At 65.0% G+C, this 54619-nt stretch carries 60 protein-coding genes, 4 tRNA genes and 3 pseudogenes (2 of these 67 cut by a window edge); 47 read left to right on the forward strand and 20 right to left on the reverse strand.

Features of this window, described 5'->3' with window-relative positions; all coding sequences use genetic code 11:
* The 4 genes in view from TBU01S_RS00720 to TBU01S_RS00735 are tightly spaced (at most 2 nt apart) and all read left to right on the forward strand, a layout consistent with a single transcriptional unit that may run on beyond the window.
* On the forward strand, window positions 1-1248 hold the 3' end of the coding sequence (locus TBU01S_RS00720) for a hypothetical protein (RefSeq protein ID WP_068634721.1). 1491 nt of this gene lie to the left of the window's left edge; 1248 of the gene's 2739 nt are visible here — the last part of the coding sequence; the start codon falls outside the window, past its left edge; the stop codon is at window positions 1246-1248.
* Entirely contained in the window at window positions 1248-1658 is a 411-nt protein-coding gene (locus tag TBU01S_RS00725) for a hypothetical protein (RefSeq protein ID WP_068634722.1), read from the forward strand. Before TBU01S_RS00720 ends, TBU01S_RS00725 begins: the two co-directional genes overlap by 1 nt.
* 2 nt (window positions 1659-1660) lie before the next feature.
* Window positions 1661-1972: a hypothetical protein gene (locus TBU01S_RS00730; RefSeq protein WP_068634723.1), complete on the forward strand. Its 312-nt coding sequence runs from the start codon at window positions 1661-1663 to the stop codon at window positions 1970-1972.
* Window positions 1969-3681 (forward strand): hypothetical protein, encoded by a 1713-nt coding sequence (locus tag TBU01S_RS00735; RefSeq protein ID WP_068634724.1) that lies wholly within the window; start codon window positions 1969-1971, stop codon window positions 3679-3681. The genes TBU01S_RS00730 and TBU01S_RS00735 overlap by 4 nt, the downstream gene beginning before the upstream one ends.
* 169 nt (window positions 3682-3850) lie before the next feature.
* On the opposite strand, the gene TBU01S_RS00740 is transcribed toward TBU01S_RS00735, so the two are convergent.
* Window positions 3851-4159, reverse strand: coding sequence for a DnaJ family domain-containing protein (locus TBU01S_RS00740; RefSeq protein ID WP_068634725.1), 309 nt, complete (start codon window positions 4157-4159; stop codon window positions 3851-3853).
* Window positions 4160-4161: 2 nt separating this feature from the next.
* Entirely contained in the window at window positions 4162-4542 is a 381-nt protein-coding gene (locus TBU01S_RS00745; protein WP_068634726.1) for a DUF2237 family protein, read from the reverse strand.
* Window positions 4543-4736: 194 nt separating this feature from the next.
* Here TBU01S_RS00745 and TBU01S_RS00750 point away from each other — a divergent pair, with 194 nt between their 5' ends.
* From TBU01S_RS00750 to TBU01S_RS00785, 8 genes are all read left to right on the forward strand, one after another.
* The gene (locus TBU01S_RS00750) at window positions 4737-5348 is read left to right on the forward strand and encodes a response regulator (RefSeq protein WP_068634727.1); all 612 of its coding nucleotides are present in this window, start codon (window positions 4737-4739) and stop codon (window positions 5346-5348) included.
* 25 nt (window positions 5349-5373) lie between these two features.
* Entirely contained in the window at window positions 5374-7941 is a 2568-nt protein-coding gene (locus TBU01S_RS00755) for a sensor histidine kinase (protein ID WP_068634728.1), read from the forward strand.
* Window positions 7938-8315, forward strand: coding sequence for a response regulator (locus tag TBU01S_RS00760; RefSeq protein WP_068634729.1), 378 nt, complete (start codon window positions 7938-7940; stop codon window positions 8313-8315). Before TBU01S_RS00755 ends, TBU01S_RS00760 begins: the two co-directional genes overlap by 4 nt.
* Window positions 8316-8678: an Hpt domain-containing protein gene (locus TBU01S_RS00765; protein ID WP_068634730.1), complete on the forward strand. Its 363-nt coding sequence runs from the start codon at window positions 8316-8318 to the stop codon at window positions 8676-8678.
* A 109-nt stretch (window positions 8679-8787) separates the two neighbouring features.
* Window positions 8788-8878 (forward strand) — tRNA-Ser (locus TBU01S_RS00770).
* A 54-nt stretch (window positions 8879-8932) separates the two neighbouring features.
* Complete coding sequence (locus tag TBU01S_RS00775) at window positions 8933-9319, forward strand: H-NS histone family protein (RefSeq protein ID WP_068634731.1); 387 nt, start codon at window positions 8933-8935, stop codon at window positions 9317-9319.
* Window positions 9320-9471: 152 nt separating this feature from the next.
* Window positions 9472-10662, forward strand: a complete 1191-nt coding sequence (locus TBU01S_RS00780; protein WP_245650803.1) for an MFS transporter — start codon at window positions 9472-9474, stop codon at window positions 10660-10662.
* The gene (locus TBU01S_RS00785; protein WP_068634733.1) at window positions 10659-10892 is read left to right on the forward strand and encodes a hypothetical protein; all 234 of its coding nucleotides are present in this window, start codon (window positions 10659-10661) and stop codon (window positions 10890-10892) included. Before TBU01S_RS00780 ends, TBU01S_RS00785 begins: the two co-directional genes overlap by 4 nt.
* Here the strand turns inward: TBU01S_RS00785 and TBU01S_RS00790 are convergent.
* The 3 genes from TBU01S_RS00790 to TBU01S_RS00800 all read right to left on the reverse strand — a co-directional run bounded on the left by TBU01S_RS00790 (window position 10871) and on the right by TBU01S_RS00800 (window position 14770).
* Window positions 10871-11722 carry a UDP-2,3-diacylglucosamine diphosphatase gene (locus tag TBU01S_RS00790; RefSeq protein ID WP_068634734.1) on the reverse strand — a complete coding sequence of 284 codons (852 nt, stop codon included), beginning with the start codon at window positions 11720-11722 and terminating at the stop codon, window positions 10871-10873. The genes TBU01S_RS00785 and TBU01S_RS00790 overlap by 22 nt on opposite strands.
* Window positions 11722-12954, reverse strand: a complete 1233-nt coding sequence (locus tag TBU01S_RS00795; protein ID WP_068634829.1) for a glycosyltransferase family 4 protein — start codon at window positions 12952-12954, stop codon at window positions 11722-11724. The genes TBU01S_RS00790 and TBU01S_RS00795 overlap by 1 nt, the downstream gene beginning before the upstream one ends.
* Window positions 12955-13051: 97 nt before the next feature.
* A complete protein-coding gene (locus TBU01S_RS00800; RefSeq protein ID WP_245650805.1) occupies window positions 13052-14770 on the reverse strand; it encodes a L,D-transpeptidase family protein in 1719 nt (572 codons plus the stop codon).
* A 39-nt stretch (window positions 14771-14809) separates the two neighbouring features.
* Here TBU01S_RS00800 and mepK point away from each other — a divergent pair, with 39 nt between their 5' ends.
* The gene (gene mepK, locus TBU01S_RS00805; RefSeq protein WP_068634735.1) at window positions 14810-15373 is read left to right on the forward strand and encodes a peptidoglycan L,D-endopeptidase MepK; all 564 of its coding nucleotides are present in this window, start codon (window positions 14810-14812) and stop codon (window positions 15371-15373) included.
* A gap of 81 nt (window positions 15374-15454) precedes the next feature.
* Here the strand turns inward: mepK and TBU01S_RS00810 are convergent, their stop codons facing one another.
* Both TBU01S_RS00810 and TBU01S_RS00815 read right to left on the reverse strand, forming a co-directional pair.
* Complete coding sequence (locus TBU01S_RS00810; protein WP_068634736.1) at window positions 15455-15823, reverse strand: diacylglycerol kinase; 369 nt, start codon at window positions 15821-15823, stop codon at window positions 15455-15457.
* A 72-nt stretch (window positions 15824-15895) separates the two neighbouring features.
* Entirely contained in the window at window positions 15896-17041 is a 1146-nt protein-coding gene (locus TBU01S_RS00815) for a PQQ-dependent sugar dehydrogenase (protein WP_245650806.1), read from the reverse strand.
* A gap of 68 nt (window positions 17042-17109) precedes the next feature.
* Between TBU01S_RS00815 and TBU01S_RS00820 the strand changes: the two genes are divergently transcribed.
* The 3 genes from TBU01S_RS00820 (at window position 17110) to TBU01S_RS00830 (ending at window position 19939) form a co-directional block, all read left to right on the forward strand.
* Window positions 17110-17463, forward strand: a complete 354-nt coding sequence (locus TBU01S_RS00820) for a VanZ family protein (RefSeq protein WP_068634737.1) — start codon at window positions 17110-17112, stop codon at window positions 17461-17463.
* A gap of 104 nt (window positions 17464-17567) precedes the next feature.
* Window positions 17568-19556, forward strand: coding sequence for a peptidase U32 family protein (locus TBU01S_RS00825; protein WP_068634738.1), 1989 nt, complete (start codon window positions 17568-17570; stop codon window positions 19554-19556).
* Window positions 19556-19939 (forward strand): thioredoxin family protein, encoded by a 384-nt coding sequence (locus TBU01S_RS00830; RefSeq protein ID WP_068634739.1) that lies wholly within the window; start codon window positions 19556-19558, stop codon window positions 19937-19939. The genes TBU01S_RS00825 and TBU01S_RS00830 overlap by 1 nt, the downstream gene beginning before the upstream one ends.
* A 51-nt stretch (window positions 19940-19990) precedes the next feature.
* Here the strand turns inward: TBU01S_RS00830 and TBU01S_RS00835 are convergent, their stop codons facing one another.
* Window positions 19991-21823, reverse strand: coding sequence for a sulfatase-like hydrolase/transferase (locus TBU01S_RS00835; protein ID WP_068634740.1), 1833 nt, complete (start codon window positions 21821-21823; stop codon window positions 19991-19993).
* 94 nt (window positions 21824-21917) lie between these two features.
* On the reverse strand, window positions 21918-22391 hold the full coding sequence (locus TBU01S_RS00840) for a CreA family protein (RefSeq protein WP_083953393.1): 474 nt from the start codon (window positions 22389-22391) through the stop codon (window positions 21918-21920).
* A gap of 233 nt (window positions 22392-22624) precedes the next feature.
* On the opposite strand from TBU01S_RS00840, the gene TBU01S_RS00845 reads away from it, so the two are divergent.
* The 3 genes from TBU01S_RS00845 (at window position 22625) to TBU01S_RS00855 (ending at window position 24185) form a co-directional block, all read left to right on the forward strand.
* Window positions 22625-23152, forward strand: coding sequence for a cytochrome c oxidase subunit 3 family protein (locus TBU01S_RS00845; protein ID WP_068634742.1), 528 nt, complete (start codon window positions 22625-22627; stop codon window positions 23150-23152).
* 16 nt (window positions 23153-23168) lie between these two features.
* Window positions 23169-23459: a hypothetical protein gene (locus tag TBU01S_RS00850; RefSeq protein ID WP_068634743.1), complete on the forward strand. Its 291-nt coding sequence runs from the start codon at window positions 23169-23171 to the stop codon at window positions 23457-23459.
* Between the two features lie 63 nt (window positions 23460-23522).
* Window positions 23523-24185, forward strand: a complete 663-nt coding sequence (locus tag TBU01S_RS00855) for an FABP family protein (RefSeq protein WP_068634744.1) — start codon at window positions 23523-23525, stop codon at window positions 24183-24185.
* 18 nt (window positions 24186-24203) lie between these two features.
* On the opposite strand, the gene TBU01S_RS00860 is transcribed toward TBU01S_RS00855, so the two are convergent.
* Together TBU01S_RS00860 and queG are read right to left on the reverse strand one after the other, a co-directional pair.
* Window positions 24204-24404, reverse strand: a complete 201-nt coding sequence (locus tag TBU01S_RS00860; RefSeq protein WP_068634745.1) for a SlyX family protein — start codon at window positions 24402-24404, stop codon at window positions 24204-24206.
* Window positions 24405-24474: 70 nt separating this feature from the next.
* A complete protein-coding gene (queG, locus tag TBU01S_RS00865) occupies window positions 24475-25575 on the reverse strand; it encodes a tRNA epoxyqueuosine(34) reductase QueG (protein ID WP_245650807.1) in 1101 nt (366 codons plus the stop codon).
* A gap of 30 nt (window positions 25576-25605) precedes the next feature.
* Here queG and tsaE point away from each other — a divergent pair, with 30 nt between their 5' ends.
* The 7 genes from tsaE (at window position 25606) to ispH (ending at window position 33284) form a co-directional block, all read left to right on the forward strand.
* The gene (gene tsaE / locus TBU01S_RS00870) at window positions 25606-26136 is read left to right on the forward strand and encodes a tRNA (adenosine(37)-N6)-threonylcarbamoyltransferase complex ATPase subunit type 1 TsaE (RefSeq protein ID WP_068634832.1); all 531 of its coding nucleotides are present in this window, start codon (window positions 25606-25608) and stop codon (window positions 26134-26136) included.
* Window positions 26076-27455 (forward strand): N-acetylmuramoyl-L-alanine amidase, encoded by a 1380-nt coding sequence (locus TBU01S_RS00875; protein ID WP_068634747.1) that lies wholly within the window; start codon window positions 26076-26078, stop codon window positions 27453-27455. Before tsaE ends, TBU01S_RS00875 begins: the two co-directional genes overlap by 61 nt.
* 75 nt (window positions 27456-27530) lie before the next feature.
* The gene (locus TBU01S_RS00880) at window positions 27531-28475 is read left to right on the forward strand and encodes a bifunctional riboflavin kinase/FAD synthetase (protein WP_068634748.1); all 945 of its coding nucleotides are present in this window, start codon (window positions 27531-27533) and stop codon (window positions 28473-28475) included.
* A gap of 56 nt (window positions 28476-28531) precedes the next feature.
* Window positions 28532-31342, forward strand: a complete 2811-nt coding sequence (gene ileS / locus TBU01S_RS00885) for an isoleucine--tRNA ligase (protein WP_068634749.1) — start codon at window positions 28532-28534, stop codon at window positions 31340-31342.
* A gap of 13 nt (window positions 31343-31355) precedes the next feature.
* Window positions 31356-31871 (forward strand): signal peptidase II, encoded by a 516-nt coding sequence (gene lspA / locus TBU01S_RS00890; protein WP_439654536.1) that lies wholly within the window; start codon window positions 31356-31358, stop codon window positions 31869-31871.
* On the forward strand, window positions 31868-32296 hold the full coding sequence (locus TBU01S_RS00895; RefSeq protein ID WP_068634751.1) for an FKBP-type peptidyl-prolyl cis-trans isomerase: 429 nt from the start codon (window positions 31868-31870) through the stop codon (window positions 32294-32296). Before lspA ends, TBU01S_RS00895 begins: the two co-directional genes overlap by 4 nt.
* Window positions 32297-32327: 31 nt before the next feature.
* On the forward strand, window positions 32328-33284 hold the full coding sequence (ispH, locus tag TBU01S_RS00900) for a 4-hydroxy-3-methylbut-2-enyl diphosphate reductase (protein ID WP_068634752.1): 957 nt from the start codon (window positions 32328-32330) through the stop codon (window positions 33282-33284).
* A gap of 4 nt (window positions 33285-33288) precedes the next feature.
* On the opposite strand, the gene TBU01S_RS00905 is transcribed toward ispH, so the two are convergent.
* The 5 genes from TBU01S_RS00905 to TBU01S_RS00925 all read right to left on the reverse strand — a co-directional run bounded on the left by TBU01S_RS00905 (window position 33289) and on the right by TBU01S_RS00925 (window position 37608).
* Window positions 33289-34317, reverse strand: a complete 1029-nt coding sequence (locus TBU01S_RS00905; protein ID WP_068634753.1) for a GSU2403 family nucleotidyltransferase fold protein — start codon at window positions 34315-34317, stop codon at window positions 33289-33291.
* 95 nt (window positions 34318-34412) lie between these two features.
* A complete protein-coding gene (locus TBU01S_RS00910; RefSeq protein ID WP_068634754.1) occupies window positions 34413-34976 on the reverse strand; it encodes an SEL1-like repeat protein in 564 nt (187 codons plus the stop codon).
* 258 nt (window positions 34977-35234) lie between these two features.
* Entirely contained in the window at window positions 35235-35996 is a 762-nt protein-coding gene (gene istB, locus TBU01S_RS00915) for an IS21-like element helper ATPase IstB (RefSeq protein WP_439654537.1), read from the reverse strand.
* Window positions 35997-36007: 11 nt separating this feature from the next.
* Entirely contained in the window at window positions 36008-37348 is a 1341-nt protein-coding gene (gene istA / locus TBU01S_RS00920) for an IS21 family transposase (RefSeq protein ID WP_068634756.1), read from the reverse strand.
* 14 nt (window positions 37349-37362) lie between these two features.
* A complete protein-coding gene (locus TBU01S_RS00925; protein ID WP_068634757.1) occupies window positions 37363-37608 on the reverse strand; it encodes a hypothetical protein in 246 nt (81 codons plus the stop codon).
* Window positions 37609-37767: 159 nt separating this feature from the next.
* Here TBU01S_RS00925 and TBU01S_RS25210 point away from each other — a divergent pair, with 159 nt between their 5' ends.
* The 9 genes and pseudogenes from TBU01S_RS25210 to TBU01S_RS00965 form a co-directional block, all read left to right on the forward strand.
* On the forward strand, window positions 37768-37947 hold the full coding sequence (locus tag TBU01S_RS25210; RefSeq protein ID WP_068634758.1) for a pilin: 180 nt from the start codon (window positions 37768-37770) through the stop codon (window positions 37945-37947).
* 28 nt (window positions 37948-37975) lie between these two features.
* Window positions 37976-38410 (forward strand): hypothetical protein, encoded by a 435-nt coding sequence (locus TBU01S_RS23660; RefSeq protein ID WP_157659066.1) that lies wholly within the window; start codon window positions 37976-37978, stop codon window positions 38408-38410.
* Between the two features lie 134 nt (window positions 38411-38544).
* Window positions 38545-38916: a hypothetical protein gene (locus tag TBU01S_RS00935; protein ID WP_068634759.1), complete on the forward strand. Its 372-nt coding sequence runs from the start codon at window positions 38545-38547 to the stop codon at window positions 38914-38916.
* Between the two features lie 13 nt (window positions 38917-38929).
* Window positions 38930-39739 carry a hypothetical protein gene (locus tag TBU01S_RS00940; protein ID WP_245650808.1) on the forward strand — a complete coding sequence of 270 codons (810 nt, stop codon included), beginning with the start codon at window positions 38930-38932 and terminating at the stop codon, window positions 39737-39739.
* A gap of 121 nt (window positions 39740-39860) precedes the next feature.
* A complete protein-coding gene (locus TBU01S_RS00945; protein ID WP_245650809.1) occupies window positions 39861-40610 on the forward strand; it encodes a hypothetical protein in 750 nt (249 codons plus the stop codon).
* Between the two features lie 156 nt (window positions 40611-40766).
* Window positions 40767-41837 (forward strand): annotated as a pseudogene (locus tag TBU01S_RS00950) (transposase); the annotation flags it as partial.
* Between the two features lie 53 nt (window positions 41838-41890).
* Complete coding sequence (locus tag TBU01S_RS00955; RefSeq protein WP_068634834.1) at window positions 41891-42205, forward strand: DUF1153 domain-containing protein; 315 nt, start codon at window positions 41891-41893, stop codon at window positions 42203-42205.
* Window positions 42202-43023 (forward strand): IS3 family transposase, encoded by an 822-nt coding sequence (locus TBU01S_RS00960; protein WP_068634761.1) that lies wholly within the window; start codon window positions 42202-42204, stop codon window positions 43021-43023. Before TBU01S_RS00955 ends, TBU01S_RS00960 begins: the two co-directional genes overlap by 4 nt.
* Window positions 43024-43054: 31 nt before the next feature.
* Window positions 43055-43384 (forward strand): annotated as a pseudogene (locus tag TBU01S_RS00965) (transposase); the annotation flags it as partial.
* Between the two features lie 893 nt (window positions 43385-44277).
* Here TBU01S_RS00965 and TBU01S_RS24660 read toward each other — a convergent pair.
* Both TBU01S_RS24660 and TBU01S_RS24665 read right to left on the reverse strand, forming a co-directional pair.
* The gene (locus TBU01S_RS24660) at window positions 44278-44889 is read right to left on the reverse strand and encodes a hypothetical protein (RefSeq protein ID WP_245650815.1); all 612 of its coding nucleotides are present in this window, start codon (window positions 44887-44889) and stop codon (window positions 44278-44280) included.
* 354 nt (window positions 44890-45243) lie between these two features.
* Window positions 45244-45390: pseudogene (locus tag TBU01S_RS24665) on the reverse strand (DUF4236 domain-containing protein); the annotation flags it as partial.
* A 540-nt stretch (window positions 45391-45930) separates the two neighbouring features.
* On the opposite strand from TBU01S_RS24665, the gene TBU01S_RS00970 reads away from it, so the two are divergent.
* The 3 genes from TBU01S_RS00970 (at window position 45931) to TBU01S_RS00980 (ending at window position 47589) form a co-directional block, all read left to right on the forward strand.
* On the forward strand, window positions 45931-46767 hold the full coding sequence (locus tag TBU01S_RS00970; protein ID WP_369404191.1) for a pirin family protein: 837 nt from the start codon (window positions 45931-45933) through the stop codon (window positions 46765-46767).
* 158 nt (window positions 46768-46925) lie between these two features.
* Window positions 46926-47147, forward strand: coding sequence for an AbrB/MazE/SpoVT family DNA-binding domain-containing protein (locus TBU01S_RS00975; protein WP_068634764.1), 222 nt, complete (start codon window positions 46926-46928; stop codon window positions 47145-47147).
* A 16-nt stretch (window positions 47148-47163) separates the two neighbouring features.
* Complete coding sequence (locus tag TBU01S_RS00980) at window positions 47164-47589, forward strand: type II toxin-antitoxin system death-on-curing family toxin (RefSeq protein ID WP_068634765.1); 426 nt, start codon at window positions 47164-47166, stop codon at window positions 47587-47589.
* A 96-nt stretch (window positions 47590-47685) separates the two neighbouring features.
* Here the strand turns inward: TBU01S_RS00980 and TBU01S_RS22825 are convergent, their stop codons facing one another.
* Together TBU01S_RS22825 and TBU01S_RS00990 are read right to left on the reverse strand one after the other, a co-directional pair.
* Window positions 47686-48084, reverse strand: coding sequence for a DUF1090 domain-containing protein (locus tag TBU01S_RS22825; protein WP_083953395.1), 399 nt, complete (start codon window positions 48082-48084; stop codon window positions 47686-47688).
* Window positions 48085-48144: 60 nt separating this feature from the next.
* Window positions 48145-49245 carry an aromatic ring-hydroxylating oxygenase subunit alpha gene (locus tag TBU01S_RS00990; protein ID WP_068634767.1) on the reverse strand — a complete coding sequence of 367 codons (1101 nt, stop codon included), beginning with the start codon at window positions 49243-49245 and terminating at the stop codon, window positions 48145-48147.
* Between the two features lie 126 nt (window positions 49246-49371).
* Here TBU01S_RS00990 and TBU01S_RS00995 point away from each other — a divergent pair, with 126 nt between their 5' ends.
* The 9 genes from TBU01S_RS00995 to TBU01S_RS01035 form a co-directional block, all read left to right on the forward strand.
* Window positions 49372-49608, forward strand: a complete 237-nt coding sequence (locus TBU01S_RS00995; protein ID WP_068634768.1) for an exodeoxyribonuclease VII small subunit — start codon at window positions 49372-49374, stop codon at window positions 49606-49608.
* On the forward strand, window positions 49605-50504 hold the full coding sequence (locus TBU01S_RS01000) for a polyprenyl synthetase family protein (protein WP_068634769.1): 900 nt from the start codon (window positions 49605-49607) through the stop codon (window positions 50502-50504). The genes TBU01S_RS00995 and TBU01S_RS01000 overlap by 4 nt, the downstream gene beginning before the upstream one ends.
* A gap of 61 nt (window positions 50505-50565) precedes the next feature.
* A complete protein-coding gene (dxs, locus tag TBU01S_RS01005) occupies window positions 50566-52425 on the forward strand; it encodes a 1-deoxy-D-xylulose-5-phosphate synthase (protein ID WP_068634770.1) in 1860 nt (619 codons plus the stop codon).
* A 100-nt stretch (window positions 52426-52525) separates the two neighbouring features.
* Window positions 52526-53332: a GTP cyclohydrolase FolE2 gene (gene folE2 / locus TBU01S_RS01010; RefSeq protein ID WP_068634771.1), complete on the forward strand. Its 807-nt coding sequence runs from the start codon at window positions 52526-52528 to the stop codon at window positions 53330-53332.
* Window positions 53333-53471: 139 nt separating this feature from the next.
* A complete protein-coding gene (locus tag TBU01S_RS01015) occupies window positions 53472-53828 on the forward strand; it encodes a carboxymuconolactone decarboxylase family protein (protein WP_068634772.1) in 357 nt (118 codons plus the stop codon).
* Window positions 53829-53887: 59 nt separating this feature from the next.
* Window positions 53888-53977, forward strand: a tRNA-Ser gene (locus TBU01S_RS01020).
* 62 nt (window positions 53978-54039) lie between these two features.
* Window positions 54040-54116, forward strand: a tRNA-Arg gene (locus TBU01S_RS01025).
* Window positions 54117-54161: 45 nt separating this feature from the next.
* Window positions 54162-54238: transfer RNA gene (locus TBU01S_RS01030), tRNA-Arg, on the forward strand.
* A gap of 116 nt (window positions 54239-54354) precedes the next feature.
* Window positions 54355-54619: the 5' portion of a DnaJ C-terminal domain-containing protein gene (locus TBU01S_RS01035; RefSeq protein WP_068634835.1), read on the forward strand. 779 nt of this gene lie beyond the right edge of the window; only the first 265 of its 1044 coding nucleotides appear in the window; its start codon is at window positions 54355-54357; its stop codon lies beyond the right edge, outside the window.

The following is a 54619-nucleotide window of genomic DNA, read 5'->3' on the forward strand; positions in this document are numbered from 1 at the left end:
CCGCTCGGCACGTTTCGTGTGCTGCCGTGGCGCGGTGCAGGACTGCGCCATGAGATGATCGCAGCCGCCGACTGCGTCGACGGCTCGTTGTCGCTCGACATGCCGCGCCGTGGCGAAATGGTGACGCGCGTCGAGGTCCGCAGCGAGTACCGCTACGAACGCCTGCGGGCACGTGGCGCGCTGGCGCAGTACCAGCAGCCGATCGCGTTCTACCAGCCGCTGATCTCGCCGAGTGGGGCAATGGTGCGGTCGGGCAAGCAAATGCTGATGACGGCAATGGTACAGGGCGCGACCGATTCGATCGGTGGATGGATTCTCACGGGGCGGGAGATCGATCATCCGCCCGCCCGGAACTGGAACTTGGGGACCGGGCTGGACCCGTACAACTGGTTCATCACTGCGGCCGCGGCGCCGTCGTTCGCGCTGGGGTTCCGTGCGTGGTTCGCGACACGCTGGACTCAGACGGTAACGGAGGACTACACGCTGACGGTCGTATGCACCGCGCTCGAGGACCGTCTGGGCATCCCTGTATCTGAGCAGATTGGCGCTTCGCTGCAAGCCGAGTTCGACGGCGCCAATTGGTCGAGCGATGCGAGCATCACGCCGCTGGCCATTACCGACAGAACCCGTTTCGTCGGCGATCGAATCACAGCCCACCAGCCCGCCGGCGCCGCTCCGGCAGATCGCGATGCGCTGCTACGCGCACTGCTCGACCGCGCCCGGACACGCATCCATGCGAGCACGCGCACGGGGCGCGCGGCGTTTGAGCTGCCGTTGCGGCCGGATATGTGGCTCGACTGGCATGTCACGCTGGAGTCGTCGCGCGTCCGGGTTGCCGGAAAGGTCGCAAAAGTCTCGCACGAGATGGACATCGGCAGCGGCGCGGCGATCACCTCGGCCGAGCTTGTGTTCGGGCTGCCGGGGAATGCCGATGCGGAGCGTGTGCCGTGGGTTCTGCCGGCGACCCCGCACGATTCCTACTCCCCGCCTGCGAGCGCGTTTTCGTGCGAAATCGGTACGTTCGTCGGCGGTGGTGTGTCGTCAGCGCCATGGGACGACAGCGCGATGATCGGATTCTCGACGAACTATCAGCAAAGTGGCGAAGAGAGCGATGCGTACGAGTTCTACCCGCATCAACTGCGCGTACAGGCGCCAGCGCTGGCGGCGGAAGACCGCGACCCACGCGACTTACCCGTTGCTGCGCAGTACGAAATCGACATACCGACCGATCTACTGGAGATGATGTGATGAGTGTGAGCTGGCAGTTTTTTGCGGATGCGGGCAAGACAGTCCCGTTGGCGACCCTATCGGTTGCAGTGTCGACGTTCGGGGGGGTACAGGAGGGCGTCGTCTATTTCGGTTCAAATGCCGCCGGGCGCCAGCTCCAGGCTGCATCCGACCCGGGGTCCGATCCCATCGAGATCTGGGCGCACGACACTGATCCCGAGGCCGGGCTGACGGCTGGAGCGGTCAAGCTGGCGCTGAGCGCCGGAGGGCTCGACGGAGCATCGGCGGGCGATCCGATCACAGTGGGGACGACGATCAGTAGCACCACCGTGATTGCTGTTCACTACCGCATCACGGTGGCCGCGATGGCCGAGGCCGTCTATTCCGACGTCCAATTGCGCACTTCCAGCGTCATCGAGCTGGACGCATAGCCATGGCGGCTGCACCGAACTCTAGTGCGCTCGAAAAGGCGTTGCAGCGGCTTCTTGAACGTGAGCCGGGCTGGAAGCACTTTGTCCGGCCCGAGGCCAAGGGCGCACGCCCCGCGGCTGTGGGCACCGGGGTGCCAGCGGATGGTGGGGCGCAAGGCGGCGGCGTATTTGATGAGGCTGACGCTGCGTTGCGCACGTACTATCCCGCTCGGACGCTGACCAGCACAGATGGCCTGTTTACGTTCCGAATCGAGCCAATCAAATCGCTACGGCTCACGTCTGGGCACAATGCCACGTTCAAGGATCCGGCATGAGTCTCGATCGGAACGCTCCCTATAATCAACTGCTTGGCAGGATTGTTCGCTTCGGCGATACAGCGCACGGGTTGTATCGCGAGAGCACGGGCAAGATCGAGACGCCATCTGGCGTCGAAATTGCCTGCCCTGGCGTGCGGCCGGTTGCGGGGGATAGTTTCGTTGTGCGCGTGCCTGGCATGCCCTCTATCGATCGTTCGGCCGACGAGGTGGCCGCCGACGCTGCGGCCGGCCGGGAGTGGATCAATTACGGCATCATCGCGGGCATCAATCATCGGCTGTACGGAGTTCCGCTCGACACGGTTCAACGGGAGGGGGGCTGGATTTACGTCGCGGACGACGGTAGCCGCTGGCTCTGCCGGTTGGTTTTTCTCGTGAACGGCGATCTACGGCTGACGTTTCGCGAATTTGGTGTGGTGCGCGATGCAGCCACACCGTCACCCGTCACTCAGACGGTAGTCATCCCCCCCGCGCAACATGGGTTCGGTGTGCATGCCCAGTCGTATATACAGCGGGTCATCTTCGGTGCAACCCTCACTGACACGTCAAGCGCGGTTGTGATCGATGCGATCGCCAGCAGAGGACAACGTGTTGCGCTGCGTGGTCTGTCGTTGCTCTTCGAGGGGGGCTTGCCGCGTCTCAACAACGCGCAGGCCTTTATGCCCCTGTATACAAACTCCAGCGGACCCGCCGTCAACAACATTGCCGAGATTTCGATCAGCGGTGTTCCGCCCGCGGCGGTCTGCGTGACCACGCTCAAGCTGCCTCCACTTTTCGTCGGTAGTGATGAGCGGCTGGTTTCAGACGTGCGGCACTACATTGGAGTGATCAAGTATTTAGGAGAGGTCAGCGGGTTCTCATCGGCTGAGGTGGTTAGTGGGACGTTCGAGTTTGACGGGCGGACTGCAGAAGCGCTGTTTCGCGAGCTGCATCCGCCAATCGATCATGTTCGCGATTCGGAACTTCTGTTGACGGCAGCAGTGGACGGTGAGGGCGAGTTGTCTGTGCGGCGGCTCGCTGGCTGCTACTACGACGACGATGATTTGCTGCAGCTCGCGACTCTCGACGTAACCATAGCAGTCTCGACCACCGTCGCGCTGGACGCAGACGTTGAAGTCGCCGAGGGGGCCTTGGTCAAGAAGGACGCCTGGTGTAACGTCAATACAGAGATGGTGGCGACCGCGAGAATGAATTTTGCGCCGGATGTGGTCTGGTCCAGTACGGCCAACATGGTAACGGTTGAGGGGCCGACTGGGCGGCAGGTTGAGATAGCGTGGTCTGGTGATGGCGGTAGCTGGACAGGATCGGTCGCTTCTTCAACGAAGATATTTACCTCGCGATCTCATAGCAGAATCAATTCCACCCACGCCTCGCGCTACACGAGCGACGGGGTGCCGATAGGCGTGCTGCAGTGGTCCGGCGGAGGGGTAGATTCGTGCATGATCGAAATGAGCGGGAGCGGCAACACCCCCGATGATCAGCGCGTCTCGTTCGACGTTATCCGTCTGAGCAATCGGACATGGGGGGTACGGGCACTGGGTGGGATTGGTGCCGAGACCTATGATCGGATCATCAGCCTGATCTCCCCCGGCGACCATGTGAGATTCAGTCCGACCGCGCCCCCGGCTGTCGCCGATCTATGCGCGTCAGCGCATCCGGTCACGGGGGAGATTGCGTACAGCCTGGACGGTTACGTCTGCTGGGTGTAGCGCCCTCGGGCAGCTGCTACGTTGCTTTTGTCTGGCGCAATTCCTTTGCGCACCGCTCAAGCGATCGATTTGCCATTTATCGCGCAAAACGATGCCATTTATCGCGCCGCGCTACAGCAGGCGGCGAGGCAGACGGCGGGACGGGCGGCGCCGTCGCTGGTGCCGCCGTTCAGCGCTTCGTTTCCGCCATCTGCAGGATCAGCAGCGCCAGCCGCCTGCGCAAGGCGGTGCGCCGCGCCCCTTCCGCCAGCCCCGCGATCTCGCTGCGCAGCCGGGCGATCTCCTTGCGCAGGCCGATCTCCGGCGGGCAGAAGCCGGCGTTGCGCAAGATCGTGTTCGCCATGCGCTGCTCGGGCGGCACCAAGGCCTCATCGTCCGGCATGAGCGGCTTTCCCGCTCCCGGCAGGTGGTCGAAGTCGCCGCGGCGCAGGGCATCGGCGATACGCTGCTCGGCGAGCATGTCGTAGATCGACGCCAAGATCAGGGCCCTGCCGCGGCACCGTAGGCGTGGGCCTTCAAGGTGTCGAGATCGACGATCCGCAGCGCGGCTTCGTGGGTCGCCTCCAGCACCACCGGCGGTGCCACACCGGCCTGCCAGGCCTCCTTCCAGCGCAGGGCGCACAGGCACCAGCGATCTCCCGCCTTGAGTCCGGCGAAGCGATACTCGGGTCTCGGCGTGGACAAGTCGTTGCCGACGCTGCGCGAGAAACGGAGAAATTCGTCGGTGACGCGCACGCAGACGACGTGGCGGCCCAGGTCGTCCGCCCCCGTCTCGCAGCAGCCGGTACGGAAGAAGCCCGTCAGCGGGGCGTAGCTGCAGGCGAGCAAGGGCCCGCCCAATACGTTTCTCGAAGTGTTCATGCCTGTTCAGATGCTTCCATGCGGATATTCCGGCAGCAAGCATTCCTTGCTCCGGTACGCGGACAGGATAGGGTTTCCCTTCCGGAATGCGCCTGCCCGATACGCATTTTCGATTAGATTACATTCGGATTTGCGACTGCATGGCGATTGCTGTTATTTTAGCCCTTTTACGAAATCTGTCGGATTCCCTGCTCATGGCGCGCAACACTGACTCCAATCGCGAATTCATCAGTACCGCCCAAGCCGCTCGCCAGCTCGGTCTGTCGCTCGGAGCCGTTCAGCAGATGGTCGAAAGCGGTGCGCTGGCCGGCTGGAAGACGGCCGGCGGCCACCGTCGCATCCGCCAGGACTCGGTCGACGCCCTGCTCGCCCGCAGCCAGCAGGGCAGCGCGCCTGTCCGCCAGCGCAACGAAGGCAGCAAGCTCCGCGTGGTGGTGGTCGAGGACGACAGCCTGCTGCAGACGCTCTACCGCGAAACCTTCGCCAGTTGGCCGATCGAGATCGAGCTGTGCGTGCTCGACCACGGCCTCGATGCCCTGGTCGAACTCGGCCGGCAACCGCCCGACCTGCTGATCGCCGACCTGCGCATGCCGGGTCTGGACGGTTTCGAGATGATTCGCCGCCTGCGCGAGAACCCGGTCGCCAGCGAAACCGCGATCGTCGTCGTCTCCGCGTTGACCGCCGACGAGATCGAGGCCGAAGGCGGCCTGCCCGAAGACGTGACCGTCTATCGCAAGCCCGTCCCCTTCCACCAGTTGCAGGGCTACATGCAGGCCCTGGTCGCCCAGCACAAACGGATACGCTGATTCCTTCGCGTCAGCGGGTTCGCGAATGCGCATTCTGTCCCTGGTCGAGGCGCTGAGCCTGCGCGCGAAGCTGATCGCGATCTTCGTCGCGATCAAGGTCGTGCCGCTGCTGCTGCTCGCACTCTTCGCCTGGGGCGCCACCAGCGATCTGGCCCGGCGCGTCACCTACCGCGTGGTATCGATGTCGGATGCGATGCGCGAAACCCAGCGCATCACCGGCAAGACGGCAATCGACGACGCCATCGAAGCGCTCGACAATCGCTCGCGCGAAGCCATCGAGGAGCTCACCACCGGCATCGCCCACGAAGTCGCGCAATTCCTTTACGACCGGGACCAGGACATTCGCCGGGCAGCCGCCATCGAACCCACGACGGCCCGCTACCGGCGCTTCATCGACAACCACCACCGCCTGCTCGAGGATCACGGCGCCTACCGGCCGAGCGATGACGGCAAGGGCTGGGTCGAAGTCGATCCCCCGGCGCCGGACACCCGGCTGGTGCGGGCGCCCCTGCCGGACAACGCGCACAACCTCCACTATCGCGCGCCCAGCACCGCTGCCAAGGTCCAGCCGCGTCCGCTGTTCCTCGAGATCACCTTCATCGGGCTCGACGGCGTCGAGCAGGTCAAGCAGTTGAGCCCGAGCGGAGCGCGCCTGCTGTCGCCCGAACTGCGCGACATCAGCCGCCCCGAGAACACTTTCGTACGCGCCGAGCGCTACTGGCCGGCGCTGAAAGCGCTCCAGCCCGGGGAAATCCACGTCTCGGACGTGATCGGCGCCCAGGTCCGGACCCAATGGATCGGCCCCTATACGCCCGAGGCCGCGCGCGGGCAGCAACGGCCCTTCACCCCCGAGCAGTCCGGCTACGCCGGCCTGGAAAACCCCGTCGGCAAACGCTTCGAAGGCCTCATCCGCTGGGCGACGCCGGTCGTGCAGCACGGCAGCATCATCGGCTACGTCACGCTCGCGCTCGACCATGCGCATCTGATGGCCTTCACCGACCACGTGCGCCCGACTGCCGCGCGGCGTGCGCCGATCGCGGACCCGGAATCGGGCAACTACGCCTTCATGTGGGATTACCTGGGACGCAACATCTCGCACGCCCGCGACTACTTCATCCACGGCGTCGACCCCGACACCGGCCAGCCGGCCCCGCCGCTGCTGGACACCGAGCTGTACGACGAATGGCAGGCCAGCGGCCTGCCCTGGCACGCATTCACGCTGCGCGTCGAACCCTATCGCGACCAGCGCCTGACGCGCGAGGCCCACCCGGCATCGGTCGCGTCCGGCTGGGTTTCGCTGGACTGCCGCTACCTCAACTTCTCACCGCAGTGCCGCGGCTGGCACGACCTGACCGAATACGGCGGCTCGGGCTCGTTCAGCATCTTCTTCAGCGGCCTGAACAAGCTCACCACAGTGGCGACGATTCCCTACTACACCGGCAATTACGGCAGGACGCCACGCGGCTTCGGCTACGTCACGATCGGCGCCAACGTCGATGAATTCCATCGCGCCGCCACCGAATCCGGGCGCCGCATCGCCGACATGATCGCGCTGGCCGACCGGAAGACCCGCGACGAACGCGACGCGCTGATCGCCGACATCCACCACAACCTGCACCAGACCACCATCGGCATCACGATGTCCACGCTGCTGATGATCGCCGCCGTGATCCTGATCGCGATCTGGATGGCCCACCTGCTGACGCGGCGCATCACCAACGTCATCGGCGGCATCTACCGCTTCCAGCACGGCGACCTCGATCACCGGCTGAAGGTCCGCGGCCAGGACGAGATGGCCCAGTTGAACCACTCCTTCAACCGCATGGCCGATGCCGTGCAGGCATCGATCGTGCACCTCGAGGACGCCCGCCGCACCGCCGAGCAGGCCAACCGCATGAAAAGCGAGTTCCTCGCCAACATGTCGCACGAGCTGCGCACGCCGCTCAACGGCATCATCGGCCTGGCCGAAGTGCTCAGCCTCGAGACCGCCGACGACAAGATGCGCGAGCATGCGGAAACCATCCGCGACAGCGGCCAGCACCTGATGGCAGTGCTCAACGACGTGCTCGACCTGGCCAAGATCGAGGCCAACCGCCTCGTGCTCGACGTGCAGCACGTCGCCATCACCCCTCTGCTGTCTACCATCGCCGCGCTGCACCGCGTCGGCACCAGCGCCAAGGGGGTCGAACTGGTCACCGAACTGCCCGACACCGCCTGTGAGGTCGACGCGGATCCGGTCCGCCTGCGCCAGATCATCGACAATCTGCTCTCCAACGCGGTGAAATTCACCCACGAAGGCCGTATCACGATCCGCGTCCGCGAACAGAATTCGCATATCATGATCACGGTCGCCGACTCGGGCATCGGCATTCCGGCAAACGAGCTGCCGCACATCTTCGAGCCCTTCTACCAGGCGGAGAACTTCCTGACGCGGCGCCATCGCGGCACCGGCCTGGGCCTGTCCCTGGCGCGCCAGATGACGGAAATGATGGGCGGCAGGCTCGACGTCGAATCCACACCGGGCGCCGGCTCGGCGTTTACCGTGACCCTGCCCCGTAAAGCCGCATCGAGCGAGGCACGCAACGCATCATGAACATCTCGACACAGCTTGCTTTCGTCACCGACGACAACGACATCAACCTCAAGGTCGCCAGCGCCCTGCTCAACCGGCTCGGCTGGACGGTCGAAACCTTCGACAGCGCGCCCGCCATGCTGGCACGGCTGGAAGAGGTCCAACCCGCGGCGATACTGCTCGACATCTCGATGCCGAACATGGGCGGCGAAACCGCATGCGCACTGATCCGCGCCCGGCCGGAATGGCAGGGCATCCGCATCATCGCCTACACCGCGCACGCCATGACCGAAGATGCCGAGCGCTTTCTGAGCAGCGGTTTCGATGCCACGCTGATCAAGCCGATCAGCATGGCATCGCTGACGCAGGCGGTCGGCAGCCCGGAGCGGGGCTGAATGCACCCCTCTCCATACACCCACTTCGACCCCCAGGCCCTGCTCGCCGACCTGTTCGGCAATCGCGAGATCGTCCGCACGGTGCTCGGCGCCTTCGGCGACTGGCGCAGCACCGCCGAGGGCGAACTCCGCGCCGCGGCCGACGCCGGCAGCGCGCCGCAGCTCGCGCGCATCACCCATGCGCTGCGCGGCACGCTGGCGCAGATCCACGCCACTGCGGGGGCGGACATGGCCAGCGCGCTCGAACAGCGCTGCAAGTCCCCGGCGCCCGGTTTCGTGCCCGGGCCGTCCGACATCGACGCACTGCTGCATGAACTCGGCGCCGTCGCCGGAGAAGTCGCCGACTATCTCGAACGCAACTGAGCCGCGGATTCGCCTGCCTCCCGGGACGGCAGCGTCACGCGAAAATCCGGAGGTTCGTCAAAATCTTCTTCCCGATTCCCGTTCGGGCGACTATAATCGCCGGCTTCCCGGACAGGTGGATGAGTGGTTTAAGTCGCACGCCTGGAAAGCGTGTTCAGGGTAATACCCTGACGCGGGTTCGAATCCCGCCCTGTCCGCCAGAATCATCGAAAAGGCCCTGCTCCCTCCTGGGGTCTTTTTTGCATCGGCCCCGTATGCCTTTCAGCCTGAGCAAGCACTCCCTCCCGGAACTGGAGACGCTGCTTGCCGAGATCAAGCAGGAAATTGCAGTGCGCGAAAGCGCGGCCCAGACGCCCGCCATACCGCCTGCAGTCGAAGCCGTGACCGAGGCAGCCCCCTCCCCGACGGATGAAACGCCTCCGCAGCCGGAACAGGCCGTGGTGAGCGGAAGCACGCCCGTGATCCGCTACGTGCATCCGGCCAGCCGCACGCTGACCTGGAGCGGCGAAGGCCCGACGCCCGACTGGGTCACCGCCTACCTGGCGCACGGCGGCTCCTGGAGCGCGATGGAAAACGCCGCGGAAAAGCTCGCCGCCAGCCATCGGCCGGTGAGATCGCTGTTCCCGACGCGCAGCCAGTGACGTAGATGGAGCGACACGCGCGGACCCGCTTGCGGAGCCGTCGTATCATTGCGCAGTCGCCCTCCACGGTTTCTCCATCGACTGCGCACATGGCCGTTCCGACTTCCCCCCCAGCAGCGCCAGCAAGCCGCACATCGCCATTGCAGGCCCTGGTGCCGCTTCTGCTGCTGTTCGGCCTGATGCTGCCGGTCACCGGCATGGTACCGGTGCTGTCCTCGTTCACCGCCCAGCGCTTCGACGGCCTGGGGCAGTTCGGCAGCCATTTCTTCATGTCGATCAACATGATCGGCGCCCTCATCGGCGCCCCGGTCGCCGGCCTGCTGTCCGACCGGCTGGGCAAGCGCAAGAAGCTGGCGGTAACCGCACTGATCCTGAACGGGCTCACGCTGCTCGGCATCGCCCTCGCCTATCGCCAGTTCGACAGCTACGCCCTGCTGCTTGGCCTCCGCCTGCTCGAAGGTTTCGCTCACATGTCGGCGCTGTCGCTGCTGATGGCGCTGGGTTCGGACCAGGTCGGGCGCGGCGGACTGGGTGGCCGCATGGGCGCGATCGGCGCCTCGATCAGCCTGGGCGTGGCCACCGGTGCGCCGCTCGGCGGCGTGGTCGGCGGCATCGACCCGCTATGGGTGCCGCTGGGCGGCGGGCTGCTGTCGCTGGCGTTGGCGGTGGTCGGCGCCATCGGCCTGCGCGACGCCACGACGGCGCGGCCGCGCATGGCGATCGGCGAAATCCTCGACACGCTGCGCACCCGCCGCGCGCTCGCGGTACCGCTCGCCTTCTCCTTCGCCGACCGGCTGACCGTGGGTTTCATCGTCTCCACGCTGTCGCTCTACTTCGGCCTCACGCTAGGCTTCGATGCCCGCGCCATCGGCATGGCGATGGCCGCTTTCCTGGTTCCCTTCTCGCTGCTGACCTGGCCTGCCGGCCACCTGTCGCGGCGCTGGGACCCGTTCTCGATGATGGTCGCCGGCAGCATCCTGTATGGCGTGTTCCTCGGCGCGCTGGCTTTCGTGCCCGCGGCCTGGATCATCGGCACCATGGCCGCCGGCGGCGTGATCGCGGCGCTGATGTACGCCCCCTCGCTGGTGCTGGCCGCGCACTACGGCGGCGAAGACTGCCGTGCCAGCGCGCTGGCTGCGTTCAACATGGCCGGTTCGCTCGGTTTTGCCGCCGGGCCGCTGATCAGCAGTCTGCTGCTGGCCTTCTACAGCAGCTTCAGCGCCAGCCCGCATGCACCGGTGTTCGTCAGCATCGGCGCCATCGAGGTCGCGCTGGCGCTCGGCGTCTACGCCCTCCATCGCCGCGACACGCTCGGCACCCGCTCGTCCCTGGAGCTTCGATGAAGTTTTCCCGCCTCTGGCAGCCGCGCAATCCGGCGTTCTGGATGATGCTGGTGCTCAATGTGCTGTCGTCGGTCCTGGCCTGGGTGCTGCGCAGCTATCCGCTGGTGCCGCTGGCGATGGCCGTGGTCGCGGGTTTCGCACTGATGAATGCCTGGCTCGGCCTGCGCCTGGCCATCGGCCTGATGCGCGAAGACAGCCCGCCGGGCGATCAGACGTCCGGCGTCAGATAGATCCGCTCGACGTCCAGCGGCGAGCGCGCCTTGCCCGCGGGCGCCACCGGAAGCGGGCGCGCCTCGGCTTCGCCGACAGGCAGCGGCGCCGCGGCCTCCATGCCCCAGTGCAGGACCTCGATGCGGCCGTCGTAGTGCTCGACGACGGCGCTGCAGGTATCGACCCAATCGCCGCAGTTCAGGTAGCGCACCTTGCCGATACGGCGGTCCGACGCCGAATGGATGTGGCCGCAGATCACCCCGTCCACACCGCGCTGCTGCGCGGCATGCGCCACCGCGTCCTCGAAGTCGAAGATGAAGCTGACCGCGCGCTTGATCTTCTGCTTGGCATAGCCCGCCAGCGACCAGTAGCCGGGAACGTGCAGGAAGCGGCGCACGCGCGACAGCACGATGTTCAGCCGCACGAGCGTGTTGTAGGCCACGTCGCCCAGCACCGCGACCCAGCGGTGATGGCGCGTGACCTGGTCGTATTCATCGCCGTGGATCAGCCAGTAGCGCCGGCCGTCGATGGTCTCGTGGACCCATTCGCGTTCGATGCGGATGTTGCCGAAGGCGGCGCCGACATATTCGCGCAGAGTCTCGTCGTGGTTGCCGGGAATGAAGAACACCTTGCCGCCCTGGCGCGCGCGGCGCAGCACCTTCTGCACCACGGTGTTGTGCGCCGGCGCCCACTGCACGCTGCGGCTCATCGCCCAGAAGTCGATGATGTCGCCGAGCAGGTAGAGGTACTCCGACTCGTACTCCTTCAGGAAGGCATGCAGGCGCTCGGCCTGGCTTGCCCGGGTGCCGAGGTGGACATCGGAAATGAAGATCGTGCGAACGGCCGGCATCAGCTTTCCCCTCCCTGGATACGTAACGAGACTCGACCGTCATGGGCAAGGGCCTTGCCCCGCCAGGCACTCAGGAGGGCTTCGGCGAAATGGTCGCAGACCCGCTCCCAATCGATGCCTTCCGCGGTGCGCCGCGCCTCGCGGCCGATGTCGGCACGCAGCCCGTCCGCACAGGCCAGCTGGACGGCGCGCTGGATGAAGCCTTTCTCGTCGCCACGGCGCACGATCGCACCGTTGTGCAGGTCGCGGATCACCTCGGCGGCGGCGGCATAGTCGTAGGCCACGGTGCACAGCCCGCTCGCCATGCCTTCGAGCGTGACGTTGCCGAAGGTCTCGGTCAGGCTGGGAAACAGGAACAGATCGGCCGATGCGTAATGGGCTGCCAGATCCTCGCCATGCCGCATGCCGGCAAGCACGGCATGCGGACATTCGCGGGCGATGGCGTCACGCATCGGCCCGTCACCGACGATGACCATCCGCGCGTCCGGGCGATGCTCACGGATGGCAGCGAAGGCGCGCAGGGTGAGCCCGAGGTTCTTCTCCGGCGCCAGCCGTCCGACGCTGACGACCGCGATCCCGCCCGGCGCCACCTCCCACTGCCGGCGCAGCGCCTCGCTGCGGCGTGCAGGGGAATACTGCACCGTATCCACCCCGCGCGAGACCACCTCGACCCGCTCGTAGCCCTGGGCGGCCAGCGATCCCGCCAGTTCGGAGGTCGGCACGAAGGTGGCGGCCGTGCGGTTGTGGAAGCGGCGCAGGTAGGCGGCGACCGGCTGGCTCAGCCAACCCACGCCGTAGTGCGTGCTGTAGTGCTCGAAACGGGTATGGAAGTCCGACGTGACCGGCAGGTGCAGCTTGCGCGCGGCCGATACCGCGGTCCAGCCGAGCGGCCCCTCGGTCGCCACATGGACCAGGTCGGGCCGCTGCCGCGTCCACGTGCGCACCAGGCTGGACTTGGCCGGCAGACCGAACTTCAACCCGTCGTAGCGCGGCAGCTTGATCCCGCGCGACAACACTTCCTCCAGCGCGCCGCCATGGGTGGCGACATCCCCGATGGCCTGTTTCGGGCGGATGAGCTGGATGCTGTGGCCCCGCCGGATCAGGCCGTCGACCATGCGCTTGAGCGTCATCGCCACGCCGTTGACTTCCGGCGGCCAGGTCTCGGTCACCAGTGCGATGCGCAGGCGGGAATCACGGCAGAGCTCTTCGGTCGTGAATTCGATCGCTTTCATGCACCGCAGCATAGGCGGCGAAAAAGACGACTACGTTACGCCCTCATGTACAGGGCATGACAAGATGGCCTGCGCCCGCAGCATGATCCGCTTCGCTTCAGCGGACGGTGCCTCGCAGCGCCGCCAGCACCGCCGCATCGCGGGCGTAGATGTCGGGCCGGAACTGCATCTGCCCGTCGTCGTCCAGGCCCGTGGTGGCGTAATGCAGCAATACCGGCAGCTTGCGCCTCACCGTCACCGTGCGCGTCTTGCCGGTGGTCAGTGCCTCCTCAAGCGCCTCCGGACTCCAGCGCTGCGCATCGTCCAGCAGCAAGGTCGCCAGTTCGAGCGGCTTCTCGACCCGCACACAGCCCGAGCTGAGCGCGCGCGTATCACGCCTGAACAGCGCGCGCGCATTGGTGTCGTGCAGATAGATGAGATAGGGATTGGCAAGCGCGAACTTGATGCGGCCGAGCGAGCCGTCCGCGCCCGGGTTCTGCTCCACCAGGTAAGGAAAGCCGTGCCTGCGCGCGGCCTCCCAGTCGATCAGTTGCGGATCGAGCTCTTCCCCGGCGTGATCGACCACCCGCATGCGGCGCTTGGCGAGGTAGTCCGGATCGCGGATCACGCCAGGGATCAGGTCTTCGCGCAGGATCGTCGGCGGCACCACCCACTTCGGGTTCAGCACCAGATACTGCACGCTGTCGAGCAGCGCAGGCGTCTCGCGCGCGGGCCTGCCGACGATCACCCGCGACGACCAGGCAAGCTGTCCGCCGCGCTGGAGACGAGCCTGGTAGCCGGTCAGGTCCACCAGCAGGTGGTCGCCTTGCATGTCCTGCGCCACCCAGCGCAGCCGTTCGAGATTGACGCGGATCTGCGCCACGCGCTGCGCCGGCCCCAGGTTCAGCGCCTCCACCGTCTGACGGCCGATCGCTGCATCCGCCGCCAGGCCGGCGCGCTGCTGGAAGCGCTTCACCGCCGCGGCCAGCGCCGGGTCGAAAAATGGGGCGTCCGCACTCCAGGCCAGTTCGGTCTCGCCTTCGGCCACCAGGCGCGTGCGTACTTCGACCACGCGTGCAGCGCGCTCGCCCGGACGCAGCGTCGGGCCTGCCGACACTTTTGGCCAGTCACCCGTTTCCGCCGTGATGCTGCGGTATTGCTTCAAGGCAAGCTGCAGTTGCCGGTACAGCTCGAGGTCAGGCGCCTGCGCCAGCACCGCCGCCGCCAGCCCGGACCGCTCCGTTCCCTCTGCCCTCCCGCTTCGCGGCGTGTCGAGCAACTGCGCGAGGCGTTCAGCCTGCTCCCCGAGCGGCGCCGGCCGGGAAAAATTCCAGTCCCGATACAGGCTGCGCGGATCGACCTTGCCGTGGCGCAACTGTCGCAGCAGGCGTGCAAGCGTGTCGGTGAACAGCAGTTCGCGCTCCGCCACGCTGTCGGGCGGCAGTTCCTGCGCCGGCCGCAGCGCTTCGGTACGCAGCATGTCCGGCGCAAAATCCGCCGGATCGAGGCCATGCTCGTCGACCGCCTCCACCGCCTCGACCAGCCCCTGCAGCAGTTCCGGCCGTGTCCATGCGGGCAGGAAGCCACGCTGGCGGTAGAACAGCAAGGTAACGTCGTCGGCCGCACGCATCGACATCGCCAGACGGTTTTCGATCAGGCCCGGCAGGTCTGCGGCGCCAGGCTCCAGGCCGCCATCGGCGCTGTCCTCCACCACGCGCTCGTCCACCGGCCCGGTGCCGAGCGCCTGCGCCGGCTGCGGACAGGCCATGGCCAGCACCAGTGCGGTGCCGGCCGAGGCGAATGATTTGCGCCAATCGATCAGGAGTTCAGGTAGCATGCCGCCTTCGAGTCTGTTTGTGCCGGTTGAAGAATATCCATGGTCTCGACTTCCCACCATCATGCCTGCGCGCATCGCCGCCTGTTCCTGAAAGGGCTTTCCACGCTGCCGCTGGCCTTGCCCTTCGCATCCGCCCATGCCGCCACGGACCGCCATCTGGCCTTCCGCCACACGCACACCGACGAACGGCTCGAAGCCCTGTACCGCAACCGCAATGGCTACGTCGAACCCGCACTGCGGAGCCTGAACCGGCTGTTCCGCGATTTCCGCACCGGTGAAATCGCCCGCATCGACCCCCGACTCTACGACATCCTCCACACGCTGAGTGTGACGTGTGGCGGGGGTACCTTCGAAATCATCTCGGGGTACCGCTCGCCCAAGACCAACAACATGCTGCGCCGCACCGGCGGCGGTGGCGTCGCCAAGCGCAGCCTGCACATGGACGGCAAGGCGGTCGACGTCCGCCTGGTCGGCTGCGACACCGCACGCCTGCGCGACGCCGCCCTGGCGCTGGGAGCCGGTGGCGTGGGCTATTACCCGGATTCGGACTTCGTCCATATCGACACCGGGCCGGTCCGCAGTTGGGGCCCGAAAACCGCCTGAACCCCCAGCCAGGCCCACAAGACCCAAGCTGACGGGCAAAGGGCGAGCCCGCAAGCGCGCGGCCCGGACACCCCCGGGCATTCAGCCCAGCAGCACCAGCCCCCACACCACCGCGACGTTGATCAGGGCGACCATGACCGCGGCGCTGCCGACGTCCTTGGCGCGCTTGGCCAGCGGGTGACGTTCCAACGACACGCGGTCCACCGTCGCCTCGACGGCGGAATTCATCAGCTCCACGATCAGCACCAACAGCACGCTGCCGATCATCAGGACGCGCTCGACCGCGTTTTCCCCCAGCCACAGCGCCAGCGGAACCATCAGCAGCGTCAGCAGCGCCTCCTGGCGAAAGGCATCCTCGTGGCGCCAGGCTGCCCCCAGCCCATCCAGTGAATAGTGAAAGGCGTTCCATACCCTGCGCAGGCCGGTCTTGCCTTTGAACGGGCTTTCCATCGATCGCTTCCGGATTGAAGTGGTGTGGTTTGAAGAGCGCGCGATCATTACACAAAAACGCACGAAAAGCGCTCAGGCGGGGTCCAGGCGCAACACCCGCCCATCGCTTTCGTCCAGCAGCCACAGATGGCCATCCGGCCCCTGGCGCACGTCGCGGATGCGCCTGCCGATGTCCAGCCGTTCCTCATGCACCACCTTGCCGTCCTCCAGCACCAGGCGCGCCAGCAACTGGAACTTCAGCGCGCCGACGAACACGTTGCCTTTCCACTGCGGGAACACGTCGCCGGTGTAGAAAGCCATGCCCGACGGCGCGATCGACGGCGTCCATTGCTTGATCGGCGGCTCGACGTCGGCACGTTCCGTGCCTTCGCCGATACGAGTACCGACCACGTATTCGCGCCCGAAGGTGATCACCGGCCAGCCGTAGTTGCGGCCCGGCAGCACCCGGTTCAACTCGTCGCCTCCCTGCGGGCCATGCTCGTGCGCCCACAGCTCGCCGGTCAGCGGATGGAGCGCCGCGCCCTGCACGTTGCGGTGGCCCCAGGACCAGATCTCGGGCTGCGCTTTCGCTGCGCCCTCCGCCTGGCGCGCGAACGGATTGTCGCCGGGCACGCCGCCATCCAGATCGATACGCACGATCTTGCCGAGGTGGCTGTCCAGCGCCTGGGCACGGTCGCGCGAATGGAAACGGTCGCCGAGCGTGACGAACAGCCGGCCTTCGCGGTCGAACACCAGCCGCGAACCCCAGTGATGGTTGCCCGAAGGGTCTTCGTTCTGGGCGAAGATCACTTTCACGTCGTCCAGCTTCAACGCCTCGGCATCCAGCCGCGCCCGCGCGACGGCGGTGCGTGCACCGGCAGCGGTCGGCTGCGCGAACGAAAACACGATCGTCCGGTCTGTTGCAAAATCCGGACTCAAGGCCACGTCCAGCAGGCCGCCCTGTCCGCGCGCATGCACTTCGGGCACGCCCGCCAGCGGTTCCGAGACCGTACCATCCGCGCCCACCAGCCGCATGCGGCCGGGCCGCTCGGTCAGCAGCAGGCGACCGTCGGGCAGGAAGGCCATGGACCACGGCGTATCCAGGCCGCGCGCCACTTCGACCAGCCTGACCTGGCCGGACTCGGTACGCAGCACGGCATCGGCCGCAAGCACTGGCCCGCAGACGAACACACCGGCGGCAAGCACGGCCGCCGACACCAGACCGCGAAATCCTTTCATCGCCCTCATTCCTTCAGCCTCCCCTCATTCCATTCGATACCGGCCCACACCATTTCGTCCGACTGCCCATGACCTCATCCGTTCGCACGATCTTCCGCCTCGCCTTCGTCGCCGCACTCATCGCCGTGCTCTATCTCGCCCTGATGCCGGCACCCGACATCGTGCAGATCGTGTCCTCGCAGGACAAGATCGAACATGCAGCGCTGTTCGCCGCACTCGCGCTGCTGGCGGTGGCGGGCTGGCCGGATCACCCGCTGCGCATCGCCATCGGCCTGCTGCTCTACGGTGCGGCGATGGAAATCGCCCAGGGCCAGACCGGCTACCGGACCGCCGACCCGTGGGACTGGGTCGCCGACGCCATCGGCCTGCTCGTGCTGATCCCGGTCGTGCTGTCCAGACGCCGCACCGCCGGGCAGGCCTGAATGCATTCCGCAACGGCCTGCTGCTCGTCAGCACACTGGCCTGTTGCTATCATCGCGGCCTTTCCAATCAGGCGTTTGCGTACCGAACGCCGACGAAGCGCACCATGAGCCCTCGCCACACCCTCGAACTCCTCGCCCCGGCCAAGACCGCCGATTTCGGCATCGAGGCCATCAACCACGGTGCGGACGCGGTGTACATCGGCGGCCCCGCCTTCGGCGCCCGTTCGGCGGCCGACAACAGCGTCGAGGACATCGCACGGCTGGCGGCGCATGCCCACCGCTACCATGCCGAAGTCTTCGTCGCCACCAACACCATCCTGTTCGACCACGAACTGGAACCGGCACGCAAGCTGATCCGGCAGTTGTACGACGCCGGCGTGGACGCGCTGATCGTGCAGGACATGGGCCTGCTCGAACTCGACCTGCCGCCGATCCAGCTCCACGCCAGCACGCAGACCGACATCCGCGACGCCAGCAAGGCGCGCTTCCTGCAGGACGTGGGCTTCTCGCAGATCGTGCTGGCACGCGAACTGTCGCTGGCCGAGGTGCGCAAGATCGCCGCCGCCACCTCCTGTCAGCTCGAATACTTCGTGCACGGCGCGCTGTGCGTGGCCTTCTCCGGCCAGTGCTACATCAGCCACGCCCACACCGGCCGCAGCGCCAACCGCGGCGAATGCTCGCAGGCCTGTCGCCTGCCCTACGACCTCAAGGACAAGGACGGCAACACCATCGCCAACCAGCAGCACATGCTGTCGATGAAGGACAACAACCAGAGCGCCAACCTGCGCGCGCTGGCGGCGGCCGGCATCAGTTCGTTCAAGATCGAAGGCCGCTACAAGGATCTGTCCTACGTCAAGAACATCACCGCCCACTACCGCACGCTGCTCGACGAGATCATCGAGCATCCCGATGCGGACGGCCCCGTTTATCGGCGTGCCTCCAGCGGGCGCACCACCTTCCTGTTCACGCCGCAGGCCGACAAGACCTTCAACCGCGGCTACACCGACTACTTCGCCAACGAACGCCGGCACGGCATCGAGGCCTTCGAGTCGCCCAAATTCGTCGGCGAACCGATCGGCCGGGTGACGAAGATCGATACCAAGGGCCGCAAATTCTTCGACATCGAGCGCAGCGCGCCCATCCACAATGCCGACGGCCTGACCTGGTACGGCCCGAAGGGTGAGCTGGCCGGCCTGCGGGTCAATCGCTCGCAGCCCGATGGTGGTGGCGCAGGCATCGACCGCATCTTCCCGGCCGACGCCCTGCCGCCCGAGCTGGTGCCCGGCACTTCGGTGTTCCGCAACCACGACCACGAATTCGAGCGCGCGCTGGAGAAGAAATCCGCCGAGCGCCGCATCCGCGTCGATGCGCATTTCGCCGCCACCGATGACGGCTTCGCGCTGACGCTCACCGACGAGGACGGCGTCAGCGCCACCGCCACGCTCGCCGCCGCCTTCGAGCCGGCGCAGAACGCCGAACGCGCCCGGACCACGCTGCGCGAGCACGTCGGCAAGCTCGGCAACACCCTGTTCGTGCTCGACGAGCTGACGCTGGCGCTGCCGGCGATGCCCTTCCTGCCCGCCGGCCAGCTCAACGCGCTGCGCCGCGATGCCGTCGAACGGCTGGAAGCAGCGCGGCTCGCCGCCCATCCTCGCCCGCCGCGCGCCGCGCCGATCGAGCCGCCGGTACCCTATCCGCAGGACGCGCTGAGCTATCTCGCCAACGTCCTCAACGACAGGGCGCGCGCATTCTACGCCCGCCACGGCGTCAAGCTCATCGACGCCGCCTTCGAGGAAAACCAGCGCACCGACGAAGTCTCGCTGATGATCACCAAGCACTGCCTGCGCTACAGCTTCAACCTGTGCCCGAAGGAAGTGAAAGGCATCCGCCCCGAGCCGATGCAGTTGGTCAACGGCAACGAGACGCTGACGCTGCGCTTTGACTGCAAGCGCTGCGAAATGCACGTGGTCGGCGCGATGAAGCCGCACATCGCCAAAATGCGCGACAGCGTGGTGGCGCAAAAGGTGAGCTTCTTCCCGAACAGGCCGGCAGCCGCTCGAGCCAAACACGGGGCCGCGCAAGCGAATCCCTGATGTCCGCGCTACTTCCGCTCAAGACCCTCCTCAGCCACCCCCGCCTCGCCGACGGCCCGCTGGTCGTCATCGCACTGTGCGCGGAGTGGTGCGGCACCTGCCGCGAATTCCAGCCGGCGCTGGAGCGCATCGCCGCCGCCCATCCGGACATGCTGACGGCGTGGGCGGACATCGAGGACGATGCCGAGATCGTCGGCGACATCGACCTCGACAGCTTCCCCACGCTGGCCATCTTCAGGCATGGCGAGCCGCTGCATTTCGGCCCTTCGCTGCCGCTGGAGGCGGTGCTGACACGCCTGATCGAACGCATCGTGCTCGATGGCGGGACGCCGCAGCACATCCCCGCCGAAGTCGCCGCGCTGGGGCGATGGCTGGCGGGCTGAGGCCCCGCCGCCACTGAAAGCACAGACCGCACAGTCCTTCGGGCGTGGCCCTCAATGGCCGAGGAAACGCCTCAACCGTCCCATCTCGCCCTGCACCGTCGGCAACGTCGCACGCAGCACCGCTGATTCGTCGACCAGCACCCGGTCGTCGGCGCCGCTGACCTGTATCGCGGTGAAGCTGCCGCTGCCGAAGGGCAACACCACTTTGTAATCCTCGCCCAGGAAAGCCAGGCGGTCCCAGTCGCCGGCCAGCAGCACGCGGTTCGGCTGCGGGTCGAACAGGCTGTGGCCGATGGCGTAGTCGGACGGCGGATTGGTGACGCCGAGCAGCGGCAGGATCGTCGGCAGCAGGTCTGCATGGCTGGTGCGGGCATCGATGCGCCGAGGCTCCCGGCCCGGCACCCACAGCAGCAGCGGTACGCGCACCTGCTCATCGACGAAGGTGGAGTTGTGCCCCCAGCGGCCCTTTTCCATGAACTCCTCGCCATGGTCGCCGGTGATGACCACCAGCGTGTCGTCGAGCAGGCCGCGGCGTTCGAGATGCACCATCAGCTTGCCGAGCTGGCTGTCGAGATGGTGGACCGCGTTGATGTAGCGCTTGTGGATGCCGCCGATGTCGCGCCGCAGCTCCATGTCGGCATAGCTGAAATCTTCGAGATAGCCCGGCTCGATCGCCGACTCGGGCGGGAAGTTGTAGTTGGCGTGCGGCGACTCGAAGAACAGGAAGGTCATGAACGGACGCGCGGGATCGCGCTGGTCGACGAACTCGATCAGGCGGTCGACGTTGCGGCGGTCGCGCATCCAGGTTTCGCCTTCCGAATCCTCCACCATCTGCTCGCGCGGCACGTCGACGAACACGGTCTTGTCGAATTCCGGGTAGGTGAAACGCGCGCTGGTGAACAGCCGGATCTGATAGTCCTGATGCTGCAGCGCCTGGATCAGCGGGCTGCCGACGCGCGCGTCCAGCACCGGGAACCACAGGTTCGCCGGCAGGCTGTAGAACTGGCTGAAGACGCCGATGCGGGTGCCGTTGCCGCCGGAGAAATGGCGGGTGAAGTGCTGCGCCCGCTCGGCCAGCGCATGCATCTGCGGCATAACGCGCCGATCGAGCGTGTCCGCGCGCCACGACTCGGCCACCAGCCAGACGATGTTCAGCGGTCTGGCCGGCGGCTCGATGCGCAGCCGCGCCTGCGGATAGCGCAGGTTGCCGTCGAGTTTGGCGGTCGCCAGCGTGAGCCGCTGCGGACGCTCCCAGCCGAACTGCTTCTCGAACAGGCCGCGCATCGTCAGCGGCTGGTAGAAAGGCACGCGCTGGGCGTTTTCCAGCAGCGGCGTGTAACCGTAGAAATGGCTCACCGCATAGCCCAGGCGCTCGCCGACGGTGACGACGAGGAACAGGGGCAGCACCCATGCCAGTCGCGGCACGGGCACGGAGCCCCGCGCCAGCAGGCGTGCGGCAAGGAAAACCAGGATCTGCAGCACGAGGAAGCCGGCGGCGAGCAGCGCGAAGTCGCGCTCGGTCGAAGCCGACGAGCCCAGTGCGGCGATGCCCCCCGGCGTGGTCAGGATGTTCCACACGAAGCCGTTGAGATGGAAGCCATACAGCGTCCATAGCATGTGATCGCCAAACAGCGCGATCTGCACGACGCCGGCCAGCACCACCGCCAGCACCGCCGCCAGCCGGGGGGCGAAACGGCCCGCGACATGGACGACGAGCCATACCGGCGCCACGAACAGCAGGGCATAGCTGCCGACGAGGGCAAGCTGATACACCAGCAATCCGGACGGCGCGGCGAAATCGAAGAAGCGGCCCAGGTGCAGGGCAAAGACGATCCAGGTGAGGAACCAGTACAGGGCGCACTGGCGGCGGTCGGAAACGAACACGATGGGCTTTTTCCTCAGGGCGAAAGCATGGATGAAAAACAGGCGTGTCAGATTACCCGAGCGAATGTCGGGAAAACGTAAAAATTCTCATCCGTCAGCGCAGCCTGAGCTGCACCCCCGCCGGCAGCGGCACGGCAGTGACGTTGTTCTGCGGGCTGCCGTCGATGAGCCGGTCGCTATAGACGAGATAGACCAGCGTGTTGCGCCTGGCGTCGGCGATGCGCACGATCCGTACCTTCTTGAACAGGATCGACGAACGCTCGGAGAACACTTCCTCCTGTGGCTTGAGCGCTTCGATCAGGCTGATTTCGCCGACCTGGCGGCAGGCCACGGAAGCGTCGGCCGTATCCTCCGCCAGTCCCAGCGAACCCTTGATGCCGCCGGTGCGGGCACGCGACACGTAGCACGACACCCCTTTCACCTTCGGATCGTCGAAAGCCTCGACGACGATCTGGTGGTTGCGGCCGATCAACTTGAACGCCGTATCCACGGCACCGACGGTTTCGGCCTGCGCGCAGAACGGCAGCAGCGATGCGGCGCCGATGGCGCCCAGCATGATCCTCTTCAATTTCCTGGACTCCCACTGAAAGTGGCCGCAAGTATCGCACCGCGCGGCGCAATTTACCCTGGGTCAAGGCGCACGCGCCCGGACCGGCGGAAGATCGTGATTCTCCACGCCCCATGCCTGTCTGCGCCACTGCCATGTCATACGCCGCCACCGCCCTGCCGCACTCCCCGCCCGCCGAAGGCCCTCCCCCGGGCGGCCCTATCCCGGGCGGCCGCATCCCCGGCAGCAAGGCGATGTGGGTGGGCATCTTCTGCGAAGTCACCGAGTTCGCGCTGATGTTCGCGGTGTATTTCATCGCCCGCGCCCACTACCCCGAAGTGTTCCACGCCGGCCCCGAGCAGCTTTCGCTGCTGGCCGGCACGGGCTACACGCTGATGCTGCTGACCAGCGGCTGGTGCGTGGCCCGCGCGGTGCACTCGATGCGCGCAAACCGGCAAAGCGCCTGCCTGCGCTGGCTGATCGGCGCCTTCGTGTTCGGCGTCGGCTATCCGGTCATCAAGCTGTTCGAAGTGCGCTGGAACCTCGCCCACGGCCTCAACGGCGAAGCGGGCATGTTCATCGTCACCTACTACTACCTGACCTTCAACCACCTGATCCACGTCTTCTGGGGCCTGCTCGGCATGATCTGGGTGATGCTGCGCACCGTGACCGGCACCTACTCGGCCGAGGAATACTCCGGCCTGGAATCCTTCGCGGTGTATTGGCACACCACCGACATCATCTGGCTGATGATCTTCCCGCTGTTCTACGTGCTGCGATGAAAACGGAGAGCACGACATGAGCGAAACCCGCAAACTCGACCTGGCCTGGTTCGGCCTCGTGCTGCTCAGCGTGGGTGGCGCGATGCTGGGCGGAGGACAGGGCCACGGCTTCGGCGTCACGGTGCTGGTCGCGCTGGTGATGGGGCTCAAGGTCCGCATCGTCTGCGGCTACTATCTCGAGCTGCCCACCGCCACGCGGCGCATCCGCCGGGCGATGTACACCTTCTGCTACGGCATGCCGATCGTGGTGATCCTGACCAGTGTCTTCGGCGACACCATCGCGCGCGTGACCGGCGCGCTGCTGTGAGGCGTACCGGAGCCCGCGCGGCTGTGGCAAGCTTCACGGTTTTTCATCTCTCCCGAACCGGCCATGACAGACTTTCCCAAGGACATCTACACCGAACCCGAACCAGACCCCGATACGCTTGCCAATCTGGGGCCGCTGACCGGCATGGCGGGCATCTGGACCGGCGCCATCGGCCTCGACGTCAATCCGAAGGCCGACGGCCCGGAACGGCAGGCCTTCATCGAGCGCATCGAACTGCAGCCCATCGACGCCCAGACCAACGGGCCGCAGCTGTTCTACGGCCTGCGCTACCACACGCGCATCGTCAAGCCCGACGACGTCGAGACCTTTCACGACCAGGTCGGCTACTGGCTGTGGGAACCGGCGACCGGCGCCGTGATCCAGACGCTTTCGATACCGCGCGGGCAGGCGGCGATGGCCGTCGGCAAGGCCGCGGCGGACGCGAAGTCCTTCCGCCTGCAGGCGGTGCGCGGCTCCGAGATGAATGGGATCGTGTCGAATCCCTTCCTGGAGTACGCATTCAGAACGGACAGCTACACCATCACGGTGTCGATCAACGCCGACGGCACCTGGTCCTACGAGCAGGAAACCGTGCTGATCATCCCGGGCCAGGCGGAACCCTTCCGCCACACGGATCACAACACGCTGCACAAGATCGGCGAGCCCACGCCCAATCCCACCGCACAGGCGGCGGCCAGGAAGCAGGCAGAAGCCCAGCCGCAATGACGCCAGTCGGGCCTGGCGCTACCAGTGCGGCGGGATCTCGTCTTCCGGCCGGCCGGGGGCGCCGGGCTGGATGGTCTTGAGCTGCTGCGCGAGCTGGCGCACATGTTCGCGCAGCAGGTCCAGTTCCTGCTGCTGCCGCCACACCGTGCGGTTCAGTTCGTCGAGTTGGTCCTCGGCCGACATCATCTTGGTTTCGAGCGATTCGAGGCGGTCTTCCATGGGCTGTCCGGGTCTGGCGGTGAAAGGCATCAGGCGGCGATTCTAGCCGGGGGCGCCTAGCCGGGGGCGCCTAGCCGGCTGCCGGGCGGCCATGCTGCGCCAGCGCCCAGGCAACGTGCTCGCGCACCAGCGCCGACGGATGGTCGGCGCGGGACTGCAGCGCGGCCAGCACTTCCGCCGTGGTCGGCGCGTTGCCCAGTGCCACGGCGATGTTGCGCAGCCAGCGCTCGTGGCCGATGCGGTGGATGGGGCTGCCAGCGGTACGCTCGGCGAAGTCCGCCTCGCTCCAGGCGAACAGCTCGGCCAGGCCGGCGCTGTCCAGCCCATGGCGCGGCGCGAAATCCGGTTCCTTCGTCATCCTGGCGAAACGGTTCCACGGGCACACCAGTTGGCAATCGTCGCAGCCGTAGATGCGGTTGCCGAGCATCGGCCGCATTTCCTCCGGAATCGCGCTTTTCAGCTCGATCGTCAGGTAGGAGATGCAGCGTCGCGCATCGACGCGGTAGGGTGCGACGATGGCGCCGGTCGGACAGGCGTCGATACAGGCGGTGCAGCGGCCGCAGCGCGGCTGCACCGGCTCATCGACCGGCAGCGGCAGGTCGGTGAAGATTTCGCCGAGGAAGAACCACGAGCCGGCGCCGCGATCCAGCAGCAAGGTGTGCTTGCCGCGCCAGCCCAGGCCGTTGCGGCTGGCCAGTTCGACTTCCAGCACCGGCGCGGAGTCGGTGAACACCCGGTAGGTGTGCGGCACTTCGGCGGTGATGCGCTCGGCCAGCTTCTGCAGCCGGTTGCGCAGCACCTTGTGGTAGTCGCGTCCCAGCGCATAGCGCGACACATAGGCGCGCGTGCCGTTGGCCAGCGTGGCACGGGCTTCGGCCGCGCCGGGCCAGTAGTCGAGCCGCAGGCTGATCACGCGCAAGGTGCCCGGCTGAAGTTCGGCCGGCCGGGCGCGCTTCATGCCGTGGCGCAACATATAATCCATCTCGCCGTGGAAACCGGCTTCCAGCCAGGCGGCGAGTCCGGGTTCGGCGCTGCCCAGATCCACGCCGGCGACGCCGACGGCGCCAAAGCCCAGCTCCACCGCCCACTGGCGGATGCTCGCCAGCAAGGCGCCGCCGTCCAGCGTGGCAGCCGGCCCGTTAACCTGCCCCACGTCCAAGCCTGAATCCAAGCCCTTCACCGCCATCGACAAGAGGATTCCATGATCGAGTTGCTCAACGCTGCCGATGATAACGGCGCCTGCCTGCGCGCGCACTTGCCGACCGAAGCGGATACCGAAGCCATCGGCGCCGCGCTGGCCGAAGTGCTGCGCCCGGGACTGAAGATCTGGCTGCAAGGCAACCTCGGCATGGGCAAGACCACGCTCACTCGCGGGCTGCTGCGTGCACTCGGTCACGAAGGCAAGGTGAAAAGTCCGACCTACACCTTGATTGAACCTTACGTAGTTTCTAGATTAAACTTATATCACTTTGATTTTTATCGCTTCAATTCGCCCGACGAATACTCGGACGCGGGGCTGGACGAATACTTCGCCGATCAGGGCGTGTGCATCGTGGAATGGCCGGACAAGGCCCTTCCACATTTGCCGCTTCCCGACGTCGAAATCCGGCTCGACGCGCGGGATGCAGGGCGATTTGTGGAGATCGACGGAAGGACGGATGCGGGGCGAACATGCGTGATCGAACTGGTGAGAGCATTGCGGGGCGCGAACCCGGCGCCCGAACCGGATTGAATTCAGAAACCGACGCCGGCCGCCGCGGCACCGATCGCCGCAGCCTGCTGAAGTTCGCCGGCGCCACGCTGGCGCTGCTGGTCAGCCCGGCCGGCTTCGCCGCGCCCGCCAGCCTGCTCGCGGTGCGCGTCTGGCCCTCGCCGGAATACACCCGCATCACGCTCGAAGGCGCGAGCAGCCTGCGCTACACGCACATGCTGGTGCCGAACCCGGACCGCCTCGTCGTCGACCTCGAAGGCGTGCAGTTGAACAGCGTGCTGCAGTCCCTGCCCTCCAAGGTGCTGGACTCCGACCCCTACATCCGCCTGATCCGTGCCGGCCAGAACCGCCCCGGCGTGGTGCGCGTGGTGGTCGAACTGAAGGCGCCGATCAATCCGCAGGTGTTCACGCTGGCGCCGGTCGGCGACTACGGCCACCGCCTGGTGCTCGACCTGCACCCGACCGAAGAGCACGACCCGCTGCTGGCGCTGATCATGAAGGACTCGCCGATGGACGCCGCCGCCGGCGACACGGCGCAGAGCAGCAGCCAGGCCAGCACCGCCAACACCCGCCCGGCGCCGCAGCAGCGCAGCACCGCCCGCCGCGCCGAACCGGCGGTCAAGCGTCTGTACACCGTAGTGCTCGACCCCGGCCACGGCGGCGAAGACCCCGGCGCCATCGGCCGGGCCGGCAGTTACGAGAAGAACGTCACGCTGTCCATCGCCCGCCGCCTCAAGCGCAAGATCGACGCCGAGCCGAACATGCGCGCAGTGCTGACGCGCGACGGCGACTACTTCGTCCCGCTCGGGCAGCGCGTCGCCCGCGCGCGCAAGGTGCGCGCCGACCTGTTCGTCTCCATCCACGCCGACGCCTTCGTCAAGCCCGAGGCCAACGGCAGCTCGGTGTACGTGCTGTCCGAGCGCGGCGCCAGCAGTTCCGCGGCGCGCTGGCTGGCGCAGAAGGAAAACGACGCCGACCTGGTCGGCGGCGTCAATCTCACCCGCCAGGACGGCCACATCGCCCGCACCCTGCTCGACCTGTCGCAGACCGCCACGATCAACGACAGCCTCAAGCTCGGCCGCGCCATGCTCGGCGAGATCGGCGGCATCAACCGCCTGCACAAATCCGACGTCGAACAGGCCGGCTTCGCGGTGCTGAAGGCGCCCGACATCCCCTCGGTGCTGGTCGAGACCGCCTTCATCAGCAACCCGCAGGAAGAGCGCCGGCTCAATGACGAGGCCTACCAGGACAAGATGGCCAACGCCCTGCTGCGCGGCATCAAGCGCTATTTCGAAACCAACCCGCCGGCCGGGCCGGCCCGCGTCGCCAGTCTGGGCTGAGCGCGGCCGCCAGCACGCAGCCGAATCGGCAAAGCCTGTACTTTGCCGTTATAATTGCGCCTTTTTCAGGCGCTTATGCGGGTTTTTCGCGGGATTCCCGAGCATGCCGACACGGCCACGGTACTCACCATCGGTAACTTCGATGGCGTCCATCTCGGCCACCAGGCGCTGCTCAAGCTGCTTACCGACAAGGCACGTTCACTCGGCCTGCCGGCGGTGGTGCTCACCTTCGAGCCGCATCCGCGCGAGTATTTCGCCCCTGCAGATGCGCCTGCGCGCCTTGCCTCGCTGCGCGAGAAGCTGCTGCTGCTCGGCGCCGCCGGCGTCGATCGGACCTACATCTGCCGCTTCGACGCCCGCCTTGCCGCGCAGTCGGCGCAAGCCTTCATCGATGACACCCTGGTACGCGGCCTCGCCGTGCGCCACCTGTTCGTCGGCGACGACTTCCGCTTCGGCACGCGCCGCCAGGGCGACTTCGCCATGCTGCAGGCTGCCGGCGCGCAGCACGGCTTCACCGTCGAATCCATGCCCACGCTGGCGGTAGCTGGCGAGCGCGTATCGAGTTCCGCGGTGCGCTACGCCCTCGCCGCGGACGATCTGGCCCATGCCGCGCACCTGCTCGGCCGCCCCTACAGCATCGCCGGCCGCGTCAGCCACGGCGACAAGCTCGGCCGCCAGATCGGCTTCCCGACCGCCAACATCCAGATGAAGCACCGCCGCCCGGCGCTCACCGGCGTCTATGCGGTCAGCGTCGAAGGCCTGGCGGACGGCCCTGTCGCCGGCGTCGCCAACGTCGGTGTGCGTCCAACCGCCACGTCGAGCGGCCGCGCACGGCTGGAAGTGCATCTCTTCGACTGGACGCGGGAATGCTACGGCGCCCACATCCGTGTCCATTTCCTGCACAAGCTGCGCGCCGAACGAAAATTCGAATCCTTCGACGCGCTGCGCGCCCAGATCGCGCTCGACGCCGACAGCGCACGCCAGTGGCTCGCCGACAATCCCGACCGCCTGCAACCCTGACGCCTGCAAAGCAAACTGCCCGCGCCCCACAGACCCACGAGACCGACCTTCCCGCCATGGCCGACTACCGCAAGACGCTCAACCTGCCCGACACCTCCTTCCCGATGCGCGGCGACCTGCCCAAGCGCGAGCCGGGCTGGATTGCCGACTGGCAACAGCGCAGGCTCTACCAGCGCATCCGCAAGGCCAGCGCCGGCCGGCCCAAGTTCGTGCTGCACGACGGCCCGCCCTACGCCAACGGCAACCTGCACATCGGCCATGCGCTGAACAAGATCCTCAAGGACATCATCGTCCGCTCTAAGACGCTGGCCGGCTTCGATGCGCCCTACGTGCCGGGCTGGGACTGCCACGGCCTGCCGATCGAACACAAGGTCGAAGTCACCCACGGCAAGAACCTGCCCGCCGACAAGGTGCGCGAACTGTGCCGCGCCTACGCCGCCGAGCAAGTCGAGATCCAGAAGCAGGAATTCATCCGCCTGGGCGTGCTGGGCGACTGGGACAATCCCTACCTGACGATGAACTTCGCCAACGAAGCCGGTGAAATCCGCGCCCTGGCGGAAATGGTCAAGGCCGGCTACGTGTTCAAGGGCTTGAAGCCGGTGAACTGGTGTTTCGACTGCGGCTCGGCACTGGCCGAGGCCGAGGTGGAATACGCCGACAAGCAGTCGCCGGCCATCGACGTGGGCTTCCCCTGCGCGGAACCCGAGCGCCTGGCCGACATCTTCGGCGTGGGCATGCTGGCCAAGCCGGTGCTGGCGGTGATCTGGACCACCACGCCGTGGACCATCCCGTCCAACCAGGCGCTCAACCTGCATCCGGAATTCGACTACGCGCTGGTCGACACCGGCGAGCGCTACCTGCTGCTCGCCCACGACCTGGTCGCCGCCTGCCTGGAGCGCTACGGCCTCGATGGGCGCATCGTCGCCTCGGTGAAGGGCGCCCAGTTGGACCGCGTGCGCTTCCGCCACCCATTCTACGACCGCGAGTCGCCGGTGTTCCTGGGCGACTACGTCACCCTGGACGCGGGCACCGGCATCGTGCACAGCGCGCCGGCCTACGGCCTGGACGACTTCCAGTCCTGCCGCGCCAACGGCATGCAGAGCGACGAATTCCTCACCCCGGTGACCAGCGACGGCCACTTCGCCGCCGACCTGCCCTTCTTCGGCGGACTGAACATCTGGAAAGCCGGCCCGGCGATCCTCGACAAACTGCGCGAAGTCGGCAGCCTGCTCGCCGAAGCCAGGATCACCCACAGCTACATGCATTGCTGGCGCCACAAGACGCCGCTGATCTACCGCGCCACCGCGCAGTGGTTCGTCGGCATGGACAGGACGGTCGCCGACGGCTCCACGCTGCGCGAACGCGCGCTGCGCGCGGTCGAGGCCACGCGCTTCTTCCCCGCCTGGGGCCAGGCCCGCCTGCACGCCATGATCGCCAACCGGCCGGACTGGTGCATCTCGCGCCAGCGCAACTGGGGCGTGCCGATCCCCTTCTTCCTGCACAAGGAAAGCGGCGAACTGCACCCGCGCACCGTCGAACTGATGGAAGAAGTCGCCCAGCGCGTGGAACGGGAAGGCATCGAAGCCTGGTTCAAGCTCGACGCTTCTGAGCTGCTCGGCGCCGAGGCCGCGCAGTACGACAAGATCAGCGACACGCTGGACGTCTGGTTCGATTCCGGCACCACGCACAAGCACGTGCTGCGCGGCTCGCACGACGACGGCCACCCCGAAGGCCCGCGCGCCGACATGTATCTCGAAGGCTCGGACCAGCACCGCGGCTGGTTCCATTCCTCGCTGCTGACCGGCTGCGCCATCGACGGCCACGCGCCCTACCGCAGCCTGTTGACCCACGGCTTCGCGGTCGACGGCCAGGGCCGCAAGATGAGCAAGTCGCTGGGCAACGTCGTCGTGCCGCAGGAAGTCACCGGCAAGCTCGGCGCCGAAATCCTGCGCCTGTGGGTGGCCTCGACCGACTATTCCGGCGAACTGTCGATCTCCAAGGAAATCCTCGACCGCGTGGTCGAAGTCTACCGCCGCATCCGCAACACGCTGCGCTTCCTGCTCGCCAACACCGCCGATTTCGACATCGGCCGCGACGCGGTGCCGCTCGAACAGTGGCTGGACATCGACCGCTACGCGCTGGCCTTCACCCGCAAGCTGGCGCAGCAGGCCGAAGCCGACTATGCGCGGATGGAATTCCACCGCATCGTGCAGGCGCTGCAGGTGTTCTGCGCCGAGGATCTCGGCGCCTTCTACCTCGACATCCTCAAGGACCGCCTGTACACCACCGGCGCCGACAGCCTGCCGCGCCGCGCCGCGCAAACCGCGCTGTGGCACATCACCCAGACCCTGCTGAAGCTGATGGCACCGATCCTGTCCTTCACCGCCGAGGAGGCCTGGGCCAGCCTGAATCCGGCGAAGGACGGCGAGGAGCCGGACAGCATCATGCTGCACAGCTTCCATGCGCTACCGGCGCAGGAAGGCGAAGCCGGCCTGGTCGCGCGCTGGGAAATCATCCGCGCCGTGCGCGCCGACGGCCTCAAGGTCATCGAGGCGCTGCGCACCGAAGGCAGGGTCGGTTCGTCGCTGCAGGCCGAACTCGCACTGGCGCTGAGCGTCGACAAATTCGCCGCCATGAACAGCCTCGGCGAGGATCTGCGCTTCGTCACCATGACCTCGGCCGCCACGCTAAGCGAGGCCGCCAGCGCCGAAGACGAGCGCATCGCCGCCACGCCGAGCGAAGCGCAGAAATGCGAACGCTGCTGGCACTACGTCGAATCGGTCGGCAAACACGCCGAACACCCGACGCTGTGCGGCCGCTGCGTGAGCAACCTGTTCGGCGATGGCGAAACCCGCAGCCATGCCTAAGGTATTGCCCGCAATGCACAAAGCCTCCACCCCGCCTGCAGCGGCCAGGATGGCGCTGTGGGCCGCACTCGCCATCGTGGTCGCGGTGCTCGACCAGCTCAGCAAGCAATGGGTGCTGGACAGCCTGCACCTCGGCCAGGTGGTGCCGGTCACCGGCTTCTTCGACCTGGTGCTGGTATTCAACCCCGGCGCGGCCTTCAGCTTCCTGGCCGACCACGGCGGCTGGCAGCGCTGGTTCTTCACCGGGCTGGCTGCGATCATCTGCAGCTGGCTGCTGGTCGAGACCTGGCGCCATCGCACCGAAACGTTGCTGCCGACGGCGTTTGCGATGATCATCGGCGGCGCCGTCGGCAACGTCTACGACCGCCTGGTGCATGGCGCGGTGGTGGACTTCCTGCATTTCCACTACGCCGGCTACAGTTGGCCCGCGTTCAACCTGGCCGACTCGGCCATTACCGTCGGCGTGGTGCTGATGCTGTGGGGACAGTTCCGCCATGGCCGTCCGCCGTCCCCGGAGAAGCCATCGTGAGCCAGACCGTCCAGGCCAACAGCCTCGTCACACTGCACTACCGCATCTCGCTGCCCAACGGCCAGCCGCTGATCAGCACCTTCAACGCCACCCCGGCCACGCTGCAACTCGGCGCCGGCGAAATGCTGCCGGCCATGGAACAGCTGATGATCGGCCTCTCGCCCGGTACCCACCACGTCTTCGAGCTCGAAGCAGAACAGGCTTTCGGCCCCCACCGTGCGGAGCTGATCGAGCGCGTCAAGCGCGAACACATGCCCGACGAAGACATCGAAGCAATGAGCATCATGGAATTCACCGCGCCCGACGGCTCGCGCTACTCCGGCCTGGTGCGCGAGATCGACGAACAGTCGGCGCTGATCGACTTCAACCACCCGCTCGCCGGCAAATCCATCCGTTTCGAGGTGGAAGTGATCGGCGTGTCGTGAGCACCGCCCCAACCCCGACAGAGATGCGAACATGAGCGACAAGGAAATCCTGCTGGCCAACCCGCGCGGCTTCTGTGCCGGCGTCGAGCGCGCCATCGAGATCGTCGAACGCGCGCTGCAGCGCTTCGGCGCGCCGATCTACGTGCGCCACGAAGTGGTGCACAACAAGTTCGTCGTCGACGACCTGCGCAACAAGGGCGCCATCTTCGTCGAGGAACTGGACGAAGTCCCCGCCGGCAACACCGTCATCTTTTCCGCCCACGGCGTGTCGCTGGCCGTGCGCGACGAAGCGGAGCAGCGCGGCCTGCGCGTGTTCGACGCCACCTGCCCGCTGGTCACCAAGGTGCACATCGAAGTCGGCCGCATGCGCGAACAAGGGCGCGAGATCATCATGATCGGCCACAAGGGCCACCCCGAGGTCGAAGGCACGATGGGCCAGGTCAAGACCGGCATCCATCTGGTCGAAACCCCCGAGGACGTCGCCCACCTGCAGGTCGCCGACCCGGAACTGCTGGCCTACGTCACGCAGACCACGCTGTCGGTCGACGACGCCACCGCCATCGTCACCGCGCTGCGCGAACGCTTTCCCAGCATCGTCGGGCCGAAGAAGGACGACATCTGCTACGCCACGCAGAACCGCCAGGACGCGGTCAAGTTCATGACGCCGCACGCCGACGTGGTGTTCGTCGTCGGCTCCCGCAACAGCTCCAATTCCAACCGCCTGCGCGAAGTCGCCGAACTGCGCGGTGTGCCGGCCTACCTGGTCGACAACGCGGCTGGCATCGACCCCGCCTGGGTCGAAGGCAAGCGCCGCATCGGCGTCACCGCCGGCGCCTCGGCGCCGGAAGTGCTGGTCGCCGAAGTCATCGCGCGGCTGAAGGAACTCAGCGGCGGCTCGGTGCGCAACCTGGACGGCGTGCCGGAAAAAATCACCTTCCCGCTGCCGAAGGAACTGCAGACACGGGAGACGGCAGACCGGCAGGCGTGAAGCCTCAGAACATCAGGCCCGGCAGGCGAATGTCCGCTTCCTGCCCGAGTACGGACTGCGCCTGCTGCAGCATCTCCGCGCTGAAGTAGCGCAGCCGTGCCGGGTCGAACTCGAACGCGGGCAGCCAGGACAGGATCATCTGCGTGACCAGCACGGCCTGTGCACGATCGCGGGATTTCTTGACCGGCTCCCGATCAGGCCTTTCCGACAACCACGCCTTATGCAAGGCAAAGGCGCGTGGATCGGGTACCCGCATCATCACCGGCCGCCCGTCGGCCGCCACGGCGACAGCATCGTACTTGGGCGCATTGACCAGCCAATGCAGATTCGGAATCTCGACTGCAACAAGATCGTTCTGGCCGAATGTCACTTCCGCTGCATCGCGAAGATCTCGCTCTGGAATCACCAGATCGACCATGAAACCTTTGTCGTTGGCCGCACGGAAAGGCTGGTCGTTCAACGGTGCGAAGCTCGGGTCCACTTTCCGGAGCAGTCCGAGCAGACCGCTCCCATCGAGCTTTCGGGCAACGATGGAAAGCTGCCGGCGCGGATCGTAGAGCAGATCGACATCGCCCGAGGCCAGCAGCTCCATGCGGCAATGCACGCCGGCCATCGCTTCGAAACCGTGGATTGCATGCGTACCGACGACGCAAAAATCGTGCTCCATCCGCGCCGCCGCCAACCCGAGCAGGATGTCGCCGACGATGTTCGGCAAACGCCCCAGCCGCGCGGCCCGATTGAGCCGTGCCTGCTCCTTCATCCGGGCAGCCAGCGACTTCAAACGGGCCTCGGCCCTCACCTTCCCCTCGGAAAACGCCGCGAACAGCGCCTCGGTATCTGCATTGCGCGGGCCGAGTGACTTGCCATTGCCGCGTGCATCATGCAGACGCACCAGATACTGCAGCCCTTTCGACGAGGTCCAGCGCATGCCGTAGCGGTAGCTGCGCGCATGGTGCAGTGCATCTATCCATGCGCGGTACACCTGGTCCGACTCGACCATGAAGAGCTGCTGCTGATGTGCAAGTGCCTGCACGGAAGTTTTCCTGTAAAAAATAGAATTTCAATTTAACAGGAAAACTCTTTATATATCAATCACGAACAATCACTCTCAGCCGCGTGCAGGCCATGTCAGCCCGCGGTCTCCTCCAGCGCCGCCAGCACCACCTTGCGCTCGATGCCGTCGAGCGCGGCCTCCAGTTCGGCGGACGACAGCGCCCGACGCGCGGGGTCGTACAGAAACTGCACCATGTGCCGCGCAGTAGCGTGGCCGCGATTGGCTGCGCGGGCAATGAAATCGATGCCGCGCTTCTCGTCCGCCATCACACCCTGCCCCGCAATCAGGCAGCGCCCGAGCCAGTGCATCCCTTCGGGGTAATCCTGCCGCACCGACGCCTCGAACCAGCCCAGCGCATCTTCCGCACGCCCCTGGCCCAATAACAGCAGACCCAGATCGCACTGCGCTTCGGCATCCCCGCCATCCGCCGCAAGGACCAGCGCACGGTCGTCCGCAGCCAGGTCGAGCGGAGATAGCTTCAGTGCATCATCGAGACAGACGCGGGTCTGTGGATTTGCGGGGGGGGGGATAACAGAATTCACTTCCGTCCGCAAGACCCCATCGGCAATTCGCCGCCACAAGGTGCGCTTGCTCAGACCGGTCAGCGAAATCGCCGTGTTCAGGTTGATGAAATCCATGCCGCTTTTCCCAGGCTCCTGCAGGTGCGGCAGTGTAGCACCGCCCTTTCGCCGAGTTTGCCGAGCACGCCAAGTCAACGCGCGCCGAAAACGTCTGCCAACGTGCGTGCATCCAGGATGTTGTCCGCCCAGCATTCGAGGTCGGCCGTCAGGCCACTCCACCAGCAGCGGCACGTCCGGTTCGTGGAAGCGGTCGCCCAGGTGTCAAGGGGAGCGCAATTTTCCTCAGTGGCGGGAATTGAAATTTCCCCATCCCGTTCACGCTTCGGCCTGTTCCGGACGGACGAGGCCGGCCTTCAACTTCTCTTTCAGTCGATACGAGTTGCCGCGGATGTTCAGCGTGACGGCGTGATGCAGTAGCCGGTCGAGGATCGCGGTAGCGATCACCCGATCGCCGAACACCTCGCCCCAGGCGCCGAAGCTCTGGTTGCTGGTGAGGATCATCGGGCCGCGCTCGTAGCGGCGGCTGATCAGCTGGAAGAAGAGATTGGCGCCCAGCCGGTCGATGGGCAGGTAGCCGATCTCATCGATGATCAAGAGCCGCGGCGTGGTGAAGAACTTGAGCTTCTCATCGAGCCGCCCTTCGTTGTGCGCCTTGGTGAGGGTGGCGATGAGGTTCGCTGCGGTACTGAACAGCACCCGGTAGCCGGCCTCGATCGCCTTCAGTCCCAAGGCCACCGCCAAGTGGGTTTTGCCCACGCCCGGCGGACCGAGCACGAGGACGTTGTCGCCGTGCTCGATGAAGTGGCAGGAAGCGAGCGTCTGGACCTGCTTGCGATCGATCGAGGGCTGGTAGGAGAAGTCGAAGCTCTCCAGCGGCTTCACGAACGGGAAGCGCGCCATCGAGGTGCGCATCACCACGTTCTTGCTCGTCTTGGCGGCCACCTCCTCGGCGAGCACCTGCTCGAGGAAGTCGGCGTAGGCCAGTTCCTGCGCGGCGGCCTGCTGCAGGAGCGCTTCGAGGCGCTCGCGGCTCTTGAACAACCTCAGCTTCGTGAGATGCTCGGTCAGGCGTTCCAGTTGGGCGGGATTCATGCGGCCTCCAGCATCTGTTCGTAAATCGCCAAGTCACGCACCTCGACCTCCTCGTGGGCAGGGGGCGCCGGCCTTTCGAGCGGCTCGGCGAAGCGTTGGCGAGCATTGCGCGCCAATGCGCCCGGGCCGTGGGCCGGATCGATGCTCGACTGATGACGGCCGGCGAGCACCGGGTGCTCGGCCACGAGCTCGCCGCGGTAGCGGATCTGCCAGGTGCCGCCGGCGCGCACCACCTGCACGCTCTTGCCGATCAGCCGGCACGGCACCGAGTAGCGGTTGGCGTCGATCGAGACCAGCCAGTCGTCGGCCACGACCCGCTCGCGTACCATCGCCTCGAGGAAGCTTGCCTGGCCGGCGGTGGCAACCAATGCGGGCGCTTCCTCGGCGAAGCGCTCGATCGGACGCTGGTGCGTCGTGCCGTGCACGCGCAGGTCGGCCACGTCCTGCGACCACTGGTGAAGCTGCGCGTTGAAGTCGTCCAGATCCCGAAACACGCGGCCCGGCACGAAGTTGCGCTTGACGTACTTCACCCCCGATTCGACCTTGCCCTTGGTCTGCGCCCGATAGGGGCGGCACAGCCGCGGTTCGAACCCCCAATGCTTGGCAAAGGCATCGAAGGTGGCGTTCCACACCGGTTTGCCGTCCTCCGTGCCAAGCACGACGGTGCGCATGCGGTCGTACAGCAGCTCGGCGCAGCGTCCGCCGAAATGCGCGAACGCGTGTTCGTGAGCGGCCAGGAGCGAGCTGAGCCGTTCGTGCTCGAAACCTTCGACGTAGGCGCGCCGCGAGTAGCCCAGCGTCATCACGAAGACGTGAACCCGGGCGACTTCGCCGCCCAGCCTCACCTTCACCTGGCCCCAGTCGACTTGCGCCTGCTGACCCGGCGCCGTCTCGAAGCGGCGCTGCGTCAGCGAGGCGGCCACCGCTTCGGCCCGCAGCGGCCTTACGGCGTTCTTCACCGTGTCGTAGCCGCCTACGTAACCGCGCTGGGCCACCAGTTCCTGGTACAGGATGCGCGCCGAGTAGCGCACCTGCGTGGCACGCGCCTCAAGCCACTCCAGATGCGGGGTCAGCAGCGTTTGCGCGACTTCCTCCCGGCGGTATGGCTGCCATTCCGACTTCGCCAGCCAGCCTCTGACCGTCTTGCGGTCCAGATCCAGCTGCCGCGCGATCGCCGACACGCTCAAGCCGGACTGGCGCAACCGCCGAATCTCCTCCCAACGTTCCTTGCCGACCACCGCCGTCTCCCCGCCGTGTGCCAAGGCGGGCAGCGTAGCGCGGGCGCCGACGGTGTCGGCCCGAGGGCCGACACCGTCGGCCACTTCGTTTCCTTCCATCTTTGAACCCCTCATCAAAGGTGGGTGGGGAAAATTCGTTTCCCATCACTGGGGATTATTGGAGTCCTACTGACACCCAGGCGCTCCTTGAGCTGTTCCTGGCGGATCGGGGTGATGCGCGCGCTGTCATCGATGCCCTGCGCTTCGGCCTGGGCGAAGAACTCCAGCGCCTGGCGCGGGTAGTCGAGGATCAGCTTCTGCGTGCCAGCAATGCCCTCACTGTGCCAACTCTTCTCGTGGCACAGCCCAGCCCATGCCACCGGGCGCGGACGCCCTGCCCCACGCCGTGCCAGCCCTAAAAGTCCGTGAAATAGCTCACGCAGAAATAGCTGGCACGGCAGTTGCGATAGGAAAGCCGGAAGGTGACGAAAGCATGACTGCTCAGGCACCCCGAAATTACAACCAACCAGGAGCACAAAATGAAAAAGGTGCAAAAGGGTTTCACCCTGATCGAATTGATGATCGTCGTGGCGATCATCGGCATTCTGGCCGCTGTGGCGATTCCGCAGTTCAATGAATACCGTGCCAAGGCGAATGACGCCACTGCCAATGCGGACGCCCGGAATGGCGAAACCGTAATGATGGCTGCGCAGATTTGATCAATCAAGCTTCGAAAGGAATTCAATCATGAAGAACAAACTGCTCGTGCTGTTGCTTGGCGCCGCTTTTTCGTCAATGTCGCTTGCCGACCCGGTCGTGCTTTCGCCTGGAGAAGTCAATACGATTGCTGGTATTGGCGGCGATGGAGAGCTCCAGTGCGACCTGCTGAGCGAAACGGTCCGCGTCGGGCTCTCTGCCAATGTTCGCGGAGTGATCGAATGCAACACCGAGGATAGCGTCACAGCAATCGCCACCTGCCATACTGCAGGTCGAAAGGTTTTCAATGCCCCCATTACCGATGCAGAAACGGGAGCCGTTACGCCGACTGACGTAACGCAAGGCATCATTTTTACATCGTCCTCGCTGGGCGGAAAAATTGGCGTCGTGGAAGGTGATGGATGCACAGGCGATGGGGGCCTCACAACGGCCTCTGCTGAGGCTGCAACCCCTCCCACCCCATAACATAGGCATAACTGCTTAGCGTACAGAAGGGGAAGGCCGGCACACACCGGCTTCCCCTTTTATCATGAATTGTCCAATCCATTCCGTACCTACGGCATATAACAACTAGCGACTTCCAGTGCCGGAGTTCTCTCATGTCACTCCACCATACTGGTTTACTGATCATTTTCGTCCTTCTCCACGGCAATGCCATCGCCGCACCAGTCGTTTCCGGGGAAATCATCACCGCAGGCAGCAGCGGGGATTGCGCGCTGCTGCAAACCGGGATCACGCTCCATCTGTCGCATCAGGTCAAGGGCGCCTACCTGTGCGGCACGGCAGCCATCGGCTTATCGACCTGCCATCCGGGCGGCAAGCGCACGCTGACACTCAACGACGGTTCGAGCAGCAGTACCGGCGTCGTCTTTCAGGCACTCACGGGGGGCGGCAAGATCACGCAGGCAGCAGATTGCCCGCCAGGAAACGAGCAGATTCCGGACAGTCTGGTGCGGTCGGACACACCGTGAGCACAAAAACACAATGATCCGCTTGACAGATTTCTCCGTCGGCATCCGCCTCACGCTGCGCGCCCGCTTCCTCAGCATCTCGCTGTGGCTGCTGGCCGCCGTGCTGATTGCCGCCTTCATGGCCGCGCAATTCAGCGGCCGCCAGCCCGCTACCCTGGCACTGGACGTGGGGCTGTCGCTGATCCGCATCACCCTGCCGATCTTCGGCGTACTGATGCTTCAGGAACTGATCTCGCGCGAGTTCGAGCGCAAACTCTTCCTGAGCACACTGACCTACCCCCGCCCCCGCCATGCCTTTCTGCTGGGCCGCCTTGCCGCGCTGGGGCTGCTGATGGCAGCGTTGCTGGCTGTGCTGGCCGCTTCGCTGGCCGCGCTCACCCACTGGATCGGTCAAGGCTATGCGCAGTCCACGCCGGTATCGCTCGGTCTGCCTTATCTCATCACCATCGGCTTCATCCTGCTCGACCTGTGGGTCATCCTCGCGCTGGGCGCGCTGCTGGCGGTGGTGGCGTCCACGCCCAGTTTCGTGCTGATCGGCACGCTGGGCTTCATGCTGGTGGCACGTTCCTTCTCCACCATCGTCGCCTTACTGCAGCGCGAAAGCTGGCTGGTGGAAAACGCCGAAGTTTATGGCGGATCGCTGGGCCTGCTGGGCTATGCGCTGCCCGACCTGGCCGCGCTGGACGTGCGCATGATCGCGCTGTACGGCCAGATGGACCTGCTGCCGGCACAGTGGCCGTGGCATGTGGCCAGCGCGCTGGCCTATTGCACGGCATTGACGGCGGTAGCGGTGTGGGCGCTGACGCGCAAGCGCTTCGCCTGACGGGGCGCACATGACTGCAACACACGCCAACAAGGCCCTGCTGATCGCCCTCGCCGGCTTCGGTGCGTTTGCCGCGCTGGTGCTGGGCCGAGGCCCCTTGCAGGCGCCACCGCAGCCAGCCGTGGCCGACCGGGTGGTGATTTCCGCGCCGGTGCAGGTGCTGCTGGCAGGCGGCGACCGCTTTTTGGCCGCGGATTTCGAAGCCATCCGTGCAGCGGCAACGGCCGACGACAGCACCGCTGACAACGAGGCCAGTGCCTCCTTCCGCATCCGCGCGCATCGGGTGGTCGCGCAGTTGAATCCCTGCCACGAGGACAACTACTACATCGCCAACGCCATGCTGTCCTGGGGCGGCGCACCGTCCGAAGGGCTGGACGTGCTGCGCCGGGCGACGGATTGCCGGATGTGGGACGAATACCCAGCCTTTTACCTCGGCTTCAATGAATGGTTTTTCAACCGCGACGCCGCCGCCGCCCGCAACGCGATGGAGCTGGCCAGCGACCGCGCCGCCGACCCGCAACAAGCCGCCACACTGCGCCGCATGGGCGTGATGATCGAGGCCGGCGAGTTTGCCGACCAGCGCGTCGCGCTGGCCTTTCTACGCCAGGAGCGCGCGCAAGCCGGCGACGACAAACTGCGCGAAATGCTCGACAGGCGGATCATCCGCCTGGAAGGCTTGATTGCTTTGCGCGATGCCCAGGCACGCTACGAAACGCAAGCCGGTCAGCCCTTGGCTCACCCGCAAATGTTGCTGGACGAAGGCTTGCTTGATGCTTTCCCCAACGATCCGTTACGGCTGGGTTATGAGTTTACTGACGGGCAGTTTCGGTTACGGGAAGTGAAAGTGCCCGGGATGAAGCGTGGACGGTAGGTGGTGCTTGCTTCACGGACTATGCCATCTCACGCGGAAGTCAGCGGGGACTCTGTGGTTAATCGGCGGGTGAGTGAACGGCTGCGATCGACCGATGCTGTTGAAAAACCCGGCGGTAAAATATGTCCTATGGATTGATGCGCTGGGGTGGCCAGGATGATGGGGCAGCAGAAGGGCAATCAGGACAGGCTATTCTACAGCTTCAACCTGGAGGATCACATTCCCGCCAACCACTTGCTGCGGGCCATTGACCGCTGCCTGGACCTGAAGGGGCTACGCCCCCACCTGGAAGACCACTACAGCACCACCGGGCGCCCCTCGGTCGATCCGGAATTGATGATCCGCATGCTCATCATCGGCTACTGCTATGGCATCCGTTCCGAGCGCCGGCTGTGCGAGGAGGTCCATCTCAATCTGGCTTACCGCTGGTTCTGCCGCCTGGGGCTGGAGGATGCGCTCCCCAACCACTCCACCTTCTCCAAGAACCGGCACGGGCGTTTCCGGGAGAGCGACACCTTCCGCTGGCTCTTCGATGAAGTGGTGCGCGCCTGCATGGCGGCCGGCCTGGTCAAGGGAGAAGGGTTTGCCATGGATGCCAGCATTGTGGCGGCCGAGGCGAGCACCAAACTAGCCATGCCGGGGGACGAGCCCTACGTCTGGCAGAACCCGGCTCATTGCAGCCGGGCTGTGCGCGAGTATTTGGAGAACCTGGATGATGAGATGTTTGCCGAGACCGTTCCCAAACGGATTTCCCTGAGCGACCCGCAATCCCGCTGGACAGCCGCCCCGGGCGGGCCAGCCTTTTTCGCCTACTCCACCAATTACCTCATCGATGTCGCCCATGGTGTGATCCTCGATGTGGAGCCCACGCCGGCCCACCGGACGGCAGAGGTGGAATCCACCAAGACCATGGTGGAACGGGTCGAGGAACGCTTCGACCTCACCCCGCACCGACTCATCGGCGATACCGCTTATGGCACAGCGCCGATGTTGGGCTGGATGGTCGAGGAGAAAGGAATCGAGCCCCATGTGCCGGTCTGGGACAAGAGTGAGCGTCGGGACGACACTTTCCCCAGCAGCGATTTCTCGTGGGATGCAGAGAAGAAGGAATATCGTTGCCCGGCCGGCAAGGCGCTCAAGCACAACTGGCGCCCCTTCAAGAAGCCGCGGAGCCATATTACCCAGGCCGATACCGTTGTCTATCGCGCCAGCCAACATGACTGCGCAGCTTTGTATTGACCCAGTGAAAACCTGCTCACGTCATAATCGAGGAAATGACGATGAGCACGAAGATGGAAGAAGACATCAAACGCTGGACGGCCAAGCGCAAAAGCGCGCTGGTGCTGGACATCATCCAAGGCAAGACGACAGTGGCCGAGGCGAGCCGCCAGTACGACCTGTCACCATCGGAAGTCGAGCAGTGGGTGGGTGACGGCAAGCGGGGTATGGAGAACGCCCTGCGAGCCAGCCCGCAGGATGTCCGTGAGCAGTACGAGCGCCAGCTTAAAGAGCTGCAAGAGGCGTACGGCGAAGCGATGCTGGAGCTGCGCGCCAGAAAAAAATTGCAGTCCCTGCTGGGCGAGGACGAGAAGTGATCGAGACGATCCGCCAGGGACTGCAAGCAGATGGCATCACCGTCTCGATCGCCAAGCTGTGTCGCTGGTTCGGTGTGCCGCGCCGCACGGTGTACTACAAACCAGTTAAGTCCGCGCCGAAGGTTGACCCGAAGTTCGCCACGCCGATCAAGGCGATGATCGAGGAGTCGCCGTCGTTTGGATACCGGACCGTCGCGCACCTGCTGGGGTTCAACAAGAACACCGTGCAGCGCGTGTTCCAGTTGATGGGCTGGCAGGTTCGTAAGCGGCCGATCGGCTTCAGGCCTCGGATCCAGGCGCTGCCATCGGTGGCAACGATGCCTAACGAGCGCTGGTCCACGGACATGTGCCGGGTGTGGGCTGGCCGGGACGGTTGGGCAACGCTGGCGCTGGTGATCGACTGTCACACGCGCGAACTCTTAGGCTGGCACCTGTCTCGCAGCGGCAAGGCCTGCACCGCGGGCAGCGCTCTTGAACATGCCTTGATTGCGCGCTTCGGGACATTAGGCCGTGTGCCGAAGCCGTTCCTGTTGCGCTCGGATAATGGGCTGGTGTTCACGTCGCGCAGCTACACCGCACTGGTACGCGGCTATGGGTTGCGCCAGGAGTTCATCACGCCGCATTGCCCTCAGCAGAACGGTATGGTCGAGCGCGTGATCCGCACGCTCAAAGAGCAGTGCGTGCATCGGCATCGCTTCGAGACGATCCAACATGCCAACCGCGTGATCGGCGACTGGATACGCTTTTACAACGACCGGCGACCACACCAGGCGCTCGGCATGAAGACCCCGGCTGAGGCATTTGCTTTAGCCGCTTAACCTGAGCAGGTTCTGCTGGGTCAATACAGCTTGCCCAATGAAGGCCAAGTGCTGCCCGAATACCCCCATGCGGAAAATCGCCCGTAGCATCCATGAGGATGCCCGGGAAATGGCTCGGTGCATCCGAAAGACTGCCCAATACCAGCAATCCCGGTGTGAGCGGAAAAAAGTCGAGATGCTCTTTGCCCATCTCAAGTGCATCCTCAGACTCGACCGCCTGCGACTACGGGGCATGAACGGCGCCCGGGATGAATTCACCTTGGCGGCTGCAGTCCAGAATCTGCGTCGGCTGGCCAAGCTGGCCAGTCCTCCGCGGCCCTTTGGCGGGCAAATTGCGTCCACAGCGCAGGAAATTGGGTGAAATGACCTAGAAAACCCGCTTCGCCATCCAGAAATCGGGGGCTTAACCCGAAAAAACGTCCTCGGGGCGGACGGCGGTCGCTCGGGAAGCTGGTTTTTCAACAGCATCGACCCGAAGCTGACCTTCAGCGCTCGGGCGAAGGTGCGACTACCGGCTTGCCAGCGGCTATTTCCTTGAGCGAAGGGCTTTGTGCCACGATTCGGTCAATTGCTTCGTGCCTCAGCACGATGGTGCCCGCGCTGGACCAGAAGGCGCAGTATTTGTCCCCGCATATAACCAGTTTGGCGAGGTAAGGGGTAGGAGCTTGAGACGAGAACAGTTGCACGCTTGTGGCTTTCCCGCCTTGAAACTCTGCCGCCTCCTTTTCTGCCTGTTGTCGGCCGCTCTTAGCTGAGAACGCCGCCATCAGCAGGAGAAGTAATACGGCGAGGATGAATCCAGATACGTACCCATACACAGTTGCACTCTTGTCGATGAGATCACCTGCTACAGGAGGTGTGATTGCCTTCGGACAACGACAAACCATCCATGCCCTGATGCGAGTGACTACGGACTGAACCCGTGCTGTTGATGACAGTACAGCGGCAACAGCTACCAATATTACAAATGCACCGAGGGCTCCAATTGCGTACAGACCTGCAGGAAATGTAACCGTCACAAGCGAGAAAAGCCTGTGAAGAGTGCCTTGTCGCTTGCGAGGGGGAATACCGAGTCATCGATTCCAAATGCCGCAAGATAGCCCTGATGGTAACTGAGGCCAAGTAAGTACAGGCCGGCAGTCAGCACTGGTAGCACGGTTAGCAGCGTTTGAAGTGCAGGGTGTGGCTTCATGATGTGCAACGTGAAAGTGAGCGATCTGTGCGGTTTTTACGCAGGTCCGCTCAACTGTAAAGTTATGCCGCTTGCGCGACACTGCTGCTTTCCTTAGGCATTGTCCTGCTGAGCAGGGAAATTGCTTTGGCAAAATTGCTGCCCGATCCGCAACGGGACAGTTGCAGGACTTCATTCAATCCCGATTGGCTCGACAGCGCAATTTCTTCATAGCAACAGACCGGTAGTTCCTTGTTGTTTTTAAATCTGCGATCTGGACCGCCAGACTTGTTGACGTACATCCAAGTACGGCCAACAACCTCGGCATCACGAGGAACGGCATCGCTCTCGATGAACCGGGTTGCGCTTACGTCAACGCGTAACTCCGAATAGCCAACGGCACCAACGCCATTTGCGTCATAGACAAGAATGCGGTCGGGAAAGAAATGTAGCGTCTGACGCCCCACGCCAACTGCGATAGTTTCGATGTTCGTTTTGACGTAGGGAGGTTCAGCCCTCTGGATGGATGTGCTCTTTCGGCGAACAAGATTGCTTGCTCCCGCATGGTATTTTCGGTCATGAACCTTCCCAGATGCCTCGATATGCCATGCAGCAGCACAGTTGGCGAGTTGGCTGGCTGCGCTGTGAAGTTGAGCGTAGGCGGCCTCCATATCGGAATCAAAATCGTAGAACAAGACAGCAGTCTTTTCCAAAGCATCGCGGCTGTGAGCTATATATGTACCAACTGCGCCAGCAACAAGAAGGACAGGCAGTAACCATGTTGGCCAATTTGAAGATACACCCAAACCGAGTATCGCGACAGAGGCAACCGCTACAACAGGCCACCGTCGCATCTTTGCGCGCTTTCGGTTCAGCTCATCGAGAAGTTCACGGGAGGACGAGTCGACGATTTGCGATACATGTGCTGACTCAATTTCTTCGAGCGGTGCGTGAGTTCCCGACGGTATCTGAGGAGAAGAGGGTAAGTCGGGTTGAATAAGTGGCTTACGGGGGGCCGAAGACGGCGGAAGTGTGGCCCGGTAGTACAGGCCACCGCGTCCCATGTGGACATAGTTGCCCCGTGGCCCGACGCCGAATCGAAGGCCCTTTACCCCAGTAGAAACTCCAATGCCGGACTTCGACAGATTGAATCGTAAAGGGCCAACACTGATGCTCTTTCTTAGGTAGAACCCCATTAGCTAAATCTCCCGAGTAGCTAATATGTATTTGGTATAACAACTAATAACGATGCATCAACCATGCTTCCGGAGTAATCTGTGGAGCAAGGAGCCTCGGTGGTGTCCGTATAACGGCTTCAATAATACGGACACCGTGCAATGCTAGTTGGGATGTCTGCTATCGGGAAAATTCCTCAACGACCGCTCCTGGCCGTCTGAAGCCATCCATTGAAACCGAATAGAGGATAGTCCAGCGACCAAGAACTCTGCGTGAAATATTGAACACAACAATGACTTCTGCACCACCACAGCATGTGGAGATATAAACTCCCAGCCGAATTATCCCCACCGCGTAGCGCTGGCAAACCCGGGAGGCACCAGCCACCAGCAGAGCTTACTGTGCCCCACGAACAGGACGGACTCTTCAACAGCGAGCCGAGCCTTGGCCTTTCCGGCCCCCGATACTACAGTACAGCCATCCCCCACCACACGGCCCGACTGTCACCCATGAGCACGATCGAACGCATTTCACTGCGGAAAGCCGAAATCGGAGAAGGCTTGGCCATTTTCCGCGCCTTGCCCACGCGCCAGCGCCGGATGGTGGGGGCGTGGTGTTTTCTCGACCACGTCGGCCCGGTGAATTTCGGTGCCGGCCAGGGCATGCATGTGGGCGCCCACCCGCATACCTGTCTGCAGACTTTCACTTGGATGATCGAGGGCCGCATCCTGCACCGCGACAGCCTCGGCAGCGAGCAGGTGATCCAGCCGAGCCAGGTCAACCTGATGACCGCCGGCACGGGCATCGTGCATACCGAGGATTCGCTGCCGGGGGAAGAAAGGCTGCATGCGGCCCAGCTATGGATCGCGCTGCCGCCTGAGCACGCGGATACCGCCGCCGCATTCGAGCATTACCCCATGCTGCCGAACTGGTCGCAGGACGGCGTGGCCTGTACGCTGCTGGCGGGCCGCCATGCGGAACACCAGGCGCCCACGCGGGTCTTCACGCCGCTGCTGGGAATGGACCTCGCGTCCGCCGCAGGCGGCACGACCACGGTGGCGCTGGAGCCCGGGTTCGAGTACGGCGTGCTGGCGCTGGAAGGCGGGGTGTCGGTGGCTGGCGAGCGCCTGGCCGAGGATGAATTCGCCTACCTCGGCCCGGGGCGCGAGCGCCTCGACCTCGGGTTCGCCGGCAACAGCCGTGCGCTGCTGGTGGGCGGCACTCCGTTCGGGCGCGACATCACGATGTGGTGGAACTTCGTCGGCCACGACCGCGACTACGTCGCCCAGGCCCAGGCCGACTGGGAATCGGGTGCGGCACGCTTCGGCTGCGTTCCGGGGGATGGCGGCAAGCGGCTGGTGGCGCCCGCACTGCCTTGGGCTTCGCCCGCCGGCTGACCGCCCGGCAGGCGCTGCAGACTACAGTAAGCACGCCATCATGCAAGGCGCTTTTTTTTGCGCCAACAGCACGCCTGTGCTGCCGATTGCCGAAATCTCCCGAGCCTGGAAGTAGAGTGATAACATAAGTTATAACATCATCCAGCGTGAGGCCCGCCATGAAGCTCAAGATCACCAGCATCGGCAATTCCGCCGGTGTCATTCTCCCCAAGGAACTGCTGGCCCACCTGCGCCTGGAAAAGGGCGATGCGCTTTATGCGCTGGAAACGCCCGATGGCATCAAGCTGGTTGCCTACGATCCGGTGCTGGCCGAGCAGATGGCCGTGGCCGAGCGGATCATGCAGAAGCGTAGAACGCTGCTGCACAAGCTTGCCCAGTGAAGGGGGCAAACCTGTGATGATCGTCTGGATCAGCAAGCCACTGGCACTGGCCATTCATGACCGCCAGCTTGCCGAGCATGGCGGCGCCGGCGGCGTGCGCGACGAGGCCCTGCTCGACTCCGCCCTGGCCCGTCCCCAGCAACGCCACGCCTACGGCGAACCGCCGCCGGACCTGGCCGACCTGGCGGCCAGCCTTGCTTTCGGCCTGGCCCGCAACCATCCCTTCGTCGATGGCAACAAGCGCACCGCCGCCGTGGCATGTGAAGTCTTCATCGAACTCAATGGCTGCACGCTGGCGGCCGATGACCTGGAGCTTTATACCCAGTATCTCGGCCTGGCCGACGGCACCCTCGACGAAGCCGAATTTGCCCGCTGGCTGCGGGCGCGCATCGTCACCCAAATAAGCAGCGGCATGCAGGAACCCGGCGCGAATTACGGTTGAGGGCGCACTTTGGGGCACTGGCTGGGGCACCGGCGCCCTGATATTGCAGCGACAATACGGCCACCTTCAGCATGCATTGGCCTGATGCTGGCCGCCTCATCGAGGCCCGGCGTTCTCCAGTGCTTGAAGTTCGCGCTCCAGAACATCCTTTTCAGCACGTTCCCGCTCGAGCTTTCTTTCCAGCTTGACGAGCTTGTCGTAGCGGCCTTCGGATTGCTTTTCCCGTATTTCTTCCAGGATTTCGCGTATTTCCTCTTCCTGCTCCCTGATTTCGTCCTTCTTGTCGCGAATCAGAGCCTGGTCGGTGCAGTGCGCCTTCACATTGGCCAGGGCGCGCTCCAGGCCCTGCAAGCGGTGTGTGTTGCCATGTGATTTTGCATATTCGATCTGCTGCTCTATTTCCGTGGCCTTTTGCTGGCATGCCGGATTGTCCGCATGCGCGGAGAATGCAATGCCGCCCAATAGAACCGCAATTGCATGACGTGGCTTGAACATGTCTCACTCCAATTACATGGAAACACACATATTATTGCAGCCGCGCTTGCCGCCGGCGCCTCAAGGCTGCGCGCCCATCACCCGCCGATAGAACTCATGGAAGTGCTGCATGCCGTCCTCGTAGGGCGACTGGTAGGGGCCGACTTCGTTGCGCCCTTCCTTCATCAGCGCCAGGCGGCCGCGGTCCATGCGTTCGGCGATGTCGTCGTCCTCGATGGCGGTTTCCATGTAGGCGGCCTGCTCGGCTTCGACGAACTCGCGTTCGAACTCGACGATGTCTTCCGGATAGTAGAACTCGACGACGTTGGTGGTGCGATCGACGTCGGTCGGGATCAGCGTGCTGACGACCAGCACGTGCGGATACCACTCCACCATGATGTTGGGGTAGTAGGTGAGCCAGATCGCGCCCTGCTCGGGCTTTTTCTCGCCGTAGTAGTCGAGCACCGCCTGGTGCCACTTGGCATAGGTGGACGAACCCGGCTTGGCGAGCGAGGTGATGCCGACCTGCTGCACCGAGTACCAGTCGCCGAACTGCCAGGAGAGGTCGTCGCAGGTGACGAAGCTGCCCAGCCCGGGGTGGAAGGGCACGACGTGGTAGTCTTCCAGATAGACCTCGATGAAGGTCTTCCAGTTGTAGTTGCACTGGTGGATTTCGACGCGGTCGAGCTTGTAGCCGGAGAAGTCCAGCGCCGGCGCGACCGTCATGCCGGCGAGATCGGCATTGGCCGAACGCGGGCCCTTGAACAGCAGGCCGTGCCAGTTTTCCAGCGCGTCGCGCTTGAGTCCCAAGCAGGGCTTTTCAGCGAAGTGGGGGGCGCCGATCAGCTCGCCCTGCTGGTCGTAGGTCCAGCGGTGCACCGGGCATACGACGTGTTCGGTGCTGCCGCTGCCCTGCAGCATGATGGCCTGGCGATGGCGGCAGACGTTGGACATCTGGTGGATGCCGGCACCGGTGCGGAACAGCAGCTTGGAATGGTCGAGCCATTCGAGCGAGCGGTAGTTGCCGACTTCGGGCACCATCAGCTCGTGGCCAACGTACCCCGGCCCGGCATCGAAGAGGAGCTTTTTCTCCAGTTCGAACACCTTCTGGTCGAAGTACCATGAGACAGGCAGTTGCGAAACGGCCTGGGCCAGTTGAGCTTTGGAAGCGATGTCGGACATCCCCGAACCTCCCTTGCGGACAAGAAATCCGGAAAAATAAACGGGTTAGTGTAAGCCAGCCCCTGTTTGACCGCCAGACCTGCGATCGGTTATTTTCCCGCTTTTGCCGCGCCAGATTATTCATCCATGCCAAAGTCGGCGACCTCCCCCAAGTCCTTCGAAGCCGCGGTTTCCGAACTGGAAGCCATCGTGCAGGAAATGGAGTCCGGCAAGCTGCCGCTCGAAGACGCGCTTACGCGCTATCAGCGTGGGGTCGGCCTGCTGCGCTACTGCCAGGAAACCCTGGCCGGCGCCGAACAGCGCGTGAAAATCCTCGAAGGCGAGACGCTTTCCGACTTTGCCGGCGGAGACAACACGCAATGAACGGCAACCCCTCGTTCCAGGACTGGATGGGACTCATCCAGCAGCGCACCGAACAGGCGCTCGAAGCGCTGCTGCCCGGCGCCGACCTCGCCCCCCAGCGCCTGCACCAGGCCATGCGCTACGCAGTGCTGGGCGGTGGCAAGCGGGTGCGTCCGCTGCTGGCGCAGGCTGCGGGCGAACTGGCGGGCGCGTCGCCGGAGCGGCTGGATCGCGTGTCCTGCGCCGTCGAGCTGATCCACGCCTATTCGCTTGTCCATGACGACATGCCGTGCATGGACAACGACGTGCTGCGCCGCGGCAAGCCGACGGTGCACATCGAATACGACGAAGCCACCGCGCTGCTGGTCGGGGATGCGCTGCAGACACTCGCCTTCCAGGCACTGGCCGATGCGCCGGTGGCCGACGATGCCGCGACGCAGTTGAAGATGCTCGGCATGCTCGCCTGCGCATCGGGCTCGCGCGGCATGGCCGCCGGCCAGGCCATCGACCTGGCTTCGGTCGGCCTCCAGCTGAGCCGCGAAGAGCTGGAGTTCATGCACATCCACAAGACCGGCGCGCTGATCCGCGCGTCGGTGCTGCTGGGTGCGCATGCCGGACGTGCGCTGGACGAAGCCGACATGCGGCGCCTGGACCACTACGCCAAGGTGGTGGGGCTGCTGTTCCAGGTGGTGGATGACATCCTGGACGCCGAAGCCGACACCGCCACGCTGGGCAAGACTGCCGGCAAGGATGCCGACAACGACAAGCCGACCTACGTCAGCCTGCTGGGGCTGAGCGAGGCCAGGCGCCTTGCCGAGGACATGCTGGCCGACGCCCGGGCGACGCTGCGGCCCTTCGGCGATGCCGCCGGGCGCCTCGAGTCGCTGGCCGACTACATCGTGCATCGCGCCTTCTGAGGCGGCAAGGCTCACCTACGCCCGCCGCCCACGACAACAACGATTCTGCATCGGACCGCACATGGCCTACCCCACCCTGGAACGCATCAGCACCCCCGCCGACCTTCGGGCACTCGACCGCCGCGAACTCGGCGCCGTTGCCGACGAACTGCGCGCCTTCCTGATCGAATCCGTCTCCAGGACGGGCGGTCACCTGTCGTCCAACCTGGGTACCGTCGAACTCTCCATCGCGCTGCACCGTGTCTTCAACACGCCGCACGACCGCATCGTGTGGGACGTCGGCCACCAAACCTACGGCCACAAGGTGCTCACCGGCCGCCGCGAGGCGATGGCCGGCCTGCGCCACTGGGGCGGCATCTCGGGCTTTCCGCGGCGCTGCGAAAGCGAATACGACACCTTCGGCACCGCGCATTCCTCGACTTCGATCTCGGCCGCACTGGGCATGGCGGTAGCCGCCCGCAACAAGAAGGAAGACCGCCACGCCATCGCCGTGATCGGCGACGGCGCAATGTCGGCCGGCATGGCTTTCGAGGCACTGAACAACGCCGGCGACATCGAGGACATCGACCTGCTGGTGATCCTCAACGACAACGAAATGTCGATCTCGCCGCCGGTCGGCGCGCTGACCAGGATCCTCGCCCGCATGCTGTCCGGCTCGACCTACAACACCGCCCGCCGCGTCGGCGAGAAGGTGCTGGGTATGGCGCCGCCGGTCGCCGAACTGGCGCGCAAGGTCGAGGAATACGCCAAGGGCATGATCAGCCCCGGCACCCTGTTCGAGGAATTCGGCTTCCATTACTACGGCCCGATCGACGGCCACGACCTCGACGCGCTGATCCCGACGCTGCAGAACCTGAAGCGGCTGAAAGGGCCGCAGTTCCTGCATGTGGTGACGAAGAAGGGCCAGGGCTACAAGCTCGCCGAGGCCGACCCGATCCTGTACCACGGCGTCTCCAAGTTCGACCACACCGCGGGCATCCAGACCGGCAAGAGCAGCGGCAAGCCGACCTACACCCAGGTGTTCGGCGACTGGCTGTGCGACATTGCGGCGATCGACCCGCGCATCGTCGGCATCACGCCCGCGATGCGCGAAGGCTCCGGCCTGGTGCGCTTTGCCGAGGAATACCCGAAGCGCTATTTCGACGTCGGCATCGCCGAGCAGCACGCGGTGACTTTCGCTGCCGGCATGGCCTGTGAAGGCTTCGTGCCGGTGGTGGCGATCTATTCCACCTTCCTGCAGCGGGCCTACGACCAGCTCATCCACGACGTTGCGCTGCAGAACCTGCCGGTGGTGTTCGCCATCGATCGCGGCGGCCTGGTCGGCGCCGACGGCGCGACCCACCATGGCGCCTACGACCTGTCCTACCTCGCCTGCATCCCCAACATGGTGGTGATGGCGCCGGCGGACGAGAACGAATGCCGCCAGATGCTCTACACCGCCACCCAGCACCCCGGGCCGACCGCCGTGCGCTACCCGCGCGGCAGCGGCCGCGGCGTCAAGCCCGAGGCGAAGATGAGCGCGCTGCCGATCGGCAAGGCCGAAGTCCGCCGCCAGGGCAGGCGCATCGCCCTGCTCGCCTGGGGCAGCATGGTGGACGTCGCCGAACGCGTCGGCGGCACGCTCGACGCCACCGTGGTCAACATGCGCTTCGTCAAGCCGCTCGACGAGGCCCTGGTCGCCGAGCTCGCCGCCAGCCACGATCTGCTGGTGACGATCGAGGAGAACGCCGTCATCGGCGGTGCCGGCGCCGAGGTTTCGCGCTTCGTCGACACCCTGGCAACGCGCCCGCGCGTGCTGCGCCTCGGCCTGCCCGACCGCTTCATCGACCATGGCGACCAGGCCAAGCTGCTGGCCTCGGCCGGCCTCGACGAGGCAGGCATCCTCGCCAGCATTGCCGGAGTGAATCAGGCCGATAGTTGAGTATTTTTGTCGGGAAAGCTAAGATTGCAGGCTCGTTGCAACAGGCTTGCATTTCTTACTTGAACGGCCTCCGTTCCGCAGCCTTTCCCGAGAGTCGCCCATGAATACCCCCATCGACGCCGTCATGCCGGACGTCCAGAGCAGCGCGGACACCCGGCAGATCGCGATCAACAAGGTCGGCATCAAGTCGATCCGCCACCCCGTCAAGGTCAGCGACAAGGCCGGCGGCGTCCAGCACACCGTCGCCAACTTCAACATGTACGTCGGGCTGCCCCACAACTTCAAGGGCACCCACATGTCGCGCTTCATCGAGATCCTGAACACCAACGAGCGCGACATCTCGGTCGAATCTTTCGAGCCGATGCTGCGCATGATGGTCGAACGCCTCGAAGCGGAGACCGGCCACGTCGAGATGAGCTTCCCCTACTTCATCAACAAGGCCGCGCCGGTATCGGGCGTGAACAGCCTGCTGGACTATGAAGTCACCTTCATCGGCGAGATCCGCGAAGGCGGCCGCTACGAGTTCACGATGAAGATCGTGGTGCCGGTGACCAGCCTGTGCCCCTGCTCGAAGAAGATCTCCGACTACGGCGCGCACAACCAGCGCTCGCACATCACCGTCACCGCCGTGCTCAACGACCACCTGTGGATCGAGGACATGGTGCAACTGGTCGAAAGCCAGGCCTCGTGCGAAATCTTCGGCCTGCTCAAGCGCCCGGACGAGAAATGGGTCACCGAGCGTGCCTACGACAACCCCAAGTTCGTCGAAGACCTGGTGCGCGACGTGGCAGCCCTGCTCAATGCCGAGCTGCGGGTCGACGCCTACGTGGTCGAGTCGGAGAATTTCGAGTCGATCCACAACCACTCGGCTTACGCGCTGATCGAGTGCGACAAGCGCCGCGACTGAGCCTTTTCTCTCCTTCGGTTTGATCCGCAGCGGCCGGCACCCCGAGCGCAGCCGCTGCAGCCATCGATGGATGGTTGCGTGCAGCAGTTTCAGGTTAATATTAGAATTGTATTAAATTCTAAATAAAGGAACCCGTGAGATGTCCAAGTCCTTCGTCCAGATCACCACCGACGTCACCAAGGCCCTCGGCACGCTGCGCAAGGAAGCGCCGGAGACGATGCAGGGATTCAATGCGATGGCCAAGGGGGCGCTGCAGGAAGGCGAACTCACCGAGCTGCACAAGGAACTCATCGCCCTTGCGATCGCCGTCACCCAGCGCTGCGACGCCTGCGTCGGCTTCCACGTCAAGGCGCTGATCCGGCTCGGTGCCAGCCGCCAGCAGATGATGGAAACCCTTTCCGTGTGCACCTATATGGGCGGCGGGCCGGCCCTGATGTACGCTGCCGAAGCCGTGCGGGCCTGGGAAGAGATGTCCCCCAAGACCACGACGGCCTAAAAAATCGGCCATCGGCGTTTACTTGGCTGTAAAACACCCTATAATGCCGAGCTTCGAGCGGAGAGGTGGCAGAGTGGTCGAATGTACCTGACTCGAAATCAGGCGTAGGTGCAAGCCTACCGTGGGTTCGAATCCCACCCTCTCCGCCAAAAAACAGTTGAAGAGGCGGAAATAGCAGTTATAATCCCGCTCCTTCGCAGTGCAGCAAAAAGCGCCCGTAGCTCATCTGGATAGAGTACCTGGCTACGAACCAGGGGGTAGGAGGTTCGAATCCTTCCGGGCGCGCCAGCTTTTCCGGCCTTTCGATGACGGGCCATAAACGTTTTCGAGATTGCGCCCGTAGCTCATCTGGATAGAGTACCTGGCTACGAACCAGGGGGTAGGAGGTTCGAATCCTTCCGGGCGCGCCAGATACGCGCAAAGGCCCAGTCTTCGGACTGGGCCTTTTGCTTTGTGCGTCCATTCGTTTAGGCTTATACGCCCCGCCTTCTCGCTTCGGTGCCCCCTTCCCACCCCCATGCCCACCATGCGCGACGCTTACGAACTGCTCGGCCTGGCACCGGGCGTCACCCCGACCGACGTCAAGCGTGCCTTTCGCCGGCTGGCAATGCGCTGGCATCCCGACCGCAATCCGGCACCTGCCGCCGCCGAGCACTTCAAGGCGCTGCGCCGTGCGCACGACAAGCTGCTCGCGGGACTCAAGCCGGCAGACGCCAGCGCGGAAGAACACGGCCACGCCGATCCTGCTGCTTCCGGGCAGGACACGGATGCGCCTGCCGATGCCGAGACGG

Origin of the sequence: Thauera butanivorans NBRC 103042 (genome assembly GCF_001591165.1) — a bacterium.
GTDB lineage: Bacteria > Pseudomonadota > Gammaproteobacteria > Burkholderiales > Rhodocyclaceae > Thauera > Thauera butanivorans.

What these genes read in the sequence shown, in the direction of transcription:
- TBU01S_RS00725 (WP_068634722.1), top strand. Translation starts at nt 1,248, where the DNA reads ATGAGTGTGAGCTGGCAGTTTTTTGCGGATGCGGGCAAGACAGTCCCG.
- TBU01S_RS00730 (WP_068634723.1), top strand. Translation starts at nt 1,661, where the DNA reads ATGGCGGCTGCACCGAACTCTAGTGCGCTCGAAAAGGCGTTGCAGCGG.
- TBU01S_RS00735 (WP_068634724.1), top strand. Translation starts at nt 1,969, where the DNA reads ATGAGTCTCGATCGGAACGCTCCCTATAATCAACTGCTTGGCAGGATT.
- TBU01S_RS00745 (WP_068634726.1), bottom strand. Translation starts at nt 4,542, where the DNA reads ATGAACACTTCGAGAAACGTATTGGGCGGGCCCTTGCTCGCCTGCAGC.
- TBU01S_RS00750 (WP_068634727.1), top strand. Translation starts at nt 4,737, where the DNA reads ATGGCGCGCAACACTGACTCCAATCGCGAATTCATCAGTACCGCCCAA.
- TBU01S_RS00755 (WP_068634728.1), top strand. Translation starts at nt 5,374, where the DNA reads ATGCGCATTCTGTCCCTGGTCGAGGCGCTGAGCCTGCGCGCGAAGCTG.
- TBU01S_RS00760 (WP_068634729.1), top strand. Translation starts at nt 7,938, where the DNA reads ATGAACATCTCGACACAGCTTGCTTTCGTCACCGACGACAACGACATC.
- TBU01S_RS00765 (WP_068634730.1), top strand. Translation starts at nt 8,316, where the DNA reads ATGCACCCCTCTCCATACACCCACTTCGACCCCCAGGCCCTGCTCGCC.
- TBU01S_RS00775 (WP_068634731.1), top strand. Translation starts at nt 8,933, where the DNA reads ATGCCTTTCAGCCTGAGCAAGCACTCCCTCCCGGAACTGGAGACGCTG.
- TBU01S_RS00785 (WP_068634733.1), top strand. Translation starts at nt 10,659, where the DNA reads ATGAAGTTTTCCCGCCTCTGGCAGCCGCGCAATCCGGCGTTCTGGATG.
- TBU01S_RS00790 (WP_068634734.1), bottom strand. Translation starts at nt 11,722, where the DNA reads ATGCCGGCCGTTCGCACGATCTTCATTTCCGATGTCCACCTCGGCACC.
- TBU01S_RS00795 (WP_068634829.1), bottom strand. Translation starts at nt 12,954, where the DNA reads ATGAAAGCGATCGAATTCACGACCGAAGAGCTCTGCCGTGATTCCCGC.
- TBU01S_RS00800 (WP_245650805.1), bottom strand. Translation starts at nt 14,770, where the DNA reads ATGCTACCTGAACTCCTGATCGATTGGCGCAAATCATTCGCCTCGGCC.
- mepK (WP_068634735.1), top strand. Translation starts at nt 14,810, where the DNA reads ATGGTCTCGACTTCCCACCATCATGCCTGCGCGCATCGCCGCCTGTTC.
- TBU01S_RS00810 (WP_068634736.1), bottom strand. Translation starts at nt 15,823, where the DNA reads ATGGAAAGCCCGTTCAAAGGCAAGACCGGCCTGCGCAGGGTATGGAAC.
- TBU01S_RS00815 (WP_245650806.1), bottom strand. Translation starts at nt 17,041, where the DNA reads ATGAAAGGATTTCGCGGTCTGGTGTCGGCGGCCGTGCTTGCCGCCGGT.
- TBU01S_RS00820 (WP_068634737.1), top strand. Translation starts at nt 17,110, where the DNA reads ATGACCTCATCCGTTCGCACGATCTTCCGCCTCGCCTTCGTCGCCGCA.
- TBU01S_RS00825 (WP_068634738.1), top strand. Translation starts at nt 17,568, where the DNA reads ATGAGCCCTCGCCACACCCTCGAACTCCTCGCCCCGGCCAAGACCGCC.
- TBU01S_RS00830 (WP_068634739.1), top strand. Translation starts at nt 19,556, where the DNA reads ATGTCCGCGCTACTTCCGCTCAAGACCCTCCTCAGCCACCCCCGCCTC.
- TBU01S_RS00845 (WP_068634742.1), top strand. Translation starts at nt 22,625, where the DNA reads ATGTGGGTGGGCATCTTCTGCGAAGTCACCGAGTTCGCGCTGATGTTC.
- TBU01S_RS00850 (WP_068634743.1), top strand. Translation starts at nt 23,169, where the DNA reads ATGAGCGAAACCCGCAAACTCGACCTGGCCTGGTTCGGCCTCGTGCTG.
- TBU01S_RS00855 (WP_068634744.1), top strand. Translation starts at nt 23,523, where the DNA reads ATGACAGACTTTCCCAAGGACATCTACACCGAACCCGAACCAGACCCC.
- TBU01S_RS00860 (WP_068634745.1), bottom strand. Translation starts at nt 24,404, where the DNA reads ATGGAAGACCGCCTCGAATCGCTCGAAACCAAGATGATGTCGGCCGAG.
- tsaE (WP_068634832.1), top strand. Translation starts at nt 25,606, where the DNA reads ATGATCGAGTTGCTCAACGCTGCCGATGATAACGGCGCCTGCCTGCGC.
- TBU01S_RS00875 (WP_068634747.1), top strand. Translation starts at nt 26,076, where the DNA reads ATGCGTGATCGAACTGGTGAGAGCATTGCGGGGCGCGAACCCGGCGCC.
- TBU01S_RS00880 (WP_068634748.1), top strand. Translation starts at nt 27,531, where the DNA reads ATGCGGGTTTTTCGCGGGATTCCCGAGCATGCCGACACGGCCACGGTA.
- ileS (WP_068634749.1), top strand. Translation starts at nt 28,532, where the DNA reads ATGGCCGACTACCGCAAGACGCTCAACCTGCCCGACACCTCCTTCCCG.
- lspA (WP_439654536.1), top strand. Translation starts at nt 31,356, where the DNA reads ATGCACAAAGCCTCCACCCCGCCTGCAGCGGCCAGGATGGCGCTGTGG.
- ispH (WP_068634752.1), top strand. Translation starts at nt 32,328, where the DNA reads ATGAGCGACAAGGAAATCCTGCTGGCCAACCCGCGCGGCTTCTGTGCC.
- TBU01S_RS00910 (WP_068634754.1), bottom strand. Translation starts at nt 34,976, where the DNA reads ATGGATTTCATCAACCTGAACACGGCGATTTCGCTGACCGGTCTGAGC.
- istA (WP_068634756.1), bottom strand. Translation starts at nt 37,348, where the DNA reads ATGGAAGGAAACGAAGTGGCCGACGGTGTCGGCCCTCGGGCCGACACC.
- TBU01S_RS25210 (WP_068634758.1), top strand. Translation starts at nt 37,768, where the DNA reads ATGAAAAAGGTGCAAAAGGGTTTCACCCTGATCGAATTGATGATCGTC.
- TBU01S_RS23660 (WP_157659066.1), top strand. Translation starts at nt 37,976, where the DNA reads ATGAAGAACAAACTGCTCGTGCTGTTGCTTGGCGCCGCTTTTTCGTCA.
- TBU01S_RS00935 (WP_068634759.1), top strand. Translation starts at nt 38,545, where the DNA reads ATGTCACTCCACCATACTGGTTTACTGATCATTTTCGTCCTTCTCCAC.
- TBU01S_RS00940 (WP_245650808.1), top strand. Translation starts at nt 38,930, where the DNA reads ATGATCCGCTTGACAGATTTCTCCGTCGGCATCCGCCTCACGCTGCGC.
- TBU01S_RS00955 (WP_068634834.1), top strand. Translation starts at nt 41,891, where the DNA reads ATGAGCACGAAGATGGAAGAAGACATCAAACGCTGGACGGCCAAGCGC.
- TBU01S_RS00975 (WP_068634764.1), top strand. Translation starts at nt 46,926, where the DNA reads ATGAAGCTCAAGATCACCAGCATCGGCAATTCCGCCGGTGTCATTCTC.
- TBU01S_RS00980 (WP_068634765.1), top strand. Translation starts at nt 47,164, where the DNA reads ATGATCGTCTGGATCAGCAAGCCACTGGCACTGGCCATTCATGACCGC.
- TBU01S_RS22825 (WP_083953395.1), bottom strand. Translation starts at nt 48,084, where the DNA reads ATGTTCAAGCCACGTCATGCAATTGCGGTTCTATTGGGCGGCATTGCA.
- TBU01S_RS00990 (WP_068634767.1), bottom strand. Translation starts at nt 49,245, where the DNA reads ATGTCCGACATCGCTTCCAAAGCTCAACTGGCCCAGGCCGTTTCGCAA.
- TBU01S_RS00995 (WP_068634768.1), top strand. Translation starts at nt 49,372, where the DNA reads ATGCCAAAGTCGGCGACCTCCCCCAAGTCCTTCGAAGCCGCGGTTTCC.
- TBU01S_RS01000 (WP_068634769.1), top strand. Translation starts at nt 49,605, where the DNA reads ATGAACGGCAACCCCTCGTTCCAGGACTGGATGGGACTCATCCAGCAG.
- dxs (WP_068634770.1), top strand. Translation starts at nt 50,566, where the DNA reads ATGGCCTACCCCACCCTGGAACGCATCAGCACCCCCGCCGACCTTCGG.
- folE2 (WP_068634771.1), top strand. Translation starts at nt 52,526, where the DNA reads ATGAATACCCCCATCGACGCCGTCATGCCGGACGTCCAGAGCAGCGCG.
- TBU01S_RS01015 (WP_068634772.1), top strand. Translation starts at nt 53,472, where the DNA reads ATGTCCAAGTCCTTCGTCCAGATCACCACCGACGTCACCAAGGCCCTC.